Origin of the sequence: Sphingomonas pollutisoli, from assembly GCF_029167165.1 — a bacterium.
GTDB lineage: Bacteria > Pseudomonadota > Alphaproteobacteria > Sphingomonadales > Sphingomonadaceae > Sphingomonas > Sphingomonas pollutisoli.
Genome location: NZ_JARFNJ010000015.1, coordinates 1 through 57,671, shown reverse-complemented (window position 1 = coordinate 57,671; position 57,671 = coordinate 1). Strand labels below are relative to the sequence as shown.

The window sequence follows — 57,671 nt, the reverse complement described above, 5'->3', positions numbered from 1 at the left end:
GCGAGACGCGAGGCGCCTTCATGTTCGGCAGCACACTGGGCAATTTCCGTACGCTCGACAGCAACGCGCAGGGAACCTCGCGCGCGCAAATCAACAGCTATGGTTTTCTCGGCGGCCTCGGCTGGGGCAGCAGCGACTGGTCGGTCGGTGGCTTCGTCGGCTATCTGAACGGCCGTCAGACGCTGGCGACACTCGGTGCACGCACGACGGTGGACGGCGTGGTGGCGGGCGTCCACGCGCGTTGGACCGGCGCTGGCATCGGCGCCCGCGCGACGCTCGCATTCGACGGTGGCAACGCGACTACCCGGCGGGCGCTGCCGGGCGGGACAGCAGTGGGCCAGTACGATCGGCGCGGGTGGACAGCGGATTTCAATCTGGATTACGCGCTTCGGCTCACTGGGAACTGGCGCGTCCGCCCCAGCATCGGCGCGACCGCGATCCGAACCGAGCATGACCGTGTCGTGGAAACCGGGAGCAGCGCCTTCGCCCTCGATGTCGCGCGATCGCACGATCATGCGGTCTTCGTCGATGGCGCGATGGAGTTCAGCGGGGGCGCCAGGGATGGCGCGATCGTGCGGCCTCACCTGTCGGTCGGCGTCCGTTATCAGGTGGACGGACGCACCCCATATGCGCTCGCCGCGTTCGGCGGCGGCGGGTACGGTTTGCTCGCCGCGGGCGCGCAGCGGGCACCCGTGCTCGCGACCGCTACCCTCGGCGCAGACGTGAGCGTCTCCTCTCGGATGGTTCTGTTCGGCGCGCTGAACGGCGAAAGTGGCGACGCCGATCATCGCGCCAGCGGACACTTGGGCCTGCGGCTCCAGTTTTAGCGTCGCGTGCGGAGCCGCTCTGCCGAATAGCCTTCGCACAGTGGCGCCCACCACGCTTCGGTATCCAGATACCATTGCACCGTCTTGGCGATGCCAGTGTCGAAAGATGCATGTGCGCGCCAGCCGATCTCGGTTTCAGTCTGGGTAACATCGATTGCATAGCGATGATCATGCCCCCAGGCGATCGATGACGAAATCGATCAGGTCACGGTGCGGACAGTGAATGGTCGGCCTAATACCAACCAGCGCGGTCGCTGACTCACGATGGATTCCCAAGACGTCGAAAATGTGAATCTATGGCGATGCGGCTTTGGAGTGCGGCGCTATGGGTTCAGCGATCAGCTTGCGGGAAGATTTCGACGGGGCAGCGCTGCGCCGATTGTCGCGGACGACGAAGAGCGCGAACCAGGCACGGCGGCTGTTGGCCTTGGCCGAGATTTACGATGGCGGCAGCCGGAGCGCCGCGGCTCGGATCGGTGGCGTCGGGCTTCAGATCGTGCGCGACTGGGTGCTGCCGGCGAAGATACCTTGCCGAGGATCTGCGGACACTCCTCGCCGGCCCGGTGGTCCGACAAGGCGGTCAACTCAATCGGTCCGGTCCAGGCCGGCAAGCAGTTTTGCGGCGGACAAGGTCCAGGTCGCTTCAGGCGGGGTAACGACGACGCAGCCTTCCGTGACGTCGGAAGCCCACAGACGGATCGCCTGCGCCAGTGCCGGAGTATCCGCGTCAGCTGGGAAGTATCGCACGCCGTTGCCCTCATGCGGGCGGAACACCGCAAGGTCGCGCGCCAGCACAGGCTTAACATGTTCCAGCGCCTCCACCAGCGGTAGCCCAAACCCTTCGGCATAGGAGGCAATCACGACGCCCGCGCAGGCATCGTATATCGCCGCCAATTCCCGGTCGCCCACGTCGTCCAGCCACAGCAGCTTGTCGCCGTGTTCGGGGTGTGAGCGGATGCGTTGCGCCAGCTCGGCGGTTTGCCAGCCCTGCCGCCCGACCAGCACCAGACGTTGCGTACCACCGTCGCGCCACAGGGCATCGAAGGCAGCGAGGATATCGCCGTGACCCTTGCGTGGCTCCAGCGTGCCAACCATGAGAAAATAGGGTGTGGACGTATCGAAGCGCGGGGCGGCGATATCGTCCTCGAACTCGGCGTCACCTCCTGTGGCGGCACGGGGCGCGGCGGCGTCGAGGATGTTGCCCCCCATCGGCACAACTTGCGTGCGATAGCCGCCGATCAGGCCGTACCGCTCGTCCAGCGCATCACGCAGTTCTGTCTCGGTCTGACCGGAATTGCACACGAAGCCTTCAGAAAGCGCGGCCAGCATATCTAACCAGATCCGGTAGCGCAGTATCGTATTGCGCGAGAACCAGTCCGGCCGCTGCAAGGGCAGCAGGTCATGGACCAGGAACCACAACTGCCCGCCCTGCCGGCGGAACCGGGCCAGTTTGCGCCGGTGCCAACGCAGCGTGTCGAGTGAATAGTCCAGCCCTAGGAAGACGTCGCCCGGCCGCGCGCGGATCGGGGTAAAGTCGGGCGTCTGACCGGACGCCGTTCCGGGCCAACTGATCTCGAAGTAGCTGCGCTTGCGGGTAGCCGACACAAACCGGATATCCCAGCCCTGCGCTGGGGCCGCATCGCGCAGCGCCAGCGCCAGCGCACGAACGACGCGCTGGATACCGGTCCCCGCATCGTTCTTACTGATCACCGCCATGTCCACGAACAGACGGGGGCGCTGTTCCGGCACGCCCTCCGCTACGCCGGTTGCATCGGCCGCCCGCCTGCGGCGGCGCTGACGCGCCACGCGGAACCGCCGCCAGGCACGGGTGCCCACCGCCTCGTCGACGCGGGCCGGTAGCAGGTCAATGAACGTGGGCAGGCGCAGCTTCACCTGCGGACCGCCCTGCGGCGGCGAAACCGTGCCTGACGCCCCCTGTGCAGCATCGGGTGCCGCCTCAATTGTTATTCGACAACGCGGTCGCGGTTGTCGCCGCCGGCAGCAACGTCGAATAGATGACGCTCACGAACTTCTGGATGTCGGCCAGCGGTGCGTTGGAGACATAGAGCACGTCCTTGTCGCGGATGGGGAAGCTCTGCACGATGAAGAACGACGCCGGATCCTTCATGTTGATGCGGTAGATCACCGGCGCCTTGCCGTCTGGCGTCAGTCTTGCCCTCGCCCGCGTTGCGGGGTCTAGCGCGGCAGGGTCTTCCAGCCTGAAGATGAAGACGCCCTTCACATCAGCGCGGGCATCTTGGAGGCCAGCGACACGACCCAGCGCCTGCGCCATCGTCACGCCGGTCGCCTCGAAGGGAATTTCCTCGTTGCGGCCGGTGGCGCCCAGCGCTGTGAAGCTGAAGGGCTGGAACAACACCGTCATGACATCGTCTGGGCGAAGGCGCACGTTCTGGCGGGGATCGCGGATCACGGATTCCAGCGGCAGCGCACTGACCTTCATTCCGCGCGTGATCTGGATCGTCATCTTGCCCACGGGCTGGCGCACCCCTCCGGCAGTTGCGAGCACGTCCAGGATGCGTTCGCCCCGCGCGGTCAGCGGAACGCGCTCGCTCGTCGCTACGTCGCCCACCACGGTGACGGTGGCGGCGGCGTTGCGGATCAGGCGTACTATGGTTTGTGGCTGATGTGCCTTGCCGCGAAGGCGAGCCGTGATCTCACGCGCGATATCCTGCGGCGTACGGCCCGCCGCCTGAACGCTGCCGACGAAGGGAATGGTGATCTGGCCATCGCTGTCCACCATTTGCTCGGGCAGAGACGCGCCGCGCGCCGTCGTGACGCCCGAAAGCGCGGAAGAGGCTGAGGCCATCGGGCTGGACAGGCGGCCTTCAGCCCCCACGCTGCCGAACAGCGCCGCCGGCGGCGCTTCCCAGATGGCGATGTCCAGCACGTCGCCGCGACCGATGACTGAACCGATCGGCTCCCCATCACCCAGTTCTTCCGAGAACAGCCGCTGATTCCTGCTGGCTAGGACGTTGCGCGCGACGGCGTCGGTGACGTCGATCACCTGGATCGCCCCGTCAGCTGCGCCCTGGGCCTCAAGCTTGCCCACACTGCGCGCTGAAGGACCTACAGCAGGCGCCATAGCACATGCCGCCAGAGATGCAGCAAGAACGCCACTTGCAATGAAGCGGGTGGCCATAACGGATCTTTTCATGGGGAATTCAGCCAAATATCAGACGTGCGGGGCGCCGGCATGTTGCCGCAGTCAATGGCGCAATCGCCGGTGCAGATCAAGGCGCCGCCAGGATTCCGGCGGCTCACGCCTGATGCAATGGCACGGGCTGCAGCAGTCTTTCTTCACTGGACGCAAAATGCGCTTGCGGCTAGGGGGGCGGGCGCTTGCCTGCAGCCTTGAGCCGGCAGATACCGGCTCAAGGCTGTGTCAGGTGATGGACAAAGACGATACGGTGGCGCATCCAGCCATCGGTGACGGTCAGGGCAGCCTGGACGCAGCAGTACGGAACTCTCGAATTTTGAATATCCTGGAAAAGATGCCCCGCATCAAGCCGCTGTTCTTCGTCACGGTGATCGTTCCGGTATTCCTGGCGATCCTTTATTATGGGTTTTTCGCCTCCGACGTCTACATCTCGGAATCCCGCTTCATCGTGCGCAGCCCGGACAAGACGGCAACGACGGGACTGGGCGTGTTGCTCAAAAGCACCGGGTTCGCCAATGCCGGGGACGAGATCTACGCTGCGCAAAGCTACGTCCTTTCGCGTGACGCGCTTCAGGCGCTGAACAGCAAAGGCGCCTTCGTGCAGGCCTATACCAACCCGTCCGTCTCGATCTTCGACCGCTTCAACCCACTCGGTTTTTCGCGCAGCGGAGAGAATCTTTACGACTACTACAAAAAGCAGGTGAAGATCGACCAGAACACCACATCCTCGATCGTCACCATGACTGTGCGCGCATTCACCCCGCAGGATGCCCGCCGCTTTAACGAACAGCTGCTGGAAATGGCGGAAGCCACCGTCAACAAGCTGAACGTGCGCGGCAAGCAGGATCTCATCCGCTTCGCCCAGACCGAAGTGGACGACGCCAAGGCCAAGTCGCAGGACGCCGCCATCGCCTTGGCCGCCTACCGCAACCAGGCGGGGGTGGTCGATCCCGAGAAGCAGGCGCAGGTCCAGATCCAGATGGTCTCCAAGCTGCAGGACGAACTGATCGCCACGCGCACCCAGCTGCGCCAGCTGCGCGCCTTCACGCCGCAGAACCCGCAGATCGAGGTGCTCGACATCCGCGCCAAGGGCTTGGCCGCCGAGATCGACGACCAGCTAGGCCAGGTTGCGGGCAGCAGCAAGTCGCTGTCGTCGCGCGCGGCGCGCTACCAGCGGCTGTATCTGGAAAGCCAGTTCGCCGACAAGCAGCTCGCCAGCGCCATGGCCTCGCTGGAGGAGGCCCGCAACGAGGCGCGCCGCAAGCAGGCCTACGTCGAGCGCATCGTCCAGCCCAACCTGCCCGACGATGCGCTGGAACCCCGCCGCCTACGCGGCATCTTCTCAACACTGATCCTGGGCCTTGCCGCCTGGGCCATCATCAGCATGCTGGTTGCCGGAATGCTGGAGCATCGGGACTGAGCTTCGCGCCATGCGGTCACATCTTGCAGCAGTGAGGCGAAGCGCATCGGTGCAGGGGCGGGTCGTCTATGCCCTCCTCATGCGCGAGATCCTGACCCGCTACGGACGTCACAATATCGGCTTCCTGTGGCTGTTCGTGGAGCCCATGCTGTTCACGACCGGCGTCACTATCCTGTGGACGTTGACCCAGGCGCTGCACGGATCGTCCCTGCCCATCGTCGCCTTCGCGCTCACCGGCTATTCTAGCGTGCTGCTCTGGCGCAACATGCCCGCGCGCTGCATCGGCGCGATCGATCCGAACCTTGCGCTGATGTACCACCGCAATGTGCGGGCAATTGACATCTTCCTGGCCCGCGTGCTGCTGGAAGCAGGCGGTGCGACTATATCGTTCGTGACGCTCAGCCTGTTCTACATCTACATCGGGTGGCTGGAACCGCCCGCGGACATTCTAACCGTTGCGGGCGGATGGGTGATGATCGCGTGGTTCGGCGCCGCGCTCGGCATGTTCCTCGGTGCCATGTCGGAAAAGAGCGAGATGGTGGAGCGCCTCTGGCACCCCATCTCCTATCTTGCCTTCCCGCTGTCCGGTGCAGCATTCATGGTCGATGCCCTTCCCCCAGCCGCCCGCAAGTACGTCCTCTATGTGCCGATGGTGAACGGCGTCGAGATCGTCCGCGAGGGCTATTTCGGCGAGCAGGTCCGCGTGCATTACGATTTCTTCTACTTGCTCGCCTGCTGCGTGGCCCTAACCTGGCTGGCGCTGTCACAGATCGCAGTGATCAACCGGGAGGTAACGCCCGAATGATCGAGGTCGAACACGTCCACAAGATTTACCCCACCCGCGCCGGCGATCGGGTGGTGCTGAAAGACGTCTCGTTCAACCTCGACCGAGGGGAGAAGCTGGGCGTGCTGGGCCGCAACGGCGCGGGCAAGTCCACCCTCGCCCGCCTGGTCAGCGGGGCGGAGCGCCCCACTTCCGGCCGGATCGAACAGGGCATGTCCGTATCCTGGCCGCTGGCCTTCGGTGGCGCGTTTCAAAACGCCCTGACCGGCCTCGACAACGTCCGCTTCATTAGTCGAATCTACAAGCAGGACTACCAGCGTAACATCGATTTCGTCGCCGATTTCACCGAGCTAGGCCTCTACCTGCGCGAGCCGGTGCGCTCCTATTCGCAGGGCATGCGCGCGCGCCTGGCCTTCGCGGTCTCGATGATCATCGAGTTCGACTGCTACCTGATCGACGAAGTAAGCGCGGTGGGCGATGCCCGCTTCCACGAACGTTGCGAGGTTGAACTGTTCCAGAAGCGCGCCGACCGGGCGATGCTCATCATTTCCCACGATCCAGAATACGTGCGCAAGCATTGCGGCCGGTTCGCCGTCCTCCATCAGGGCGACATGGCGTTCTACCCAGACTTCGAGCAGGCTTACGACCGTCACTTGCGCATCCTACACGGAGAGCCGTGACGAAGCGCCGTTTTTCCGGGGCCGACGTCGCCGCCCCCGGTTCATTAATATACATTTCAGGTTTTGGAATGGCGTCCCTTGAAAGAACGAACGTCCCCGCGTCACGCACCGGCTGACATCCCCAGGCAAACCCGCTACTGTCGCTTCAGCCGTGCCGATACTGCATCGAAGAGGCCGTGATGAACGCAAGCCCACCCGCGCTGGAACTCGATTTTACCCGTCCCGAACCGGCATCACCCGATCTTCTCCTCGCCCTCGAGGGGTTTTCCGGAGCCGAGCCTATCGGTCGCTGGACCGATGGCGAGACCGCCCGCATCGTCCTAGCTGCCGACCCGGCGCGGCCCCGCGACCTGCTGCTGGTGCTCAGCGGCTTCCCCTTCGTCGCCCCGACATCGGCGCGCAAGGCATCACCATCACCGTCAACGGGGTGCAGGCTGCCGACTGCAGCTTTTCCCACCACTTCCGGCACGAACGGATCGAGGCCGCGGTATCGCTGCCTGCAGGCGACGCTGAAGCGCCGCTGGAAATCGTACTCAGCATCCGCAATCCCGGCCAGCCTTCACGCTACGGCATAGGCGACGACGGGCGCAACCTGGGGCTGCTGCTGTCCGGCTTGACGGTCCAGGTCGCCGCCCCGCGCGACAGCGACCCGTCGTCCAACCCCTACCGCGGATTGCCAGCGCACCAGTTCTGGCGCCGTTCAATCTCCGCCGTCGAACACCACCGGGTCGACCCCGTCACGCATACCCGCTTCAAGATCGGCAAGAATGCCCGCGTTGGCACTGCGGGAAGCTGCTTTGCGCAGCATATCTCCCGCCGGATCATGGCATCGGGCTTCAACTACTTCGTGACCGAGGCGGGAGACGGCATCGACGAGATGCAACGCAGCAAGCGCAACTACGGCACTTTCTCGGCCCGCTACGGTAACGTCTATACGACCGTGCAGTTGCTCCAGCTGTTTGAGGAGGCGTTCGGGCAGCGGGTACCGCACGATCGCGCCTGGCCCCAACCCGGCGACCGCTTTATTGACCCCTTCCGTCAGCAGATCGAGCCGGACGGCTTCGCCGATGAGGCCGCCGTCATCGCCGATCGCGACCGGCACCTCGCCGCCGTGCGCCGCTTGTTCGAGGAAACCGACGTCTTCGTCTTCACGCTGGGGTTGACGGAAGCATGGCGATCACGCGAGGATGGTTCCGTATTCTCCGCCGCACCCGGTGTTGTGGGCGGAACTTTCGATCAAAGTCGGCACGAATTCGTCAACTTTGACCTTGCCGAAACATACGGTGCGCTGGAAACCTTCTTGGAGAAGTTTCACGCCCTCAACCCAGGCGCGCGGGTGCTGCTCACCGTCTCGCCGGTGCCCCTGATCGCCACGTACGAGCCGCGTTCGGTCCTCGTCTCCACTACCTACAGCAAGTCGGTGCTGCGCGTGGCCGCAGAAATGGCGCTCAAGCAGTTCGATTGGGTGGACTATTTTCCGTCCTACGAGATCATCGCCGGCAGCTTTTCGGGCGGGCTCTATTACGAACTGGACCGCCGTGAAGTGAATGCGCTGGGCGTTTCGCACGCCATGCGTTGCTTCATGCAGAACTACATCGAAGGCCACGACCCCAAGGTGGCGGACGTCGCCCCCGAAGCTGTGCGCAAGGCTTCCGCCATCGGCATCGTGTGTGACGAGGAAATCATGGACAGCGCAAGGGCATGAACTCTTCCATGGAACAGTGGCTCGTCATTTCGAACTGCCAGACCTTCGGCCTTGCCAACTGCTTGCAGGCGCAGGTTTCCGACGTGCAGGTCACGGGTGTGGACACCCTTCTGTTCAATTCCGATCCCGATCGCTTCAACGCGGCGATGGACAAGTACAGCACCCTTTTCATCGCCGACGGCGTGAAGGGTGAAATTGCATCCGCGCGGATCGACGCGATCCCGAATCACGTCGCTCTGCCGATGATCACCTGCCGGGCATTCCATCCCGATCTGATCTACCTACAGCACGATGGACGGCCCGTGGTCGGCCCGGTGGGCGATTATCACTCGGCAATCGCTTATGCCTGCTTCCGCGCCGGGATGAGCGTTGCCGACACCGTCCCGCGCTTCAACAGCAGCTTCCTGGAACGCTGTGGCTACACAGCCATGTGGCTGCCCGAACGCGACCGCCTGGTGGAGGACTTGGCCCGCTTCGGTCTCGACATAGCCGCGCCGATCCGGACATGGGGGCGGAACGAAGCGTTCATGTTTAGCATAAATCATCCGCGCATCCACGTCCTACACGACATCGCGGCCGAACTGCTGCGCTCCCTGGGCCGCCTGCCGTTTCCCAACGGGATCGTGCCGCACGACAACCTCGCCACGGGTGCGGCCTTCGCGGTCTACCCGGAAATCGCGGACGCACTAGGCGTGGCCGGAAGCTATGTTTTCAAGGACGTGGGTAACTATCGCCCCGTCGATCTCGAAAGCTTCGTCGCGGGCTGCTTCGCAAGCTACGAGCGAATCGGCCCGATCGCTATCACGCCGCATCCGCAGTTCGCTCAGCATGTCGATTACGTGGCCGCGCTGCTCTGATGGCTGTCGAAGCCGCCGGATTTTGAAAGATCTTCTCAACCGTGACGGCCCGGGTTTTAGATCCTCTATGCGACCACGCGATATCAGCCGCCCATCCACCAGATCTCGGCCTCGGCGACGAGGAAAAGACGGGGCAGCCGTTACTGGGGGCTTGTCTGAATCCGTCATCCCGGCAAGAATGTCCAAGCTGCCTGAAACGGGTCTGAAAACCGGGCATCCTCTCCGGCGATGCCGACCTTGTGCGACCGCCCGAATCAAAGGCCAGAAAAACCCGGAATCAAGAAACACAGTCCAGAGCTTCCCCTGCGGTGCGCAGAGAACACATCTCCAAGATCGCGCAGGAGATGTGATAGAGCGAGCTACCCGGGGCGAGTTCCTCAATGAAACTGCCATCTTCGTTCATCTTGTCGCGCCACAAGTGCTGCGCTTCGGGCAGTAAGTATTTGCGCAGACCGGTCCACGCGTCTGCGACTTCGCGTAGATCCTCATCTCTGCCGGTGCGATGATAGCGCGCGACCGCCACCTTGAGGCGCTCGGTCTGCGGCCAAAGGCGGGCCTTGCCGTTGACTACGCTGCCGTCGGTCAGCACTTCGTTGATCGCAACGCCACGCCGCGCATCGATGCCGTGGCGGCGGGCGAACGCGGTCATGGCGTCGGAAAGGGCGACGGCGTTTGGGGCGCCCGAGCGGGCCAAACGCTCAAACAGCCAAGCCCATTCGAAGCAGTGGCCCGGCTCAGCGATGCGGCCTTCGTCGCCGGGCGCGGGAGTCCAGTCCTCGCCGAAGTACTCCAGCAGCGCGCCTGATACCGGATCGACCAGCCGGGTCCGGCACAGTTCCGCCACCGCAAGCGCCGCATCGCCGAAGCGCTTGCGGCCGCTGGCTTCGTGCAGCGCGCTGAACGCCTCGAACAGGTGCATGTGCGGGTTCTGTCGACGCACCGACGGATCGACGATCTCACCCTCGCGAAAGCCGCCTTCCGGATGCGACCAATTCGCCTCGATTGTGTCGAGCAGCGCCTCGGCTTCGTCGAAGAAGGATTCCTCTCCCAGCGCGCCGCCGGCCGTGCCCAGCGCGAAGAGGACGAAGGCTTGGTCGTAGAGATCCGCCCTCGCGTCGAGCACGGCAGCGTCATGGTCGAGGCGGTGGACGTAGAAGCCGTCGGAGCGCTTAGCCTTGGCGATGAGGACGCGCATCGTCTCGTCCACTAGCGCGCGCCACGGGCCGGTCCAGCCCGCCCTACCCGCCGCGACCATAGAATAGATGTGACGCGCCTGCACGAAGGTGCGGAAATATTCGCCGTTGGGCACGCCCTCCAGTGTCATCCGCTCGGGGAAGAGGGCGGACGCAGTGCGCCCGCAGCTACTCCACACCGGCGCAGCGATGTCGACCAACCAGGCACGGGCTTCCTGTTCAAGTTCCATGATACGCTGCTTCATGTCGTGACTTTCTGGCTGACAAGATGGGGGGCGACGAAGTCGCGCAGGTTTCCACCTGCGAACTTGTGTGCCGCGATGCCTACGGCGCGCGCGGCGGCAAGATCGGTGTCCTGATCGCCAACGAGGAGGCTGGCCGGGATATCGATCTCCCAGTGTTCCATGAGGTCAAGCAGCATGCCCGGTTCCGGCTTGCGCCACGGATGAACGTGGCTGTACTGCTCCACGGTGCCATCGGGATGATAGGGGCAGAAGCGCCAGTCGTCGATGTGTGCGCCCTGCGCGCGCAGCTGCGCATTCATCCAGTCAAACAACGCGCTCACGTTCTCTACCGGATAGTAGCCCCGGGCAACGCCGGCCTGGTTGGTGACCACGAAGACGTAATAGCCCATGTCGTTAGCCAGACGAACGGCCTCGATCGCACCGTCGATCCAGCGGAAGCGGTCGGTCGTGCCGACATAGCCTTCGTCATGGTTGAGCACGCCGTCGCGATCGAGAAACAGCGCGGGCCTGTGGCGCTGCGCGGGCACTTCGATCTGGCTGCGTTCGTAGGATTCCGGCACACCGATGTCGAGGAAGTACCCCTCGAACCCGCGAGCTCGTAGCTTGCCCGCCGCCGCCAGGCGAGGCAGCACGTCCTGCTCTATCGAGAAGCGTTCGCCCAGTCCGCGCACATGATCGCGCGACAGACAATAGGCCCCGCCGTTGACGTAGTACGGCGCGACAAGCGCCTCTCCGCGGGGCACGACCGCTCTCACCTGCCCGTCGGCCGCAAAGTCGATGGTTTCGTAACGGTCCGCCAGCGGCACTGCCCGCACCGCGAGCGAAGCGTTGCTCAGGCCTTCGCCCACGACGTCGGCGCTGCACAGTGCGTTCCAATTGCAGTCGAACCAGGTGTCCCCGTTCAGCAGCAGGAATCGCTCGTCCAGCACCGGCAGCGCATTGGCTACGGCGCCCCCAGTACCCAGCGGCTCAGGCTCCACCACCACATCGAGGGTGTGCCCCTGCGGCATGCGGGTGCGCAGGGCGTCGACGAAATCGAACACCCGTTCGGACTTGTAGCCCGCGAGCAGCAACACCTTGCGGAAGCCCTGGCGCCATGCCTCACGAACCAGCAGTTCGATGAAGGGTGTGCCGCCGACGGGCAGCAGCGGCTTGGGCGTCTCGCGGGTCAGGCTACCCAGGCGGGTACCCAGCCCGCCGAGCAGGATCGCACATTGATCGACCATCAGCGGCACTCCCCCGCGCTTACCGGTCCTAGCGTCATTCCGGAACCACCCAAGCTTCCACGCCTTCGAACGTCAGGCGCACCGCGCTGGCATTGCCGCCCGCGTCGTCGAGCGCTTCGATCAGGTGATGGCGCCGCGACGGATTGGCGAGCAGCATGATGAAGCCGCCACCGCCCGCGCCCGATACCTTACCTCCCCACGCGCCATTGCGCATCGCCACGTCCAGCAGGCCGTCGATGGTGCTGTTGGAGATGGTCGAAGCGGTGTTCTTCTTGGCCTGCCAAGCCTGCTGCAGCACGTTGGCGGTCTGCCGGATCTGGCCGCCCAGCAGCATGGTCTTCATGCGGGTGGCGTGTTCTTTGATCTCGTGCATCGAGACGATGGTCTTGTCGTCCATCTGCTTGAGGCCAGACACCTGGTCCTCGATGATCCGCGCAGATTCCCGCGACTGGCCGCTGAAACAGATCACCAGAGAGGATTCGAACTCGTTCAGACAATCGCGATGCAGGCGCAGCGGATTGACGATGACGCCGACGCCGCCCTTTAAAAATTCGATGAAGTTGAACCCGCCGAACGCCGCCGCATACTGATCCTGCTTACCGCCTAGCATGCCTAGCTGGACGCGCTCTATATCATAAGCCATCTCAGCAATCTCGTAAGGACCGAGCGGCAGCTTGAGCGCAAGCGCGAATGCCTCGATCAGGGCCACTGTGAGCGCCGAGGACGCGCCGAGGCCGGATCCCGCCGGAACGTCGATCGTGGTGGAGATGGTCAGCGGCATCGCCTTGCCGTCGTTGTACCGCTCCATCATCACCTTGTAGGTGGCTCGGTGCAGCACCAGCCCTTCGCGGATGCTGAAATCGAGTGTGGCGGGCAGTTCGTCCTCGCTACCCAGGTCGTCGGCGCGCAACACGATGCGCCCATCGTCCCGGCTTGCCAGGTGGGCATAGGCATAACGGTCGATGGTAGCATTGAGCACGACGCCGCCGAAGTCGTCACAATAGGGCAGCAGGTCGGTGCCCCCCCCCCCCAACCCCAGACGCAACGGCGCACGCGCGCGGACGTTTCGGTGAATCAGCCGTTCGAACATTTCATCTTCTCGTTTTCGATCCAGAAAAAAATCAGAGCGGGACGCCCGCCATCTTAAGCAACTTGCGCACCGGCCAGCGCCGCATCGCGCGCTGGCGAGAGACCAACCCATCAAGCCCCACGAGGTTGGCATCTGCGGCCCTACCCTCTGCACTGAGGCTCAGGCTGTAGATGATCGCCGCCTTGCTGCGTCCGGCGTCCAGCGCTTTCAGATAAGTCTGCACCCCGCCTTCGTCGGCTTCGCGCAGCAGCAGCTTACGATAGGCCATGCGCACGAAATCCTCGCCGTCGAGCGCCATCAACTGGTCGATCGTCAGGATATCACCTTCCGAGCGTGGCGCATGGCCGAACGCTTGCAGCACCGGTAACGGCGCAACATGCTGCGCGTTCGGCGCCGCCTGAGGAGCAGGCCGGCTCCATGCTTGGCGGCGCGGTTCCGGGGCCGCTGACAGTAGGGCGTCGGACAGCGCAGTAAGCGGTCCGAAACGATCGACGAAACGCGCATGGTCCTGCGCGAAATGCGCGAGTTCGGGCAGAATGTCGCGCACCTGCCCCGCCCGCAGTGCTGCGATCCGCACTGCATCGACGACATCGGCAGGGCCCAGTCCCCGCGCGCGCGCAGCGGCGAGCACGGCAGCTTCCTGCACGTCCGGATCGCGACCAAACAGCACGGCGAAGGCCGTTTCGGGCGAAGATGCGGGACGCCACTGCCCGGTATCGTTCCGATTCGAATACGGCAATTCCGCTAGACGCTCCACCGCCCAGCCTACGAAGGCGGGCGACAGCGCGACTTCACCCCGCAGCGTCGCATAAAGCACCAGCCGGGCAGCCAGCAGGTCCGCGCTGCCGGGCTTGACGGATACCGGCGTCTGCCCGAAGTCGGCAAGGAGCAGTTCGGCCGGCGTCGCTTCGCGCCCCAGGAACGCCGAGACCCCCGCAGCCAGGCCAGCGCCTGGAAGTGCCGCCACCGCATTGACCTTGCCCGCGATCGTGCGCTCTTCCGTGCATGGCCGCCTTGCCAACCCAGCACGCAACGCCAAAGTGCGGATCAGTTCCAAGTGCACCTGCGGATCCTTAGCCCGGCGCAGGCCGGCCTCGGAGAGCAGCAGGCGCAGCAGCGCACGTTCACGGCCATGCCGTCCCTTGAGCAGCGCCTGGAGCTTTACCCGCCCGTCCCGCGAGGGCACCTGCCCGGTCAGGTCGAGGCTGGCGGCGTCGAGGAATTCGTCATCCTCGTCAATCAGCAACGCCCTGTCCACCGCAGCTTCGGAATCGAGCTGGTCGATCACGCGCAGCTTCCAACCGATCGTGGGCAGCGAAATCTTGTCCGCATAGCCCGCCGGGAACCTGCGGCGCAGGCCCGCCTCCAGGCGCGCGCGATACTCCTCGCTGTTGACGGCACCTCGGAGGTACGTCGTGCGCAGCGTCGCGCGCTCGTCGAAGGGCATGTGCGCGTCCACTTCGCCCGGCCCAGGATCGCGGAACAGCAGGTCGGTGTAGATGGCTTCATGAAAGGCGGGATAAGCCGGAATCTGCATGAGCCTGCGGAACCGGGTGCGCCATTCCTTCGCGAAGCTCGGCGGAATATAGGCGGTTGTCTCTAGATTGCCGGTGACGGCATCGTTGACTAGGCGCACCGGCAGGGCTTCGGGGAAAGCAGCCATGAGGTTCAAGGCGACCTCGGTATTGGACCAGTCCGCCCGTTCCGCCCTGACCAGCCATCGGGCCATCTCGTCCTCGCCGATCCCCGGGATCGCCGCCGAAACGAGATGCTCCACCAGCTCGTCTCGGTCGAACTGCCGCAACAGCGACAGCGAGGCGAGGATGCCGAGGCGGGCGCGATAGCTCGTAGCCGTGCCCGATCGCTCCGGAGCACCCACCTTCTCGGTAACGAGCGCCGCGATACCGTCCACGAAGGACTGCCAGGTCGGCAGCTCCAGCGTCTCGATCTCGGCTTGGAGCGCCAGCACGGCGTCATCATCGAGCAGGCGACGCACAGCGTCTTCCAGCGCCTGGCCGTCGCGCGCTTCGACGCGTAACTGCCCCCCGGGCGCGAGGTCAAGGATGCTGGGCAGATCGGCCGTGACGATGCACGGCACACCCAGCGCCAAGCTTTCCACCGGCGGCGAACCAAAGCCCTCGGCCACCGACATGTAAATCGAGGCGCGGCAGTGCATCAAAAGATCGCGCAGCTCTTCGTCCGCCGGGCTGTCCACCCAGCGCAGCCACGAATAGCGCTCGAAAGCGGCTTCCAGCTCCGCCTTATCGGCAGGCTCCAGCCAGCCCATACGGCCCGCGAAGCACAGGCGCGCATCGTGGCCCTGCGCCCGTAGTCGTTCGAATGCGCGCAGGATGTGCAGCGACTGCTTACGTGGCTCCAGCGTGCCGACGACTAGAAATTCGGAAGAACCTGGCGCGGTCTTGCGATAAGTGCGACCCAACCCGTCGGCGCCCGGAGCGATCACGCGGTACGGTCGTCTGTCACCGCGATTAATACGGTTTACGAAGACGTCGCGCGTGGTGGTCGATGTGAATATATTGTGTGTATACTTGCGCCGGTTCGTGAGTGACAGACTGATATTGTCGGCAGCCCGCCAGTCAATTGAGAAGAATTCGGAATGGGTCCACGAGAGGAAATCATGGCACAAATTGAAGATTTTCTCTGGTCGCGTCGCCGCCGCAAGACTGAAGAATTCAAGGTTCAGCGACTCTTCCAGTGAAATGACCGCCCGGCAGCATTCCAACGCCTGTTCGACGGAAATCTCGCAGATGATGCGGTTCCGGGCGGACAGCATCGCGATCCAGCCCGGACTGGGATCGATGTCGAGATCTGCGAACTCGTTCGAGAGGACACGCAACACGTCGTCGCTGTTTTCGAACAGCTCGCGCACGCTTTCGAAGAAGTCAGGATCGAGGATCCCGATCCGATCCAGGCCCAGCTCTACGAAAGGGATGGTATCGTCGATGTACGGCCAGCGTGTGCTGAACTCATAGCAAACGCGCTGGATGCCTGTGCGGATCGGGTAGGACACGAGGTTGTTGAAGTTGATCAGGAACTTGTCACGGATCAACGCCTGCGCGAGGCTGGCGGAAGTCATGTCGTTCATCGTCAATCCCGCTTGCCGAACAACATCGACAGCAGATTGCGGGCATAGCGGCCGAAATCGTGCTTGACGGTGAAATCCTCCCACCCGGGTCCGGGCCGGTCCTCATAACTTCTCGCGGCGATCATCTCGGCCAACTGTTCGGCATAGATCGTAGGAGACGCCTTGTCGTTGACCCGCCGCACCAGCGGCGGCGCCTCGATCGACCGCGCGAGGTTCTCGGACGCCACGCCATGCATCCCCGCCGACACCGCATCGAGCAGCGCGCCGGACACCTGACCAAAGGGGATTTGCCGAATTTGCAGCACGATATCGACCGCCTTCAGGTGCTGGATATAGTCGGCGTCTGAAACCGCGCCCTTGATGACGACATGGTCCTGCAGACCGTACTGCTCAATCCGCTCACGCAGTTCGTTGTCCAGCGACTTGTCGACCGGACCCACGAACAGGAACTGGAAGTCGATGCCCCAGTCCAGCAGTTCCTTCATCACGAACAGGCACTGCTTGGCGCCCTTCATCATGTGCACTTCGCCGAAGGATGCGATGCATGGGCGCGAGGGTATTATACCCAGCGCCAACTTGGCCTGCAGGCGGGCTTCCGGAGTCAGTTCTGATGGCTCGAATGGATAGGACATGCCTAACGGAAAATAATTCACATCAATCCCATACAGGTTGTGAAGCACCGCCGCCGAGGTCGGACTGTGCACGATTGTCGGGTTTGCGTGCCGCACAATCTCGCGGAGGAACGGTCGGCCATATTCGATGAGCTTGCCGATGACCTTCCCGGGGTCGGATGCATCGATCGGCGCCCCATGTTCCTGTGAAAGGATCGCGCTAAGCCGCTTACGTCCGTAACGTTGACTAAGGAAATCGACCATGTGCGCGTCATGCAGGATCAGTGTCCCGCCATGCTCGCGCATCATGTCGAAGATCTTCAGGTACATCGGATGATTACCGAGGACGTAGACGATCCCGTCGTAACGATCTGCCTCGAACGTAGCGTCCAGCCGATAAACCGCGTTCATGCGGGCGCGGTGCGCGGGCAGCATGTTGCTATCGGTCCAGATATCGAGCTGCGCGATTTCCGTCAGCGCCAACGCAAAGTTGAGCGAGGATTGCGGCGGACCGCCTTTCTGCGGGACAAACGGCGTGACCAGCGCGATCCTGGGCCGCTCAGGCACGGCGGCCACCGGCGCTGATGGCGCGGCCGTCAGCACCTGATCCCAGAACGCGGCATAATCCGGCGCGAACAACGGCTCCGTGGTCCCGGAAGGGAGCGCTGCCAGTTCACCCAGATCGTGGACCTGAAGCGTCTTCCCCACAGCTACGCAGCGTCCGCCGAGTCCCAGCACTTCGGGCATCGACAAGGCCTGCGATCCACCCGCGGCGGGAACCAGTACGGCCAGCGACCGGGCGGCGATCCGCCCAAGCAGGGCTGGACCGGGGCGCAGCACAGACACTTCGGGCGCATCGACCGCAGCACTTTCGCCGCAGACCAGAATGCGCGCGGGATTGCGCCGCGTCAGCCCGAGGACCGCGCGCATGATGTCCTTGTCCATCGCCAGCGCGCCATCGACCGCCAGCACCGGCTGGTCACCGGCAAAAAGCGCCTCTAGCGACGCCTTGTACAGCCCGGTGCAGGGCGCGCGGAGGCTTTCATCAGCGGCGGCGGGAAGGGACACCGTTGCCGAGGGACCGCCCTCCGCCGTATCCTCGCTCACCATCGGACGCATACGCAGTTCCAGCAACTGACTGACGCCTTCCCCGTCGCCCTGTGCGACAGGACCTCGATCGGCAACGGCCAACACCCGCACCATGCCGCGGATTGCGGGCTGCACCATGTCGCGCAGGCTGACATCGTCCATCCCCACCGGCTCGATGACAAGTACCGCTTCGCGGCGGAACGGCGCGTAGCGGACAATGCCGATACGTAAATCGGCGAGTACCTGGGGTATCGGCCGCACAGGATCGGCGTACATCTGCACCGTCCGCTCAGCCAATACAGAATCAGGAATACTTCTGATTATCGCAATAAAGATCCGATCAAGCGGACTGTAATGCGCAGCATGTTTTTGCAACCGGCGTATATCAAATATTATACGCTCACTCATTTTTGCAAAGCCCACAGAAAGTTCATCAACTTCACTTCTTTATTTGTTATCACAAAACTGCAATATAGATATTCTCTAGATGCCGGCGTCTCGCGAACCGCAGATCGTTTTCACCCCTTTGAAATGCTGGTTGGGCAGCCTCATGTTTGCGCGATTGCCACACAATTTTGATCTCAACAACCGACTTGATGGCTTTCGGACGCTGCGAGGATCGATATCCTCGACGACGGCGATCTATCCACCTTCGTCGCGAAATCGGTGACGCCGTGGCAACGGCGGTCGCTGTGAATGGTTTTCTCACCGAGACAGATGCCAACTCACTCTATGCGATCCGGCGTTCAAAACTTCCGTGCGGCCTGATCTTCCATGGGGCAGCGCTACCGTCACGAGGACGGTTTCGCAGAATTATACTGTAGCATTCCGGAACGGATGTCTCTTCTGTGCCGCTCACGATGCCGGTCCTAGCGCATATATCTGTGGGCATCGCCGCTGGCGGAGACGCAAATGCAGGTTTTCGTGCTGGCCAGGACGAGAGGGGTCTCAACTCCGCCCATGGTGACCACGAGTGCAAATTTTCGTTGATTCGCATTCGGTTCCTGAGAGAGAATTCATGTGCCACTCCCCCGCGAGGAGATGCTTTCACTCCGAGGATCACACCGGTTGAGCGAAATTTCTAAGCGAATCGGGCGGTATCGAGGATAGATCGATCACCAGATTGTCCAGTATCGATGCTGCGAACTGGCCAGCAAACTCGTGAACGGGATCATGTCAATGAAGCTACTGTTCGCCGTCGCTCTGGCCATTTGCATGCCCTCGATTTCGTTCGCTCAGGTCGCCATTTCTGGCCTGCCTAGCGCGAACACCATGAGCGCCGGCGAAGTCGTACCCGTCGTACAGGGGGGCACCGCGAAGCAGGCTACGGCGATTTCAACCGCGAGGACCGTGACCAGAGGAGTCCGCTCTCCGACGTCCGCTGGCATCAGATCGTCCTCATCGACTTACTCGGGCGACAAGTTGCCAGGCCGAACCTATGCGATTGACGGAACGGCCGGCAGGGCCGCGTTCTCCGGGCTTAATACCAAGCCAGGATCTGCGCCCGTATCTCCTGTAAACGGCGAGCTTTGGAATACGGTTGCTGGCATTTACGGTCGCATCAACGGTGCGGACTTAGGCCCTCTGGCACCGCGAGCGCCGCATGAGGTTATGGCCGCGACATTGACCGCCGGCGTGGACCCAAGCGGCACGACAGATAGCACATCCGGGCTTTCCGGAGCGATTGCATCAGCGGCTTCGGGCAATTACGAACTCTATATTCCGTGCGGGACGTACAAGGTCACGAATGTCTCGATTTCTGGGTCGCCGGTGGTCAGAGGCGCATCGCAGGCGTGCGTGAAAATCGTCGGAACTAATGCGACGAGCGATGTCATCACACTTGCACCGCACGCCGGACCGGTGATTACCGATATCACAATTGATAGATCGGTGGTGGCCATCGCTGGGGCGGGTATAAATTCCCAAGACCTGGCACATCCGACGCTCGTCAACGTGACATCGCAGAATCAATACGTTGGCTTCAGGCTTGGGGCCACAGCTTGGGCGCGCTGCACGTTCTGTACATCGCAGCAAAACTATTCTGATGGATTTTACTTCACGGATACAAAAGAATTTCCTGCCGTTCAATGGCAGTTACTCAATCCTTTATCCCAGAAGAACAACGGATGGGGATACAACACGCAGCTTCAGTCAACAACCGGCCTCGACACGGGGCAAACGTTCATTACGGCTGGAAGCTTCGCCAACACAGCCGGGGGATTCCTTTTTGGAGGAGTACCAACCTCCGCGATGAACGACCTTATTATGCTCAACCCGTACTCATCCTCCGACGGGAACAACGGGTTTTTGTTCACACGGATGGGTCGATTCAATCAAATATCGAGCGTCTTCGCCGAACTCGCGGGGCAGACCCCAACTGGGCGCGGTCAAGCCACCTCCGCATCGAGCGTGGGGTTTGGTATGCTGTTCGACGGGACCGGGATATCGAACAGCAGCTTCAGCCTAACCAGTGCGGTTTTCAGTGGTAATAGCTGGGCAGGACTTTCGGTCGCTGCTGGTGCAGGCTTGAACTCTATCACCCTTACCAATGTGCGATCAGTCGGAAACGGTGCATCTGGTAACAACAATTCCGGCCTCCTGCTCATCGGAGCCAGCACGAAATATCTGATTTCTGGCAGCTATATAGCCGATGACGGGTTCCACACTCAGGCCACCGGCATCTATATGCACGACGGGGCAGTGGCAGCCAACGTAATCGCCAATGGCGTTTTCGCCCAGGGCACCAACGCTGCATGCAACATGGCGATCGGCGTGAAAGCAGCTGTCGTAGGGTCGGGTTGCTGATGACCAGACCCGACCGCCACCAGCACGCTGCGCTGATTGCAACAGGTAGCGGCGCTAGCTAGTCGTTGCGTCATCTGTCCTTCGCCTCACAGACATCGTGAGCGACGTCGGCGCTGAGCCTGTCGCTATTTCTGGTCAGGTTGCCACCAGCGCCTGACTATCAAAGTTACTTTTACGATGTTTGCCCTTACCCAAGTTCTACAACGTTACTTGATCAGGGTAACAATCGAGCTTGCGCGCTCTGATGGCCGGAATGCAGCTTTAAGTACGCGCTTTGCTAGTAAAAAACCGCGTCTACTGGCAATTTTGGGAACTGGGTGGCGGTAAAATAACTCTCGAATTTCGCTCTGCATCGGAAACACGCGATGGTCAGAAAATCCGACGGCTCGTCCATGTCCGATAATGACGTGCGGCGGCATATCTCGCTCAGTTACACCGAACAGCTTCATCGCCTCGATAGATCCGGGCGCTGTGGCATGACCTTCGCCCGGCTCGTGCGTAATCAGCACGCCGCCAGGTTTGAGCGACCGATAGGCCATCTCGATCGCGGCTCGCTCATCTTCGGAATGATGGAGGCAATCGAAAAAGATAACAGCGTCGAATGTGGCATCTATCATCATGCTCTCGTAGTCGGCACATACGAACGTTAAGTTTAGCTCCACACCTTGCCGAGCTTTATTTTCGCGGGCAAGTTCGATCATATCTGGTGCGATGTCTTGGCCTACGACCTCAAAGCCTCTCCGAGCTAAAAAGACGCTAGTCCATCCTCCCCCGCAACCCATATCTAAGATGCGAGCGGGTGGACTCGGAAGAAGATCCATAATTGTACCGATAGATGCAAGGTTAATTCCGCAGTATTCATCCGAAAACGGCTTATTTATGCTATGATAGCGTCCAGCGTCACCGGTTAATCTGAGATAGTCCTGTTCGGCTTGCTTGGACAATGCAATTCCATTCAGAGTGTATGCGCCGTGGCGGCATTTGCAATTTTTACGTTAGCAGCATAGGAATGTTTGTTCCAGCCTTAAGTGAACCGCCCCGGGTTCGTCGGAGGCTCCAAGGGTTAAGTTAGGCTGCCATGCGTTCGTCGTCGAGCATGGCGTAATATCGCTCCTCGGCTTCAGCGGGTGGGACGTTGCCGATAGGCTCGAGCAGACGGCGGTGGTTGAACCAGTCCACCCACTCGAGCGTGGCATATTCCACGGCCTCAAAGGATCGCCATGGCCCGCGTCGATGGATCACCTCGGCCTTGTAAAGGCCGTTGATCGTCTCGGCCAAAGCGTTGTCATAGGAGTCGCCGACGCTTCCGACGGACGGTTCGATCCCGGCTTCGGCGAGGCGCTCGGTGTACTTGATGGATACGTATTGGGATCCGCGGTCGCTATGGTGGATGAGACCGCCCCGATGGGGCGGCCTGCGATCGTGAAGCGCCTGTTCTAGGGCATCCAGCACGAAGCTGGCATGCGCCGTCCGGCTGGCCCGCCAACCAACGATCCGCCTGGCATAGGTATCTATGACGAACGCGACGTAGACGAAGCCTGCCCAGGTCGCGACATAGGTGAAGTCCGACACCCACAGCATGTTCGGCGCCGGGGCGTGGAACTTGCGATTGACGTGATCCAGCGGGCACGGCGTGGCCTTGTCGCTGATGGTTGTGCGCACCGGCTTGCCGCGGATCACCCCCTGAAGGCCCATTTCCTGCATCAATCGCGCGACGGTGCAGCGAGCGACGGCGAAGCCCTCTCGCTTCATCTGTCGCCAAACTTTCCGCACACCATAGACCGCGAAATTCTCGGTAAAAACGCGCGCGATCTCGGGCTTCAGATCCCGGTCGCGCCTCGCGCGTTCGGATAGCAGGGATGGATCCTGTCGCTGCGCGACATGCTGGTGGTAGGTGGATGGGGCGATCGGCAGAACCTTGCAGATCGGCTCGACCCCATAGGCCTCACGATGCTCATCGATGAAGGCGATCATTTGCGGAACGGGCGGTCGAGCTCCGCCTGAGCAAAATACGCGGATGCCTTGCGGAGGATCTCGTTGGCCTGCCGCAGCTCGCGGTTCTCGCGCTCCAACGCCTTCAGCTTCTCCGCGACATCTGTCGGCACGCCGGCCCGCTTGCCGCTATCGACCTCAGCCTTTTTCACCCACTCCAACAGAGTGTGCGCGGAGCAGCCGATCTTCTCGGCTATTGAAACCACCGCCGCCCAGCGTGAGGGGTGTTCCCCCTCATGCTCGACAACCATGCGTACGGCCCGCTCGCGGACCTCAGGCGAAAACTTGTTCGTCGTCTTGCTCATCGTGGCTCCACTCTCTCAGGAGATGGAGCCTCCGGCAAACCCGGGGCGGTTCACAGCTTCGCGCCCGAGGTGTCGACTAGCCCCGCGTCCGCCGCGGCCAGCGCGACCCGCCGATAAATTGCGCAGACGCCCTGGCGGGTAAGGGGGGTCTCACCAATCGTGTAGGTCACCGTCGCCTGCACCGCTGGCGTGCCGCGGAGTCGCCCCTGCCAATGCCGCGTATTGCCCGGGATCGCATGATAGGCCTGCGGTGGAACTGCCGCCCGCGCCCGGCGCCGGTCGATCCCGACCCGCCGAAACAGTGGTCCGGCCTCGATCCCGCTCTGCACCAGCCACGCCTGCACGCGGCGCATGGTCTCGGGCGATAGCCACGCCCAACTGCCCTGCCCCTCCTGGTCGATCTTGGAGCGCGGAATGGCGAGCAGACCGGAGCCGTCGGCCTGCGGCTCGAGATGCTCGACGGCTGCGGCGGTCAGTTCACTGACGCGCAGGCCCGCGTCATAGCCCAACGAGAGCAGCGCGGCGTCTCGCAGCCCCTGCGCGTCGCCGCTGCAGGCGCCGAGCAGCGCGGTGATCGTAAACCCCGTGATCTCGCCTTGCTCGTCGAGCGGACCGCCATAGCGCAGCGGCGCCGCCTGACGCTGCACCGCACCCTTCCGGCGGCGGTTGGCGCGCAGCGCATTGCGCACCATCGGATGATCGGTCGGCAGGCCGTCCTTGGCGCCGAGCCCGACCAAGCGGTGGGCGCTGGCGATGCTCGCCATGCGCCGCGACAGGGTTGCCGGCTTTTTGTCCTGCGCCTCGAGGTGACGCAGGTATAAAACAAGATCCTCCGGGTCGGCGGGGAAGAGAGCTCGCTGCTGTTCGATGCACCAGCTCACGAAACAATCGAGGTCGGCGGCGATCGCGGCCTTGGTGGCCTCGGCCATCGCCTCGAGCGCAGTCTCGACACCTAGCTGGCTGACCGGAGGAAAGTCGGATGGCAGAGCCGCGGCGATCGTGCGGAGCAGCCGGGCGTCGATAGGCTCGGCCGAACCGCGCTTCCGCCGCTGCGGCAGGGCGCGACCGTCGAGCTGGTGGACGACGATTTCGCCGGCGACGCTTTCGGTCATACGATCGCTAGCTTGACCAGCATGGCTTCCTCGAACGAGCGGAACTGGACGAGGCCGCCCATAGGGCCTTCGGAGTGGACGGCCACAGGATGTTCGAACTGGCCCTCGCGAACGCGCCCGAGCAACGCGGCAAGCTCCTTCGCCGACAGGCTGAACAAGGCCGACGTTTCCCCACAAATCTGCTTCATCAGCCTTCAATCTCCTTCGTCGGCCGACAAGATCAACCGCGGTCCTCTTTGCGCCTGTTCTTACCATAATGTTCTATTATGGAAAGTGCGGTCTGAACGTGTAGCGAGATGCCTAGTAATCTGATGATTACTGGGCATAGTACCGACGTGATGGAAATTGGACCCGCTACAACTGCCGTCGCTCACGCGCTCGGCCGGTATGAGGGTGCCTGGCAATTCGCCGGGGCAGATCTTCGGCGCGCCGCGGCTATCTCGCTGATTTCGCGGGCGTGGGACGTGTTTCTACGCGACGCTGGCGCCGGCGAGGTCGGGCCAGCACACAAAGCCGCGCCTGCGCAGCTGCTGCTCAGTGAGGACCCCCGCCGCGACGCTATGCTCCTGTGGCTGGCCGATCGCGCCATCCCGTCGATCGCCGACGCGGCTGGCTGGCTTGTGCGCGCGGTCGGTGCGACGCGCCGCTTCCGCGCCGACGAAGGCGAACTGCTCGCGGCGGCCTGCGATGCCCTCGCAAATCCTCATTCCTCCGGTGGACCCATCGCTCGAGCTATCAGCGGCGCGGCCGTCGCCCCTGCATACGCGATGACCTTGGCCTCCGTCATCGACCAGCTCCGTCTCGATCCGGCCTTTGCCGAAGATGGCGGATCGGAGGCGAGCGTCTCGCTGCCCGGCCTTCCCCACCGCCATTTCGTGGCGCCCGATCCAGGAGCAGCGTGGGCGCTCAACCTCGCTCTGCTGACGGCAGCCTCACCACTCGGGCGACCGCCCGTCGCTGGTTTGGTCTCGCGCGCGCTGTTCCGCTCCGATCTCGAGCCGGAGGAGATTGCAACCGCGCTCCTGCAAGGCGTATCGTCTGCTCTCGCTGCCAGCTTTCAACGATTAGAGCAAATCCATGTAGATCTCGACCGCGGTGGGCGGGCGCTCGCTCACCGATCGCGCAATTCCAAGGCAAGAGAGGCATGGCTGATCGTGCTGTCGCTCAATGCGGTCAGTCGTGCTCAACTCGCGCGCGGATTGGGCCTGTCCCGCGCCGGTGCCGACATTCAGGCACTTGCGCTTGCCGATGCGGGGCTCGCTACTCTCGCCACGGGTGGCAAGATCGCCTGGTCTCGAGGCGAGGCAGTGCGCGACACCGCGCACGCATCACTCGACCGGGGCCCCTTGGGCGACGCGGTATCAGACCTCGATGCAAGCCTCGCTGAAATCGATCGGCTGCTCGCTCGCACCACCCGCTAGCGACGGTCAGGACCACCATGAACTCGGCCGTCAGCCGCTCGGCATCACGGCCCATCAGAGTCACCTCGGCGCGCAACTTCCTCGAAGGCTGCTGTGCATTATTCGTACATTCCACGGTAGCGGTTTGATGAGCAGCGGCATGAAGCCGTTAGCGTCGAGATCAACGCGATCGGAACAGCCCATGCGAGGCGAATGTCGCCGGGACCAAGCCGCCCTCCCCTGATCTTCTCGCGTTCCAGCGTGGCGCTCCGGTTCCCGATCTTCAACCTTGATCTAACTCGCTCGGATCGCTGTAGCGATCGCGGATTCCCGTAAAGGAAGCTTCAACAGGGTCGCAAGCCCACTAGCCGTTGCGCTTCCGGCTCCAGACGTTGTGAATTCTCAAAACCAGTTCCCCAAAATACGCGCTCGACACGGAGAAATGGCATAGATGCTTCCTACTGCTCGAATGACGGGGTTCGGGACGACACGTTATTCGGCCGAACGGCCAAAGGGCCGCTACACGATAGGCGGCCTACACAATGGCCACGTCTTCGTCGGTTACGATGATGGGCCGATAAGCTACCCCGATCCGACTCTCGGCCGTACCCCGCCTCCGCAGCGTCGCGGCGACATGGCGCGACGCTGCCTCGGGATCGGCGAAGGCGTGCCGCTGCGCCTGGCCGTGTGCGCCGATCCGCCCCCATCGCGTTTCTATAACAATCATACCGAATAGGTCGAGGCTGGCGGTAATGCTGTAGCGACGCCGGACATTTTTGGCCGGGTCGAACGCTACCAGCTCGATCGGATCGGGAAGTGATACGGCTGCGCCTTTCATGGCGCAAAATCTACAAAATCGGGCTCGCGAAGTCCGGCGATTTTCCTGAATCAATATCGGCTCACTGATTCATTTCTGTGATCACTCGCCCGGAGCCCGGCGTCTGCTGCTGTTGTCGAGAAGACTGATCCAACGCCGGCAGCATGTCGAAGCCGTCGGTACGATCCTAATTGGCCCACACCGCGCCGCGCACCAACGGCTCGGAAATGGCATTCACCAGTTCGTCCGGCGTATTAGGCCTAAACAATATGGCACGATCTTTCTAGTTATAGTATATAGATAGGATATCCATATCCTATCGTTTAAGGTAGCCGCCGCTCAAAAGACATCTACGCCCCGGATTCCCATTGTGCGAAGGCGGGGCTATCGTGCGGAGAGAGACGCTTGATGCACGCACCTACCCTCCCCCTTTCCTCCGACCTGACTCTGCCGGCGCTGGTCGCAGCAGCCGATACGCCTGCACAGATGCGCTTCCTCGAATTCTTCGCGGTCGCGATCCGCAACCCGAACACACGCCGCGCTTATGCCCATGCGGCGCGAGAATTCCTCGACTGGTGCGCGGCCCGCGGCGTCGTGGCGCTGACAGAGGTGCAGCCGCTCCACGTCGCTAGCTGGATCGAAGACCTTTACCGCGCGCGCTCCGCGCCCACGGTCAAGCAGCGACTGGCAGGGGTGCGGCATCTGTTCGATTGGCTCGTCGTCGGACAGGTCGTGCCGTTCAATCCAGCCTCGTCGGTGCGCGGACCGGCGCATTCGGTGCGCACCGGGCGTACACCGGTGCTCGACACGCGCGAAACCCGTGCGCTTCTGGATGCGGTCGACGTGTCGGCCGAGATCGGTCTGCGCGACCGGGCTCTGATCGGTCTCATGGTCTATACATTCGCACGGGTCGGTGCGGCGTTGTCGATGAAACGAGAGGATGTTTTCGTCCAAGGACGCAGGCTCTGGATCCGCCTGCAGGAAAAAGGCGGCAAGCGGCACGAACTGCCATGCCACCACCAACTCGAAGAGTATCTCTACGCTTATATCGAGACCTGCGGGATCAATGATCCGAAAGGCGCGCTGTTCCGCACCATCGCGCGCGATACAAAGCGGCTCAGCGAGACACCTCTCACCCAGCCCGACGCGTATGCCATGGTCAGGCGACGTGCCAAGGCGGCCGGGATCGAGACCAAGATTGGCAATCACACGTTTCGCGCAACGGGGATCACCACGTTTCTGACCAACGGGGGCACACTCGAGAACGCGGCATCGCTGGCCAATCACGCATCGACCCGAACCACGCAGCTTTACGATCGCCGGCGCGACACCATCACGCTCGCCGAAGTAGAGCGCGTGCGGATTTGAACGTGGCTATGAAGGGGCGCGATGGCGCACTTGCTAACACTCCAATACCCAGTGAGGCCGCGTCCCTGCCGCAATTCGGGGTCGGGCTATATTCATGCTGATGGCAGGCGCAATTGCTCGACTCAAGCGATTCACTTGCTTCGCTGAGGTTGTCGTGATGCGCGCCGGCTAGAGCGCCCCGTTGGTGAGCCGATGCCCCTCGCTTTATTCTAGACCGGATCGATTTTCGACAAATGAGCCACTATCTTCACCCACAAGAAGCGCCGCCCCAATCATCGCCCGCCAGGCGTCTGCACCGGTCTTTCCTTCCGCCGCTTCCAACATTGCAGGCGTCGGTTCGCACATCTCACGGATGATTCCAGCGGCATCGTCCGCATAATGGTGCCAGTCATGGCTTTTCCCATCGAGTTGAAGGATTATTTCGGCGACGCGCTGGACCATGCTTTCGGTCATATCGACTCCTTGAGTGGCGTATCGACGCATGTACGTGATGTGTGTTCCGGCACGTGTCGGGTTCCGCCCGCGCAATAAGGTTATCTTGGCCTTAAGCTAGGCAGGTGAACAAATTACACCCACGCAGGCCAAGATACGCGCGCACACGCGATTTTTACGCCTATCGGAACGACGGCTCTCCACCAGGTTCACCCTAAAAGCAGATTGCCCACTCCGTCGGGTAATGCAGAACCCTGCTTGGCTAGCAAGGTTGGCTGCCCGATCTATCGCCGGTTCCGCTCTATCAACCGATGCCGGCTACGGACACTAGCTTCTTTCGACAGCAGGTCGTGGCGAACCCATTCTGGTATGCGGGCAATCACGGCAGCGATTGTTGCTTTGAGTGTGTCGTCCATCGTTGACCTACGAGGGCATATCGTCCTTCCGGGCAACCGCGAAGCGCTAGCAGCCGAAGATAACAGATTGCGAGCATGTCGGCGGATTGCAGCCGCTGATCGAACGGGTGTCGAAGTCAGGACCAAAACAACGGCTCGCATCGTCCGACATATGTCGGACGATGCGAGCGAAAGGTCAGGCGTTTTCAGTAGCCTTGCGGCGCGTGCGCTTTGCCGGCGCGGATGCGGGCGCCGCGCTCGCGTCGCTGGTGGCAGGCTCTTCGTTAGCCGTTGCTGCGCCACCGCGGCCCTTGCGGCCGAGGCCAATCTTCTGCGCCATCGCACGACGCGCGAGCGAATAGTTCTCGGAGACCATCGGATAATCCGGACGCAGATTGTAGCGCTCGCGGTACTGCACGTCAGTCAGGCCATGCGTGGACAGATGACGGCGCAGCGTCTTGTAGGGCTTGCCGTCGATCATCGAGATGATGTGATCCTTCGAGGCAAGCGACTTGCGCACCGATACCGCCGGGGTGAATTCTTCCGTTGGAGCCGGTTCGCCGCTCGACGCGTCGTCTGCCGATGATCCTGAGCCAAGCTCGACAATCGTGCTGTGCATCGTGCGCAGGAACGCCGGGACATCGTCAGCCGAGACGCGGTTGTTCTGGTTGCCGAGCCACGCGATCGTCAGTTCGGTGGCGAGTTCGACGGGGTTCAGAGTTTCTTCTTCCATATCAAATATGTCCATATGTGTTGCTGCGATGTTTCGCTTCGACCAGGGGGATATCCGGTATCGGACACTGCTTCTGTGACGAAAAATCGCGATCAGCGCAAATCGTCATTTCTAAAATCATCTTCAAACGTACGCTTGCCGCGACGTCACCATAGCGTAAGCGACGATTCTTTGTCTTCTCCACGCAATTTGGTAAGGGCCTCGGCGAAGCTGCCAAAATGGGTCAGTTCCGGCTCGTGCCGGAATGACACTTTAAGCTGAATGGCGAGGTCTTGGTGAAACGGGACGTTGCGCCCTACTTGCATCCAACGTGTCCTTCAGACCATTCAGCCGCCCTGCAGCTTTTGATCAAACGAAATTGCGGGCAAATTCCGTAGCAGCTACCTCTGTCATTTTACCCTCCTTGGCATGAAGGATCTTACACACGCAAAGCGCGCATAGGCGCGTCGTGTGTGGGAGTTGCGAATGGCGACGGCGAAAGTTTCGCGCAACGCATCGGATGGACGATCAGGAAACATGATCCTGCTGCATCGCAGACAGCATTTCGCGGCGGAGTATCCCGTTGATCCGGCCCTAATACCCCTTGCCCTGTGATTTGAGCCAAGAAAGCCCATCAGCATCCACGCGGGCCGTGATCTGCTGCTTGACGGGCTTGTAGAAGCGTCCGCGTTCGGCGTTTCGCCAGAAGCTCTCTGTCAGAGGCGGAATATCGCTAAAGTCGATCTCGCTTTCGGGCTTCGCCGCCAGCGCCGCCAATTCAGTCTTTTGCGCGTCGGTCAACGACGGCAGGTTGGCCGGATCGACCTCGAAGCGCACGGTATCAGTGTCCTTCTTCATAACGTCGCCTTTCCTTTCGCTCGGCGCGACGCGCCGAAATGATATGGGTGACCTCGATCGGCTGTCCCTCTGTATCGTCCTCCGACACGGTATGCGCCACCAGAAGCAGTAGATGTCCTTCCACCACACCAGGGTCTGCCATCGCCGCTCGCCACCCTCGATGCGATCCTGCTCGGTAAACGCGAAAGGATCGAAAAACACGTGCGTCGCCGTCTCGAAACTGACACCATGCTTCTTGAGGTTGGAATCGGCCTTCGTCGCGTTCCGCTAAAGCGGATGCCCGTCATGACGGCGATATAATTATCGTTTTGTAATTACACACGGTGATGCGCTCGGCCCTATTCCGCCGCCTTCACTTCGATCGTGCAGCGCACCGGCTTCTTCGCTTTGGTGGCGGACTTGCGACACGCCCCAAGCGCATCGCGATTGTCCTTCACCAGATTGGCGGAGAAGACGATGGCGCGCCACCCGTCCGCATTGGCGGCGCGCATCAAATGCTGCCCCGCATCGAAGGTTGTGGGTTCGCCGAGCACCCGCATCGCCATATGCTCCGGCCATTGCCAGCTTGCCGGCATAGCGCGCGCGAGTGGCCCCGCCAGCACCGCATATAACACCAGCCCCAGCACCAGACAGCCCAGCCCGGTCCATAACAACCACCTGTTCTGCTCGTCCCTAAGCCGCGCCGCGCCGACCCGATTGCCCATGTCGCGCGCCACCCGGTCGATGCCTGCAACCGCCTCGGTGATCAGCCGCTGATCCTCGCGGCGCGCGTACAACGCCGCTGACACGATTTCCTTCGACATCTGCTCGGGGGTCAGCGCGAATATCGGACTTTTGTGCATCGCCTCGATCCGCCGCGCGAGCACGCCAAGCACCTCCTCGGTGCGCACCAGCGTCGGTTCGTAATCGGGGACACTCGGGCGCGCCATAAGCACTGCGATATCATCGCGAGCCAACGACACCTCGCCGCGCAGTCGATCGAACGCCTCGGCCGGATCGCCGCCAGCATCGTCCGCATATTCGTCCGCCATCATCACCTCCCTATCGGCTCATCCCAATCTCCCGGCCACGATCGAGTGTCAGGACCAGCTCGCGGCCGAGATCGCGGCCGATCTCTCTCTTCAGACCGAGTTCGGGGCGGCGATCTCGGAGCCGCACTTCCATCTGCGGATCGCGCTCCAGCCCTTTCACCAGCGCTTCCAACGCCCCGCTAGCGCGCGCCGCGCCCGCACGGTCACCAGCCTGCTCGGCGACACTGCGTTGGCGCTGCAGACCCTGCCAGTCCTCCACGAAGCGGTCGGCCCGCAAACCGGGATCGGCGCGAACACGCGCCTCATACGCCATCGCCTCGATCGCAGCCCTGGGAGCGCCCTGCGCCGCGTCGCGGATCTTCCAGGGATCACGCTCGAGGACGGCCGCGAAGTCGCGCGACGCTTCGGCGCGCAACGCGTCGAGCGCGCTCTGCGCCTTCGCGAACGCAAGCCGCTGATGTTCGAGCACCGGCATTCCCCCATCGCGCGCATCGATCATCACGACAGTCGAGCGCGACAGCCGTTCGACCGCGCCGGCAAAATCCTGCTCCGGATCAGGCTTGGCCGGCTGCGCCACTTTCGGCGTGGGCGAGGCTCTGAGCTTCAGCCCGTCGAACATACCGCGCTTGGGGCCAGGTATGTCGCCAGCGTTCGCGGGACGCTCCACCCTGGGACGGAAGCCATCGAACCGGCCCGGCTTCTGGGTACCCAAAGCACCAACTGGATTGCGCGACGGCCCGGCCGCGACGGGATCGAAGCCATGATGGCCCGTTTCCAGGGCGTTCGCACCGGGATCATCGGTGCCCGTTCGTGCTTTCGATAACCATTGTTCGCCCAGTCCCCGGCGCTCTGCGAATGCGCGTGCTTCCACTTCCCCATCGCGGGCATAATCGGATGCCATGTCCTTCGCCCGCTCACGCGACAGGGTACGGACCAGGCGCTTCTGGTCGGCGAAGTCGTCAAGGCCATAATGGAGCTGGACGCCGTCACGATGCCGCGACAGCGCCACATACGCGGAGTGACGGTCCATCCCCGGCGTCGCCAGCACATGCGCGCGATCGACCGTCACACCCTGCGATTTGTGGATGGTCGCGGCATAGCCATGATCGACATGGCCATAGTCCTTCAGGTCGAACGCGACGTCACGGCCGTCATCAAGGCGAACCGCCATGCCCAGCGCCGATACCCGCTCGACTGTCCCGAGCGATCCGTTCTTCACACCAAGCCCGCGTTCGTTCTTCAGGAACATGATGCGGTCGCCCGATGCGAACGCGCGCGCGCCTCGCTCAACCGACACGGACACGTCCTCGCCCAGCTCGCCCAACGCGCGTAGCCGGTCACGCGCGGCGAGGTTCAGGTCACGCACCTCGGCATTGGTGTGGGTGAGGATGATCCGGGTCTGTGTCCGATCCGCGATACGCTGCGCATCCCAATCGTTCACCAGCTCGGCCCGCGCCTGCTCGCGCGTGCCGGCCGCCCGCACCATACCGTTCCGCTCATAGGCGTGAACCGCCTCGGTCGTCCTGCCGGTCGCCAGCGCCTTGGTGGCATCACGCTGCCAGTCCTCGCGCTGGCGGCGAACCTCGCTGATCTCGGCTGCGCCGTGGCGCTCAGCGAGCGCCCGGAATGCCGCCCCCGCCTCGACCGCCTGTAGCTGCTCGGGATCGCCGACCAGCACGACCTTGGCTCCGGCCCGCTCGGCACGCGACAGCACGCGCTCCATCTGGCGCGTACCGATCATGCCCGCCTCGTCGATCACCAGCACATCATTTGAGGACAGCAGTTCGCGCCCCTGCTCCCACTGATACTCAAGGCTCGCGATCGTCCGCGAAGCGATACCGGATCCGCCTTCCAGACTCTCTGCCGCGATCCCCGACAGTGCCGCGCCGCGCACCTGGTAGCCGGCGCGCTCCCACTCATCGCGCGCAGCCCCCAGCATGGCCGATTTGCCAGTGCCAGCATAGCCGACGACGATGGCGACATCGCTGGCCCGGGTTATATGCGCCAGCGCGGCCTGCTGGTCCTCCCCGAGCACCAGGCCCTTACTCCCGGCGGCCTCTACCCCCCTCTGTAGCGATGCCGCCGGGAGACCATGCTCTGCCCGGTCCGACAAGGCATCGCCAGCCCGTTCCAATCGCTGCTCGACCGCGATCATCTCGCGCGACGTGAACCGCTCCTGCCCCTTCCCGTCCTTCCCCAGCGCCACCAGTTCAGGAGACGCGCGCACCGCACTCATCACCTGATCGAACTGATCCTTGCCATCGGAATGACGGTGCGCGAACACCGCCAGATCCCGGGTCGTGAACGTCGCCTGCATCCGCGTGATCGCATCGAGCGCGACCGTCGGCTCGGCGATGATCTTCGCGCCATTCTCGCGCGCGATCCGCACATGATCATCGGCGCGCTCGGCATCCTCACCACGCGCCAGGCGCCGCATCCCGGCCGGCCCGATCTTATGCTGCGGCTCCAGCGCGATGCCCTGCGCTTCCAGCGTGCGGTGATCGATCCGCGCATCGATATCAAGCGCGGATAGGCGCTCATTCACATGGTTCGCCCACGCCTCGCGCCACCCCTGCAAGAGCTCCGTCGCATTCCAGCCGCGCACCTTGGCGCCGAACCCGTCTGGACCAACCTCGCGCATCGACAACATCACATGCGCGTGCGGCTTGGGACTGCCGTCTTTCGCTCGGTCCCAATGCACGTTGAGGTCTGCGACCATGCCGCGATCGACGAACTGCGCCTTCACGAAATCGCGCGCGAGGCTGACGCCCTCTTCGCGGCTCATCTCGCGCGGGATCGAGAATTCCACCTCGCGCGCCAGTTGCGCATCCTTGCGCTTCTCACCTGCCTCAACCGCGTTCCACAAGGTTGCGCGATCAGACAGATACCCCGGCGCGCCTCTTGGCAACAACACTTCCGAATGGATGACACCCGCCTTGTTCGAGAAATCATGGTCGCGCCCGAGCCGGTCATCGTGCAGCTGTTCTGCGGCGCGATAGGCGGCCGACGCAACTGCGCTCGATCCGCTCGCGCGGCTGATCACCTTGGCCGAGAAATGGTAGATCGCCATGACGAAGCGAACCTACACCTTCTGAGCCAACGTCGGCAACGACGTATAAGCGCGCACTCATGATCTGCTTCGCATCTCTTGATTGACTTGGGTGCGTTCCTCGATGTGGGTTGCCCTGCCGTGTCCATTTGCTAGGCTGTGGCGATCGAGACGAAAATGGAGGCACCATGCGCAAGGTGCGGGACTATGACGCGGAGCTGAAAGCGCTTGAGGAGAAGGCGCGTGGTCTGAAGGCACGCCGGGTCGAACAACTCGGCCAACTCGTCACAGCTACGGGTGCGGACGCGCTGGATGTAGAAATGCTTGCCGGCGTGCTGCTCGATGCCGTCGCCTCGCAGAACGCGGAAACGAAGGAGGCGTGGCGCGCGAAAGGCTCCGCCTTCTTTCAACGGCGCGGCCGGAAAGGCGGGCGGACTTCTAGCGGCAACGATGACGGCACAGGTACGCAACCGGGCGCTGATCTTGCGTCTGGAAGCGGCGCAGCGCCGGACTGATACAAGGGGCTGGGTCCTGCAACGGCGCGAACGTACCCGTCAGCTGATCGAGCTGGGCGGCCTCGTCCGGAAGTCTGGCCTGGTTGATCTGACCGACGACGATCGCGCGACGATTTACGGCGCGCTACTGGAGTTGGTCGGCCGCGCCCGTGGGGACAATGCCGGCGACACGCTCGCGCTCTGGAAAAGACGTGGCAAACGCGCCTTCGACGCCGAAGCGAGCAATGCCACCCCTGCTCCTTCGCATCGCCCAGCATGAAACCAAGTGTCACGATATCTGCGCTCGGCCGCATGATCGAAAATGAGATCAGGCCGCCGCAGTACGTTTCAGCGCGGCGATACGGTCGATGCAGATCACTTCGACGATACGACCGGCGCCTCAAGCCGTTCGCCGAACCACGCCAATTCGGCGTCGCTGACCCGGTAATGTTTCGAATAGCGCGCTTTCACATGAGCTTCTCGAACTGCGCACGATCAGCGCTTGCCTCGCCCGGCCAGACCTCAATCAGACGCGGATCAATGCGCTCGGCCTGCGTGCGCGGGAAACCGAAGTTGTGAACGTGTGGGGTTTATACCGAGCGTCATACTTTGCCACGTGGCCGAGAAAGGCCCAGGATATCCGCAGTTTTTGAGGCAATCGGCTCGGCATAGTTTTACCGTTCTTCCCCGCGCGAAGCATCGGAAGAGGACGTCATGATATCCGCATTCGGCGACGCGATCGACCGTGTCCTGTGACATGGGCCACATGGTCCATGAGCGCGCGCACCAGCGAACGAACCTGGTCGGGTGTGAAGCCGCCATCCTTTGGGCGCGGGCGGTCGACCAGATGACGATGATTCCATTTCCAATAGGGTGAAAGCACCGTCGCCAATCGTGCGGTCTCGGCGCACTCGTAGCCGAAGCCGCTGGCATTGGCATAGGCGAGCGATCTGTCGATGTGGAGGCTGACATAACGAGCGCACCACGTGTCGGGAAAGCCAACGTCGAGCAGATGGGACGACAAGGCAAGTTGGGCGACGATGCCGGTAGCGTAGAGAAAGTCGGGCCAGTCGCCCGGCGCTCCAAGCGCAAGGGGCAGCATAAACTCTTCCGCACGCCGATAGCGCTCGCGGCTCAGGTTCCGTCCTTCGCGTGTTCGCTGAAGCTGGACTGGCTGAGCACCATAAGTTCTCCACAACGCTGCCAGCGTCGCGTTGCGGGAACCGGCAGCCGGCCTGACGGGCAGGCAGCGTTGCGTCGAGACAGGGACAAGGTTGTCCATTGGTACCTCCGGTCCGCATCGGGGCGGTTGCGCGGAAGGGACGAGACCGATGCGAAATAGTCCCGAGCTCCCGCACGCTGGGCGCGGGAGCCGCCGGAGCTGGTAACATGTCTGCGACATGCGCCGCCGCCTTTAACCCGAAGGTCTGGACATGCGCGGCGACACCCCGGAAACCGAGGTGTCCGAGTTGCTTCGCAGACGGGATTACCAGTCCCGGCGCTGCCCTTTGCACAGCGCCTCGAATAAATAGCAGAGGCGAGTCCTCACGCCAAGCTACAGTGCGTAGAGGAAAGTGAGCAGTCGGTCCCCCGGCTGGTATTGCCCGCCCTTCTGTCCGTTAAGCGGCTTAACCTTGGCCAGTGCGGGTTTCTTTCAAGGCGAGGTGAGCGTGCAATTAGACCTGCGTGGCCTCACGCCGGAGCCACAACGCGATCACCGAAATATCGACGCCCGCCTGGAGGAGTTCCATCGCGGCAGTGTGCCGCAGGACATTGGTGGCGACCCGCTCGCTGCGAAGTGACGGACAAGCCTATGTCGCGGCCGCGAAATGCCTGCGCAGCAAGAGCTGCACCGCATCGGCGCTAAGGTCGCCGCCATCGAGATTGGGGAACCAAGACATAGTTACTTGCAGCCTTGATTAGCGCTGGAAAGATTGGCGCAGCACTATGCCGGTGCTAACCGCATCTATGGGTGCGGTGCAGCATAGGGGGGATTCGATGATCGACGGCGCAGTGCTGGTGACGGGCGGAGCGGGCTATATCGGCAGCCATGCGGTGCTGGCGTTGCTCGATGCGGGTTACCGTGTGGTGGTGGTCGACAATCTCGTGACCGGCTTCGCCTGGGCGGTCGATCCGCGCGCGATGCTGGTCGAAGCGAATATCGAGGACGACGGCGCGGTGCGCGCGGCGATCCGTGATCACGGCGTCAAGGCGATCCTGCACTTCGCTGGATCGGTGGTGGTGCCGGAATCGGTCAGTGATCCGCTCAAATACTACCGCAACAACACCGTCGCGACCCGAGCGCTGCTCGAAAGCGCGGTGGCGTGCGGGGTGCCGCACTTCATCTTCTCCTCGACCGCCGCGACCTATGGCACGCCGGCCCGCATTCCGGTGGTCGAGACCGATCCGACCGTGCCGATCAACCCCTATGGTATGTCCAAGCTGATGACCGAGGCGATGCTGCGCGACGTCGCGGCGGCGCATCCGATCAATTACTGCGCTTTGCGCTATTTCAACGTGGCGGGTGCCGATCCGCAGGGCCGCTCCGGGCAATCGACCGCGGGGGCGACGCATCTCATCAAGGCCGCGGTCGAGGCGGCGACCGGCAAGCGCGCCAGCGTCGGCGTGTTTGGCACCGATTTCGACACGCCCGACGGCACCGGCGTGCGCGACTATATCCATGTCAGCGATCTGGCGGCGGCGCATGTCGCCGCGCTCGATCTGCTCACCGCTGATCCCACCAAGAGTCACACGCTCAACTGCGGTTACGGACGCGGTTTCTCGGTTCTGGAAGTGCTCGACGCGGTCGATCGCGTCACCAACATGCGGATCGAGCGCAAAATCGAAGGCCGCCGAGCCGGCGATCCCGCCGCGCTCGTGGCGGACAATAGCGCGATCCTCAAGGCGCTCGACTGGCGGCCACGGCGCGACGATCTCGATCTGATCGTCCGCGATGCGCTCGCCTGGGAACGGGTGCTGGCAGAGCGCAACACTTAAGGTACGAGGGTGCGTCGAGGCTGGCTTCCAACCGAAGCCCTGTCGCGCAGGTGCTTGTTTCAAAATATTCGGAGCACCTGCCACTGTGTCGGCAGGCCCAGATCTATGCCCGGGAAGCATTCATCTCGCATGCTCTACGCTTACCGATTAGGTTGAACGAGCCGCCTAGTATTTACGACCACAATGCGCAAAACCGCACGGATACAGAAGCGTGATCATCTACGCCGCGATCTGCCCGGGTTGTGCGACGAATTGATACCTGCTCGCACACGCGCACTCCGATTGAGAGTATATGCGGGATCTTCAGTCTTTTTGGCACGACCTGGTAGGTCTGAACGCCCTTCTAGGTTCTCACCTGTCCAGAGCATCCCCAACACTATCAACAGAAACACCTGACCGAGCGTGTCGCGGTCGAACAAGGACGATTCGGTAAAATTGTGCATGAAGCAGAATAGCAACACCGCCGCGACGAGCGCGACGGTCGCATGGGATAAACGTGTTGTGACAAACAGGCGCCGCGCCGGAAACACGAAGGTAGCCATCAGCACCAGAACGAGCCCAGGCAGACCGATCGTAACGAGAAGGTCGAGATAGCCATTATGCCCCTCAGAAACGCTCAGTACCCAGCCTTTTCCAAAGGTTAGCATTGGGCTAGCGTTGCCGATGTTCCAGAACGAACCATAGCCAGCTGAAAATACAGGATTGTTGAGATAATAGCGCATCATTGCCGCCCAAATCTGCGTTCTTCCAGTTAAACCGGAAGGGTCTGCAAGATAATTGAGAAACCAGTCACTTTGTACGCTGAAATGAATAATTGGTACCAAAATGAGCGCGATTGCCAGCATTAAAACGCTTCGACCTATAGCCGACATCGAATGACGATTTCCATACCTTTTTTTAGCATGAGCGATCCCGATTCCAGCGGCTGCCGCGACAAAGACTAGACCCAGCGATGTCTTTGAGGCGCTGAACCAAAGAAACACCGTGGACGAAATGACTACAGCCGCCATAAGTGCATACGGGAGCTTGCGGCGGTCATAGACGAAGAACAAGATGGTGAGCGCGCACAGCAGGCCAGCCTGGTTCTTGTGCCCCATCAGGCCGCGCCATTTTCCGACCAACAACGGATCATCACTCGTCGTATCATGCAAACCTATCGATGGAAACACAATTACCGTCACGAAATTGATGATCAGCATCGCGACAAGCGCCAGACGAACAAACAATAAGGTCCGCTCTATACCCAGTTGTCGAACTATGGCGAACGCTGACCAAATAATTATTGTCGTCAGCACCAGTCGGCGCACGGCTACGCCGGGATCAAGCGCCCATGCAAGGCTAAGCCAGCACCAGGCAAGTGCCAACCAAAAAGGCCATGGTACGACCGCCAGCCTCTCGGGATGTTTTAGCGGCCGCATCGCTATAACAGCAAATGCAAACACCCACGCGTAACCAGCCTGACGCAAAACGTTGCCGGCACCGCTCTCTGTTTCTCCAAGTGTCGTCATTGCAGGGCCGAAAAGCGTCAGTATAAGGAGGCCGACCATCGCAGCCATCGCCAGCCGCAGATGCACAGGTTGAGACATGTCGCTGATACGACGAATTCTATTTGGCATCCCACAATCCCACTAGCGACCTCTCGAGCGTTGATAACCTCACAGGCAATTTCCACAACGATACAGACGCTATCCCGACTAAGCGTTCTTTATCGAAGGAGTGCGGCCTATTTCCGTTCGACGAGTGCCCGAAACTCCTCAAGCGTTTGCCAGTACGAGCGATTGCCGCGCTGATTGGTGTATTCGATGAACCATTCCAGAGTGTCCTGCGGTCCTTTGATGAAAACGCTAATCTGAGGTTGGGTCGCGCGACGGCGCCGACCAGCCGGCTCCCTGGCTGTCGGCTCCGCCGCGCCGCGGTCAATAAACCCGAGCGCAGCGCCCCGCTGGATTGCCGCCTCCTCGCGCGATGGATCCACTGCGACTGGTGCGCGCGCGATACCGCTCAGATCCAGCCTGTCTTCCCCTGCCCCGCCGGCCGGCCCACTCGTGGGCCGCTTACCAAAACCATAACCGCTCATCGACGGATCTCCACTTGCACCGCCGCGACAACAGCGTGGGCGACCTCATAAGCGTTCTTACGAGCTGCAGGCAGGCCTGACGTCGTCGCGTCATCGAGTTCTTCCAACGTTGCGGCAAAATCAAAGATGTCGCGGTAGGCAGCGCGTTCTACCAAACCAACGCCGAGGAGCGGTAATCCGGCCTCGTCGATTGCGGCAACAATCCGTTTGGCCGTTTTGGTTTGCATTGCGGCGTTGTCGCGGCTGCGCACCAGCCGAAATGGAATATCCCGTCCAAGTGCCTCGGCCTCTTCTTGGATGAGCGCAACCGCGTTCGCGGCGAGTTCGGCGTCGATCGGTGAGAGGTTGAACGGGATCAGTACCAGATGCGAGCGCGCAAACGCTCGAGAGGTCATCCGTGAGGCAGTACCCTCAAGGTCGATCAGGACGAAATCGTGAGAAGCAGTGTACTGATCGATGAGCCGAACCAGCTCGGATTCTTTTGGCCCTGCTATGATTTCAAAGGGTGCAGATTTGCCCTGCTCAGCACGTTTGCGACCCCAACTAGCGATAATGGCGTTAGGATCTGCATCGATAACGGCGATCGAACCCCCGCTGCGAGCCAGTTCGCAAGCCAGTACGAAGGCGAGTGTCGTTTTGCCGGCTCCGCCTTTGGGATTTGCGACAGAAATCGCGGGCATGCGGCTCTCCTGGACAAGCTATGCACGGACTATAAACAGGATTGGCCTATTGCAAGGCTTTTAAACGCCTATGGCTAGAATAGCGATATGGATATCCATTGTATATTCTATGGCTTGCCTACAACGTACATTTCCAAGCACCGCGCCGGCGGAGAGTCTAACAGCCCAAGCCGCATGCTCACTCGGGAGCATTCGCGCCGCAACGCGGCGCGTCCCTGACCTTCAGCTGGGCGTTCAATTGTTATGCGTGATCGGAATCAGATCGGGTTCCGCCATCAGGCGAAAACTTATTGGCCGGCTAGGCCAATGCTTTTTGCTATTAGCAAGGAATTCAGATGCGGTTCCGTATCTCTTTGAGACTCACGCTCTCGGCGATCAATCGCCGCGCCCAGTTTAGCGAGCACTTTCCCTAACGATCCGCCCACAAGCGCCTCAGCATGTTCGCGGCACGTCAGTTGCGCCCGCATTGCCGAGACGTCCGCGCTATGATCGGTCGCGTACTGCAGTGCATCGTCCGGGAGGGGGGCAGGGCGCATCCAACGCGGAAGATATTTGACGACACTATCCGGGAGAATTGCGCGATAGGCGTTTGAGGTCTGCTCATAGCGAGGGCCTGGCCCATCGGCTTCGATGCGCTTGAACCGGCGCTGGCGTACAAGCAGGCCGACGCGTTCTAGGATGGTCAGCCCGCGTGCAACGGTAGCCCTGCCTAGGCTGGTAGCCTCAGCAAGATACTCGTAGCTGGGAAATACGCGGCCGCGATTCAATCGCGACAGCGTGAGGATTTCTTCGAACACACGCACGCTCGCGCTGGTGAGCGTGGTCAAGAGGCGTTCGGTTGGCGTGAGCGTGCGATCACCCTGCCGCGCCTCGGACCGCAGTTGGCGGCCAGCATCAAGCAATCGACGCGCGGCACGCAGCAAGCGATCCGTCTCGCCCTTGGCAGGAGGAGAGAAGAAAACGTGTTCGAACGTGCCCGCCTCCACGCTATCGCGCAGCACGCGCGCACCAGTCGGGTGCGTTGCGCCAGATCGCGCCGGAGTAGAGCGCGGTTGCCGGTAGCCGAACGCATCGGCAAGCGCTGTGCTCAAAGTATAAGTTCCCATTCGTCCCTCCGCATGGGAGGGCCGTCACCAGGCAAAAGATCTCCGTGGCGCGAGGCGCGCATCCTTGAAACAGAGCTCGATCTGGCGTAGGGAGGAGGGGTTGTGACCCGGTTCGACGTTTGGCGACGTCGCTCCACACCAAATTGGATGCCCGGCCTTCGTGCCGGGCTTTCTTTTATGTGGTCACAGCCACCCCTTCATCTCGGTCACACCGGCCCTGCGCCGGCTGGGCCTATTGTCGCAGCAATGGGGGAGAGGAGGAAGCGGCTACCGTTCGTGCTTTCGGGTAAGAAAGGCGCAAAAAGTTCGTGCTTTCACGTAGGAATTGCAGTTCGGATTCGTGCTTTCAGGTAACAAAAGCCGTGAAAGTTCGTGCTTTCGGGTAGAAATCCCCCGTTGATACGCGAATCAGCCGGTTTCGTTGGGCAATGCCGGGGTGGGGGCAGGGGCCTCGTCCCGATCGTTTGAAAATGTGGTTATGCGTTTCGTCAGTATCACCGTTCCTCGGCCTGCCTTACGTCCGGCGCCACGGCCACGCGCGTCCACGTCAGGCAAATCCTCGAGCAGCCGGAGGTGATAGCCTGGGATGCTGTCGGCTGCGGCGAGTTGCCGTATGGCAATCCGAAAATTGGATAATTGGTTCTGAAAGCCGATCTGCAAACGAAAGGTGGCCAGGTCAATCTTAAGCGCTTCGCCGTCGGCGCAGGTCGAGCGTGCGACCTCGTAAATACGCCTCTCAATTGGCCCGAGTTGAAAATAGGTCGATGCATAATCAAGAACATCACCATCGCGCAGAATCGCACGAAACAGCCAGTCACAAAGCCGCACCTTGACGGCCTTTAACCGCTTCTCTCCGCTCTTTGTACGTGCATATTGCAGCCGTGCTTCGGACAGCCACGAGAAGAATCCTTCTTCTCCTTCGCCACCGGCTTCAATATTAGTTCTAATCTGCGTGCCCTGCAGCCGCTCGAGCGCATCTGATAGCCGCGCGTAGGAGCGCGCCGAATGGTTTGCGCCCGTGACACTAAACAGATCGTGCGCAGTGAACACGAAATCCTGTCCAACCGACGCACCCGTAGTGATCTTCGACGCCATCAGGCTGGCGATGTAGAGCACGATCTCCTTGTCGTAGATCGTCGCAACCCCGCGCGCGGACGGCCGTACTTCGATCGAAACATCGCTTGTCGCGTAAGCGAGCGGCTTCATCCAAGCGTTCTTACTGAGCGCGAAGAATGGAAAGGCCATCAGCGACCGCTCCCCTCGAATCTCGCCGGTGAGTGGGCTGTCGAGCCGGAACAGCTCGCCTTGAGGAATAGCGGTCATACCAGGCCTATCTCATGCCAAAGGAAGGCGAGCAATTCCTACTCGAAAGCACGAATTCAAGCTGACTCGATCGTACGATGCCTCACCACGTTCATACCGCCCGACGTGTGACGCACAAAGGCGACTATAAGATTGAATGGGAGCCATTTGGCTGGTTTGAGGTTGCGTGTACGCGTGAGGTTTCTTAGGACACGACATATTGCAGGTGCGAAATGCGTGGTCGATTGGGCCGAGATGTGAGTAGCGGGGGAGTTCAGACTTGCCGATTGAAGCACATCATAGCGAGTTACTCGACGCGCATGTGACGCGCCCACAAGAAGGTGGAGCGAGCTTCTCAATCGGCAACCGCATTTACCGCACGGCATGGATAGTGAGCTGGGCCTTGTTGGCGAGTTGGACACCCCCGTCGATGCGAGGCTGGCGACGGTTTCTTCTCAGGTTGTTCGGCGCAAAATTGGCTTCGACCGCAAACATCTATGCTACAGCTCGCATCTGGTCGCCCCGCAATCTCGAAATGGGTCCTTATGCCGCAGTCGGCCCTCGTTCAACTATCTATACAATGGCACCAATTAGCATCGGTGCGTACGCGGTAATATCGCAAGGCGCGCACTTATGCTCAGGCACACACGACGTCGATAGTCCGCACTTCCAGCTCCGCGCGCGACCTATTACGATCGGCAGGCGTGCGTGGATAGCGGCAGAAGCATTTGTCGGTCCAGGCGTCGTGGTCGGCGAGGGTGCCGTGCTCGGTGCACGCGGCTGTGCAATGCGCTCATTAGAGCCTTGGATTATCTACAGCGGCAATCCGGCGACACCTTTACGGGCACGTCGAGGGCGGTTTGAGGAGCAAGCAGCGTGACGCATTGGTCAAACCTGGTACCGCCGTCCGGCAGCGAGAATAGAGCATGAAAAATTTCGACCCTGGTATTTCTATTGTACTCCTGTCGTTCAATTCGGTCGCTACGATCGGACGCACTATCCGTTCAGTGCAGTCGTTGAGTGATGATATCCACGTTGTTGATTCCTATAGTAAAGATGATACGGTAGAATTATGCCGGTCTCTCGGTTGTAATGTTGTACAGCGAGCTTTCTCTAACTACGCCGACCAGCGTAATTGGGCTATAGACAATCTACCGATACGTCACGATTGGCAAATGCACGTAGACGCAGATGAAGAGTTTACGCCTGAGTTGGTATCAGCCATTCGAGCGGCCGATCTTAATAACTCTCCTGCGGACGGGTATATTTTCGGACGAAAAATCGTGTTTTTTGGAAAAGTACTACGCCACGGTGCTATAGGCAGCACTTGGCACTATAGACTGTTTCGTACAGGATACGGGCGCTGTGAAGACCGCCTATACGACCAACATTTCGTCGGTACCGGCCGGACCGTCAAATTACCCGCATTTATGCTCGATCATCAAGACGCAACACTCTCGGAGTGGACAGCGCGCCATAATCGCTGGTCCGACATGGAGGCTGCCGAAGCACTTCGAAGCGCCAGAGCGGAGGAAACCAGTGATGATTTACAACGAGTAGTGAGGCCAAATGCGCGCGGGACAGTTATAGAACGGAAGAGAGCCGTCAAGGCAAAGTACTATAGCTTGCCACTTTTTGCACGTGCCTTTGCATACTTCATCTACAGTTACTTTATAAAGCTTGGCTTCATGGACGGTAGACGCGGATTGATATTTTGCACCTTGCAATCTTTTTGGTTCCGTTTCTTGGTGGACGCAAAGATTTACGAGACACAACTAGCAAAGCATGAAGTTCACGATGCACGATAATATGGGGGAAAAAATGACTAAGCTGACAGGCCGTTACAACATTAAACGAACTTTGGTCACTGGGGGGGCCGGTTTTTTAGGTTCCCACCTTTGCGATGCCTTGATTGAACGCGGTCACGAAGTACTTTGCGTTGATAACCTATTTACCGGTGCGCGCCGTAACATTGAGCATCTTCTCGACCATCCCCGTTTTGAATTCATGCGTCATGACGTGACATTCCCACTCTATGTAGAGGTAGATGAGATTTATAATCTGGCTTGTCCGGCCTCACCTATTCACTATCAGCACGACCCGGTACAAACGACCAAAACTAGCGTCATGGGCGCCATTAACATGCTCGGCCTCGCTAAACGGCTGAAAGTTCCAATTTTTCAAGCGTCCACATCAGAGGTCTACGGCGATCCTAACACACCTCTGCAGCATGAATCCTATTGGGGTAACGTCAATCCTATTGGCATCCGATCATGCTATGACGAGGGAAAACGTGCGGCTGAAACTTTATTTATGGATTATCACAGACAGCATAATTTGGACATAAAGATCGTGCGTATTTTCAATACATACGGTCCAAGAATGCACCCACAAGATGGGCGAGTCGTTTCCAACTTTATTGTGCAAGCACTGCGTAACGAGCCGATCACCATTTACGGCGACGGCATGCAGACGCGATCATTCTGCTTCTACTCTGACCTGATCCGCGGCTTTCTTGCGTTGATGGACTCAGATAAGTCGATCACAGGCCCTTGCAACATTGGCAATCCTAACGAATTTACGATGATAGACTTAGCAAAGTTGGTACTTGAGATAACGGGATCAAGCTCCCCGCTCGTTTTCGGACCATTGCCACAGGATGATCCTAAACAACGACGTCCTGACATAACGATGGCACGCGATAAACTCGGTTGGAACCCAGAGATTCAGCTCGCCGAAGGCTTGGAAAAGACGGTATCTTATTTCGCGGAGTTACTTAAAACGTCTTACTCTTAGAGGTTATATGGCACGTCGTGCTCGATCTACGTTCGGATTCATTAGATCTCGTGCTATCATACGAGGTGATAAACGGCCCGGGGTTGATTCATTTTATTATTGTTCGAAGAGGGCGCCTACTCGAACTAGCGGTTAATTTTGCTGGCGGCGGGTGCCGCTCAAGGGAGGCTTCTTGCGCAAGTATTCATGCCTTTGCGCTATGATAATATTTAGGCGAGATAAGATATCAATTTTCTGATCAATTTTAAAAAAATTGTCAGGAGACGTTTCAGTGAGAGTTTTAAAATACTCATTTGGTTTGCTTCTTTTATCGCTTATTTGCCTGGAAGTTTGTTTGCGATTTGCCGGATTCGCACGTCCGCTGCTCTACAAAGCGAGCGGCGCGGGCTATGAATTTGTACCTAACCAGACGATAAACCTATTAGGTAAAACCACCCATATAAACGCTATTGGTGCGCGCGGCCCAGATGTTTCGGCGGTCCCAGCAAACGGTCTTTATCGCATTTTGGTGATAGGCGACTCAGTAGCCAACGGTGGCACGCAGATAAATGACGAACAAACTTGGCCGTTGCAGTTAGAACGTTTGCTGAGGAAGACAGGTATTAATGCGCAAGTAGTTAATGCGGCTTCTGGAGGTTGGGCGGTGCAAAACGAAGCAGCATGGCTGGCTGAGCATGGGACCTTGAAAGCCCGAATGATAATATTGGAGGTAAATCAGAAGGATTTAGGTCAACCATTCGCAAGATCGGACATATTAGATAATAACGTATCTTTTCCTACTAGGTATCCATTAAGCGCCTTGGGCGGTTTTGTTAAACGTTACGTTCTGCCCAGAGTAGGGTTAGCGCCTCCTTCGTATGATCCCGGTTCAACATCTGGGAAATTCGACCCGGAAAGTTTTGCAATGGTGCTTAAAGCCGTTGATAATATCCGCACTGAGGCGGAAAGACATGGAGCGAAATTCACAATCCTCTATTGGGATGTTCGAGATCCGCCTACAACGGACGTCATATCTGCGCGTAATGTACTATTTTCATATGCGGATCGGCACAATATTCAAGTATTTCGTCCATACCTCAACAAGGTTGGGCAAGGGGAGCGCTTCTTTAGAGATCAAATACATCCCAATGCCGAGGGTAACATTGAGATTGCGAAAGTTTTAAGAGATAATATTTTGCAGTAATTCTATTGGGGACATTCTCCACTTTCCCGTTTTCGGGATCAGGCGGTGGGCATGGGAGCGTCTCGTATTTGGGTGGTTGGCCGCGGCGCCGAATCTCGGCGGGTGCCTGCACGGCCGGCGTAACCGACCGGCTGAGGCCGCCTGCCGAAGGGTAAATTGAGCACGTAAGAGACGTCCCTAAGGACGTCGTTAGCCCAACTTGCGATGCTGTGGGAAGGGATCGACTGGAGACGCCCGAACTGGGGCGCACCGCCGACACACGCGGGGTAACTTTTCGTTCTGGAAGCGGCTGTTTTGCTGGGTTTTTCGGCAGTTTTCCTGTAGAAGAAGCCATGCTGAGCGCGGCATCCGATCTGGGCGCCTCCATTTACCCATTTACCCGCTGATGCGATCGTATTGATGATTCGAGGTGGCGCTTTGGGTGGCCCTGGGGTTTGGCGCTAGGTTTGCCGGGATTCTCAGGGTTTTCCGTAGAGCGCGGACGCAACTATCCCATTGCGGCGCGACGCTCATGGAAGATCAGGCGGTGGATGTTGAAGGCTAGGTTGGCGAGCGTGATCTTGGCCTTAGCCCGTTCGATGCCGATGGTGCGGATGAACAGGCCCATGACGGCCTTCTGATGCGCGAACACATGCTCGACGCGGGCCCGGATCTTCGACTTGGTGGCGTTGCCGCGGCGGACATGGGCGGGCATCGGCCTGCCCTTGGGCTTTCTGCGGTGGATGCGGCTGACGCGGCCCTGGGCCTTCAGCCAACGCTCATTGCTCTGGCTGCGATAGGCGGTATCGGCCCAGACATCCGATGCGGTGTTGTCGCTGGTCACCACGTCGCGCAGCATGCGCCCGTCGTAGCGCGCGCCGTCGGTGACCTGGCCCTTACGAATGAAGCCGAAGGTCCGGCATATCGAGACGCTGCTTTTATACCCGAAGCTTGGGATCGCGATATCCGGCTGCGGCTTGCCATCGGCGGTCGGCCGCGACTTGGCGAACTTCAGCGTCCAGCGAGCATCCGTGTCCTTTTGACGCGCCTTGGCGGGGGCGTCCGGCCAGATCTCGGCGGCGCTCCGGCCCGCTTTCACCGCGGCCTTCTCGGCCTCGGTGTTGCGCTGCTTGGGCGCGGCGACCAGCGTCGCGTCGACGATCTGACCCCCCATCGGCAGATAGCCCCGCGCCTTCAACTGGCGGTCGAAATCGGCAAAAAGCGTATCGAGCGCGCCGACCGCAGTCAGCCGCTCGCGGAACATGCGGATCGTGTTCGCATCCGGCGTCGATGCGCCAATATCGAAGCCCAGGAAGCGCAGCCAGCTCAGCCGATCCCGGATCAACCATTCCATTCGCCCGTCGGCCACGTTGTTCTGCGCCGCCAGCACCAGCACCTTCAGCATCACCACCGGATCGTAGGGCGGCCGACCTCCCTTGGTGCCGTCGGAATAGCCCAGTGCGGCTACCAGCGTCGGCCGAAACGCTTCAAAGTCCACGATCTGCGCCAGCACCTCCAGAGGATCGCCGTCCGCTGAAAGGCGTTTCATGTGGTCCGATAATCCGAAAAGCCCAGCCTGCCGCATCGTCCGCTCCCGCTGACCGCCGACAGTGAATCATCACTGCGTCAATTTTGCGAGAGGTGCCCAGGTCTCGCGACCAGCGATCAGAACGATTCCGAGGCGCAAGCCGCTATCGCTTCTGCCCACATCAGCCCCGGGCCGCGTCCATCTCGGCGCCCGCGCGTCTCGGCGGATACGCCGCGCGAACGCCACGAACTCGACCCCGGCGACGCCTGTCCCGATTGCGGGGGCGGTCTACGTCTCGTCGGCGAGGACGTGAGCGAGATCCTCGAGATGATTACGGCAAAGCTCAAGGTCATCGAAGTCGCCCGCCCGAAGAAGTCCTGCCGTTGCTGCGAGAAGATGGTCCAGGCGCCAGCCCCGAGCCGACCGATCCCAGGCAGCATGGCCGGAGGAAGTCTCCTGGCTTACGTGCTGGTCTCGAAGTTTGACGACCATCTGCCGTTGTACCGGCAAAACGAGATCCTCGCGCGCATGGGTGCCGACATCCCGCGCAGCACGCTTGCCGATTGGTGTGGCCGCTCGATGCGGATCCTGCAGCCCGTGATCGACCGGATCGAGGCATCGGTCCTGGGCAGCGACATCCTGCACGCCGACGACGCACCTATCCGCGTACTCGCTCCGGAACGGCGCGCCAAAGGTATCGGCAAGGGCGTGAAGCTGGTCATCTCGGACGCGCACGAGGGTATCAAGGCGGCGGTCTCGCGGGTGTTCAGCGCCACCTGGCAATGGTGCCGCGTCCACTTCGCCCGCAACGCGCTGGCGCACGCCGGGCGCAGCGGCCGATGCGTGGTTTCAGCCTTTATCGCCACCGCCTTCGCGCAGGAAACCGCAGGAGCCGCCAAGGCTCAATGGCGCAAGGTCTCCGACCAACTCCGGCCGACGGTTCCCAAACTCGCCAAGCTCATGGATACAGCCGAGGAGGACGTGCTCGCCTATATGTCCTTCCCGCCGCAGCATCGAACGAAGTTACATTCGACGAATCCGCTTGAGCGCCTCAACGGCGAGATCAAGCGGCGCACCGAAGTCGTCGGCATCTTCCCGAACGAGAATGCCATCACTCGCCTCGTTGGAGCGATCCTGCTGAACAGAGCGACGAATGGGCGGTCCAGCGCGCTCGCTACATGACACTGGAAAGCGTCGCCCAGTTGAGCGATGATCCGCTCGTCACGTTGCCACCTATGGCAGCATGATCGATCCGGCCCTGGCCGAAGATCACAGCGGCTACGCCGCCGGACCTACACCACGCCATGGGACACGATCATCAACACCGCCAGCGTCCTGCAATTACAGATCCTGACCCTAGCGAGATCGGCGGCTTCCGCGATCTCGGGGCAGGTAGCGCGCAACGTTTCCACAAGTTGACGATCGATCTGCGATACCGCGTCCATCGGCGAAGTGAGGAGGCGCATTGCGCAGAGGTCTGGGTAGTCTGGCGTCCTGTTACCAGCCGATTCACATCGTATGGCCTTGACCTGCGCTTGCGTTGGCGCGATGCTACAGTACAATTATGAACCTAGCGCCCTTCGGCGACAAGGGATTAAGGCGAATCTGCGCGTGCAACTCAATCGCCTCCTGCTCATTCTGACTGCTCTGTTAATGCCGTCGTATGCCGGCGCGCAGCCGGCTCAACCGCGTGCAGGCGCAGCGCTAGATACGCGGCGGGTGGAACCCTTTGGAACTAGGGCAAGCATTGCGGAGTTCGGCGATACTTCTACGTTTTCGACCTGGCGCGCGGCGGCTGTTTGGATGAACTCCGGAGCGCCTAAAACGCTGATTATTCCGCGTGGGATCCATCATATTCGTCGCGCGGCTGAAGATGATCCGCTGAGTTCGCTGCTGGTATTCACGAACAATCCCACAATCTTCTTCGAGAGCGGAGCCGTTCTCGCGTTCGACGATCTGCGTGCTCCTCTGTTGACCTTTTCGGGGTGTACAGGAGGAGGTATCATGGGGAAGCCCGTGTTTCGATTCACGGGTGACACGCCGCGGCCCGGCAGGTCGCTACTATCTGCCTTCTTTGCAGTTTCCGGAATTCCCAAGGGCCTATCCTTTGGAGGTGGGTACGAGTTGTGGAGCATAATCCTCAGCAACTCAGATAATATGTTTTTCAGCGATATTGATGCTCGGCCAGAGTCGCTAGATCAAGCTCACATTATCCCCTTTGTCCTTAACCTGAAACCTCGCGCAGCGACGATACGCGCTAGTGGTAACAAGATACAGAATTTGAGTATCGGCGGGTATCAACACGGTGTTCTTTTTTATGGGCAGCAGGGACTTCGTATCGATGGAGTGAAGAGCGATTACCGCGGGGGCGTAAACTACATCGCGCCGGGCCACGTAATATATTCAACCGGAGAGAATTTGAGAGCAGTCCGAAGTCGCGACGTCATCATACGTCGTATCGAAGATGGTTCCCACGTGCTTGGCTGGCCCGCCAGTCGGAAGGTAAGTTTGGGAACCCTTTCGATGAAGGGAATTGAAAACTCTATTGTCGAGAAAGTTCGCAGCTTACACCCGGCTGGGCTTATTACATCGATATCGGATAATTATCACAATACCTTTCAGGATCTTTGTTGGATATCGAATGACCGCGAGCCCATTGTTGGTGCAGCTATCTTCATAATATCGACCGCGATTGATAATTCGTATCGACGGATCTATATGAGTGCTTCCAGTAAAAACGCCCGAATATTAAGTACAGGTACGGGCGATTCAAGCGGGTCCGTATTCGATCAAATTTACCTAAGCGGTCTTTCGGCGCCGTCATATGGAAATTCTGGCAGTTTTATAGATTTATTCGGCAGCGGCGTGCGCAAAAAAGATATCATTATTCACTCAGTAGGCGCAACTAAAGCTGCTGAGCAGATGCAAGCCTTTTCTGTTCGAAGCCATAATATCGAGTACTCGAACAGTATGGAGAAAGATACAGGCGCTGTGAAGTTTGCCCGAGGAGCCACGGGCGGGCTGCGTCCTTCGTGGAATAACGTCTGTTCTGGAGTGTTTTAAGCGCTCCAACTACGAAGTGACAAGCGGGCATAGAAACTTAACGCCGGCACTAGGCTCGCCTTGAACGGTTAGCGAGTTTACATGCCCCATCTCAGCCTACCGCGCGATATTGAGGATGATACCCTTGCAGACTCGGATAGCCAAGAGAAACCGTTTAGGACAGTGGGACTTCTCGAGCTTTTCGTACCTAATCTTGTCACTCGCTGTCATTGTGGCCGCTAGCCTCGGTACAGCGTTTTTGGCGACTTATCTCGATGAGAAAACGTGGCCTTTTGGTATTTTAATGGTGATACCTACAATGCTTTGCGGAACGAAGCTTGTAAGTCTCATTTATGAGGGGCATTTCAAGCCCATCACGTTGATATCTTTGGCAACGATATTCTGGTACTTCGCTCCTTTGGTAGTTCTGACGCTCGGCATTCCGGGATTTACAATCAGCGCCAATGCATCTGTGCTATCAAAGGCATCGAGCAACTTAGTAGCAGGACTAATTATAGCTTCCCCACTGGTCCTGTTGGAAGCTCGTCACGGCTTATCATTCTTTAAACCGTTGCTTGATTTGTCTAAAAACCCGCCATATATATTGCTATTCGCATTTACGATGATACAATTATTTTTAATTGCCGGAGGAATTTGGACCTATGGTTCGGTTCTTATGGCTTCGACGCGGCCTGATGCCGGCGGCGTTGTTGCACTTCTTCGTGCTGTCGATCTTTGCGCTACAGCGGCAATGCCGATGACCGCGTTTTTTCTTGGAATTAAGCTTGCTTCTAGAGGTCGACTCACTAGTGGTGCGGTCTTACTCTGTGGTTTTGCTTTGTTGATAGGGCTAATTTGGCATTTTATTTCAGGGCGTCGATATTTGACCGTTGAGATTGTGCTATGTGCAGTACTCTACCTGGCGGCTAGATATCGTCTGCAAGGTAAAAAGCTAAAAGTCACGGGAGTTGGACGCATCGCGATACTTGTGGCAGGAGTTATTGTCGTTGCTTGGCCGGTTTACTTCGCTGTGAGAGTGGCGAGCTATACGTCCAAGAATAGTGGGGAAATGCCTGGCATAGTAGATCTGGTCACATCGGCGACAGAGGTAAAATCACAAGATCTTGAAGCGGGTTATAATCAAAAGGTTATTGATAGATCTGCCATCATCCTCTCCTATAGCGCCGTTCAGTCAACGCTACGGTCTTTTGCAATAGGTCAAGGACTGCTCGTATCAGTGGCGATGGCGTCGCCGCCATTCATTGTTGATAAATCCAAGCTTCCGGGATCGCCTGAAAAGATTTGGGCGAGTCTCGGTGTACCAGAAGATGATTACTCAAATACGCTTGCCCTGGACTCCTATGTTGACTTCGGCTATATAGGATATGCGGTTTATCTTTTGATAGCTGTGTTGCCGATATATTTTATCGTGCTGTTATTTAGGTTCCGTAAACTTCCGAGTAGCGTTGTTCAAATATCGTCAATTTTTCTATTTTTAAATACTGAGACGTCTGTGACTGGGTACCTTGTCTTTGCGCGTAACGTCAGTATTCTCGCTATCATTCTCTTTGCCATAGGTAGTCTCGGACGTCGAAGGCGCGGATCTGGTTCTCAGCGCCCTGGCATTATCGTTGATTCTGTTACACCTAGGCAGGAAATTGGGACTCAGAACTATGGAAGACAGGGGTCTGATTGAGGACACCAGAGTGCTCTTTATAGCTTTATCCGCGTGGCATCAGCATGGTGGCATACAGACTTTCAATCGACGGGTGATACGGGGGCTTTTCGAAGTCAGCCCGGATTCTGTAACAATACTGTTGGCGGATAACCATGATGGAGTCAGAGGTGCTCGTGATATAGGGCGTGTTATTGGATGCGGCGGGAGCTATACATTCTTCATGCGCCAGATTTTTCTATTGGCTTTTAAACATGATACACTACTTATCGGACACATAAACCTGCTGCCTTTGGCAGTGTTTTACAAAATGCTTAGACCGAAGGGCAAAGTTATCCTCTTTGCGCACGGGATCGAAGTATGGGGAGATGATCGATATCGCGAGCCAAAGCTTTACGAGGGGCCGCTGCTTCGCCGCATTGTAGATAAGGTGGCTATCGTAAGCGACTACAGCAAGGAACGCATGGCGGTGAGCTTCGGGCTTGATAGCGACAAGTTCATTGCTTTTCCGAACGCTGTCGATGGGCCCGTAAGATCGATCGAGCGCCGAGTGCAGACATCAGAAATCCTTGTCGTGTCCAGATTAAGCAGCGGCGAGCGAGAAAAATACGTCGACAAGGTGATCGAAGCGATGCCTAAAGTGTTGGCGAGCGTGCCGGAAGCAGTGTTGACGATTGTGGGCAAAGGTGAGCTGCGCAGTGAATTGCAGGTGCTCGCCATGGCGCTAGGAGTAGCCGAACGTGTGCGTTTCTTGGGAGCCGTTGACGACGCCACCTTGGCACGCGCCTATGACGCTGCGGCGGTGTTCGTGCTACCTTCGTCCAAAGAAGGGTTCGGTATCGTCTTCTTGGAAGCATGGTCCTACGGCGTGCCCGTTATTGGGTCCAGCTTCGGCGGGGCAGGCGAGGTGATCACGGATGGGGAAGACGGCTACAGCCTAGATACGACTGAAGTGCCGTTGTTGGCAAATCGGATCATTGCGCTGCTTGCGGACGCCGATCTTCGTAAACGTTTTGCGTATGCTGGGCAGCAGAAGATCATTGGACCTTACTCGGACAAAGCTTTCAGGGTGCGACTCTCCCGCTTGATTCGTTGTTAACGGGGAAGGTTAGAGCATCGAGCAATCGAACGCATATCCGGCAGCGGCAAAGTAGTTTCGGCACTCATCGGGGTCATACAGGTCGCAAATGGAGCCGACGGCTTTCCACAGGTCGTCGATGGTCCCCGCGCGATCCGACGGAGATGGGCTTTCAGTTTTGAGAAGGCCATCTCGATCGGGTTGAGATCGGGACTGTAGGGTGGGAGAAAAAGGAACCAGGCACCGCGTTCCTTCAACGTCGCTTTGGCCTTTTCGCTTTTATGGGCTGGCAGATTGTCGAGGATGACGACATCGCCATGCCCGAGCGTCGGAGCGAGTTGGGTTTCCACATAGACCTCGACGATCTCCTTGGTCATCGGCCTGTCGATGATCCACGGCGCGCTCAGGCCATCGCAGCGCAGAGCGGCGATGAAGGTCTGCGTTTTCCAGTGGCCGAACGGCGCCCGGGCTTTCAGATGCCGACCACCCTGCGCCCGCCCGCGTAGCCGCGCCATCTTCGTTGTGGTCGCGGTTTCGTCAAGGAAGACCAACCGGTGCGCCTGCTCGTGCAGTCGTGGCTGGCGATAGACGCGCCAACGCCGCCGCGCCTCGCTCACGTCATCGCGCCCGCATTCCGATGCCATCAGCGCTTTTTATATCGGAAGCCCGCACCGACCAGCACCCGCGACAACGAAGCCGGGTGCGCCACGACCTTCGTCTCGGCTTTGAGGCGCTCGGCAAGCTCGGGCATCGTCACATCGGGCGTCGCCTCAACCCAGCGGATCAACAGCCCCAGATATCGCGCCAGCTTGCCTCCACCGCGCGGCCGCCCCTGACGCCGCGGCACTGCGGATCCCGTACTGGCGACATGCTGCATCAACTTGATCGCGCAACTCGGGCTGACGCCAAACCGTCGCGCTGCGCTCCGGCAGGAATGTCCCTTCGACACGTGCGCCGATATGCGCTCCCGCAGGTCACTCGAATAGGCTCGCCCCCATGATCCACCTCCAAACCAGGATGAATCATATTTTTAAGCTATCCGAAACCCCGCCGATTCCTACTTCTGGCTCGATGCTCGAAGAGTCCCCTCTGATTGGGGCTCTTCGGGTCAAACTGCTTCCTCGTATGCGTGGTCGTCCCCATGGATTACTCGCTTCTCTCCGCGGTCAGCGCTGGACTGCCGCATGATGGGGTCAGTAGAACGGGATGCCTCAAGCTGTTTCACGACCTTCGGCATTGCCGAGGATTCGGACTCTCAACGAGGTCAACCCGCCCATCGTCCCCATGGGGATGACCGCTACCCGCCTCTTCAGGCGGGATCTGGTTCGTGTCTCCTCACGCTGCTGCGAGGGCTGGCGCCTTGCCCCAGCGAAACTCGGTGGCGTCGCTCCACATGCGATGCAGTATGATGGCCAGCTTGCGCGCTACGGCGACACGGGCCTTGGCCATGCCGCGTCGTTGGGCGATGCGCATGCCCCGGCCTTGAGCGTCGACCATTTCTGACACCGCGTCAGCAGCGTATGCGCTGCCGCGTAGAGCGCGGTGCGGGCGAGCTCATCGCCGCATCGGCTGATCTGTCCCTGGATGTCGGTCTCACCTTACTGGTAGCGCCGGGGCGAGAGACCGAGATGGGCGCCAACGTCGCGGGATCGTCGGAAGCGCTCCGGCTGGTCGACTGTTGCGCGGAACGCCAGCGCGGTGAGCGGCCCCCACGCCTGGCACGGTCATCAGCCGGCGGCAGATCAACTCGACCTTAACCGCATCCGGCGCATGCTTCGTCAGCCGCTCAATCTGGCGGCCCATCGCATCGAACACGGCAAGCAGCGGCTCAACGATGTCGGAGATAGCGGCGTCGGCCGATGCGAGCTCGCGGGCGCGACCGGCAAACAGCTTGCGTGATGGCGTGCCGAGCTTGAGGCCGACCTCCCTCAGTACCGCGCGCACCGCGTTCTCGATGTCGCGCTGCTTGTTCAGCATCGTCCTGCGTGCGGCGAGCAACGCACGTGCCGATCGGCTCGGCGTGCTCTTCACATGGACCGCACGATACCAGCCGGTGCGGATGATCTGCGCCAAGCCGCGCGCGTCGTTGCGGTCGGTCTTGTTCGGCATCGCACCCGTTGCTGCCTTCGCCGCCCGCGTCTCGATGCACAGCGCCGGCAGATCGGCGCGCGTCAGACCCTGATGGAGCCATGCCGACAACTAGCAGGCCTCCAGGCCGATACGTTTGAATTCCAGGCCGGTGGTGGTCAGCGTCTCGATCAACACATCGGGCTCGCTGGCCGCACGTAGCTCGCGGACCACCTTGCCCGTCTCATCGATAATGCAGATCGCCGCCTCTTCCAACGATACATCCAGTCCGCATAATGGCGCACGGTTGCTTCTCCTCATGGTTGTGGCCGCTCGATACGGACCACGTTCTACCATCTGCGAGGAGCAGCCACCCAACCGACTCGAGGCTGAGTCCCAATCACCCCATCTGTTTGAGAATGTTTACGGATGAACGATGCGGCGAAGCATGAGGCTGCCGAGTGCGATGTGGATCATGGCTTCGGAGACATCAAGGCGTTGGTCGTAATCGCGCACGAGGCGCTTCCAGCGGGTCATCCAACCGAAGGTACGCTCGACCACCCATCGTCGCGGGAGAACTTTGAAGCCGGGTTCCTTGTCGGTTCGGCGGATGATCTCCAGGACGAAGTCGCGATACGCGGCAGCGTCCACGAGACGGGTACGATCATAGGCGCCATCGGCGAACAGATGCTTGAGCCAGGGCCACCGCTTTCGGATCGCCGCGACGATGGTTTGGGCGCCCGCGCCGTCGGAGATGTCGGCGGTGGTCAGGTTGACCATCAGGAGCCTGCCATCGGTATCGACGGCGATATGGCGTTTGCGGCCGACGACCTTCTTGCCGGCATCGAAACCGCGCTTTTCCGCCGCTGGTGCCTTGATAGACTGGCTGTCGATCACGGCCGCGCGGGAGACTGCTCGCGATCCTGCCGTTCACGATCGAGCATCAGGGCGACGTCATGGATCGTGCGAAACAGCAATCGACGAACGAACCGCCTGAACCACCAATAGACTGTCTGCCAGGGCGGGAAATCGTTCGGCAGCATGCGCCAGCCGCCGCCTGTACGGGCCAGGTAGCGCAGCGCGTCCAGAACCTCCCGCAAATCTGTTTTCGGCTTGCGCCCACGCTTGGCCACCGGCGGCAGGAATGGCTGGATGAACAACCACTCCTCGTCTGTCAGATCGGTCGGGTAGCGCTTCGCTCGCTGATCAAACCAGCCATCCGGCCACGGCTCGCTTGGATCCACATCCCAAGCTTGAATCACGAGCGCAATCGCCTTGCAACCTTTCTCAAACGGACTCTAATTGTAGCGGCTTGCAATAATGATCGCCCGGAACTGCAATAAAGGGCGGTTTCCGGCTCACATTGCGTGAGACGTTCAG

The 57,671-nt window shown here is 60.4% G+C and carries 44 protein-coding genes, 8 pseudogenes and 1 other annotated feature (1 of these 53 running past the window's edge); of the genes and pseudogenes, 22 read left to right on the top strand and 30 right to left on the bottom strand.

Annotated elements, in window-relative coordinates; all coding sequences use genetic code 11:
- A protein-coding gene (locus PX554_RS22915) for an autotransporter outer membrane beta-barrel domain-containing protein (RefSeq protein ID WP_275504660.1) crosses the window boundary here: on the top strand, positions 1-827 show its final stretch. Its footprint begins 6,259 nt before the window's first position; 827 of the gene's 7,086 nt are visible here — the last part of the coding sequence; its start codon lies off the left edge, out of view; it ends in the stop codon at positions 825-827.
- A 325-nt stretch (positions 828-1,152) separates the two neighbouring features.
- Positions 1,153-1,341: pseudogene (locus tag PX554_RS22910) on the top strand (IS630 family transposase); the annotation flags it as partial.
- 71 nt (positions 1,342-1,412) lie between these two features.
- Here the strand turns inward: PX554_RS22910 and PX554_RS22905 are convergent.
- Together PX554_RS22905 and PX554_RS22900 are read right to left on the bottom strand one after the other, a co-directional pair.
- Positions 1,413-2,720 carry a glycosyltransferase gene (locus tag PX554_RS22905; protein WP_275504659.1) on the bottom strand — a complete coding sequence of 436 codons (1,308 nt, stop codon included), beginning with the start codon at positions 2,718-2,720 and terminating at the stop codon, positions 1,413-1,415.
- 64 nt (positions 2,721-2,784) lie between these two features.
- Positions 2,785-3,852 carry a polysaccharide biosynthesis/export family protein gene (locus tag PX554_RS22900; protein WP_275504658.1) on the bottom strand — a complete coding sequence of 356 codons (1,068 nt, stop codon included), beginning with the start codon at positions 3,850-3,852 and terminating at the stop codon, positions 2,785-2,787.
- A gap of 385 nt (positions 3,853-4,237) precedes the next feature.
- Here PX554_RS22900 and PX554_RS22895 point away from each other — a divergent pair, with 385 nt between their 5' ends.
- The 5 genes from PX554_RS22895 to PX554_RS22875 all read left to right on the top strand — a co-directional run bounded on the left by PX554_RS22895 (position 4,238) and on the right by PX554_RS22875 (position 9,451).
- Positions 4,238-5,425 (top strand): KpsE/RkpR family capsule polysaccharide export protein, encoded by a 1,188-nt coding sequence (locus PX554_RS22895; RefSeq protein WP_275504657.1) that lies wholly within the window; start codon positions 4,238-4,240, stop codon positions 5,423-5,425.
- A 10-nt stretch (positions 5,426-5,435) separates the two neighbouring features.
- Positions 5,436-6,230: an ABC transporter permease gene (locus PX554_RS22890; protein ID WP_275504684.1), complete on the top strand. Its 795-nt coding sequence runs from the start codon at positions 5,436-5,438 to the stop codon at positions 6,228-6,230.
- Positions 6,227-6,889, top strand: a complete 663-nt coding sequence (locus PX554_RS22885; protein WP_275504656.1) for an ABC transporter ATP-binding protein — start codon at positions 6,227-6,229, stop codon at positions 6,887-6,889. Before PX554_RS22890 ends, PX554_RS22885 begins: the two co-directional genes overlap by 4 nt.
- A 427-nt stretch (positions 6,890-7,316) precedes the next feature.
- Positions 7,317-8,594 carry a GSCFA domain-containing protein gene (locus tag PX554_RS22880; RefSeq protein ID WP_275504655.1) on the top strand — a complete coding sequence of 426 codons (1,278 nt, stop codon included), beginning with the start codon at positions 7,317-7,319 and terminating at the stop codon, positions 8,592-8,594.
- A gap of 8 nt (positions 8,595-8,602) precedes the next feature.
- Positions 8,603-9,451, top strand: coding sequence for a WcbI family polysaccharide biosynthesis putative acetyltransferase (locus PX554_RS22875; RefSeq protein WP_275504654.1), 849 nt, complete (start codon positions 8,603-8,605; stop codon positions 9,449-9,451).
- 277 nt (positions 9,452-9,728) lie between these two features.
- On the opposite strand, the gene PX554_RS22870 is transcribed toward PX554_RS22875, so the two are convergent.
- The 5 genes from PX554_RS22870 to PX554_RS22850 are packed head-to-tail and all read right to left on the bottom strand — an operon-like array spanning position 9,729 to position 18,419.
- On the bottom strand, positions 9,729-10,844 hold the full coding sequence (locus tag PX554_RS22870; protein WP_275504653.1) for an AGE family epimerase/isomerase: 1,116 nt from the start codon (positions 10,842-10,844) through the stop codon (positions 9,729-9,731).
- Between the two features lie 41 nt (positions 10,845-10,885).
- Positions 10,886-12,115 (bottom strand): HAD-IIIA family hydrolase, encoded by a 1,230-nt coding sequence (locus PX554_RS22865; protein WP_275504683.1) that lies wholly within the window; start codon positions 12,113-12,115, stop codon positions 10,886-10,888.
- A 34-nt stretch (positions 12,116-12,149) separates the two neighbouring features.
- Positions 12,150-13,205, bottom strand: coding sequence for a GHMP family kinase ATP-binding protein (locus PX554_RS22860; protein ID WP_275504652.1), 1,056 nt, complete (start codon positions 13,203-13,205; stop codon positions 12,150-12,152).
- Between the two features lie 31 nt (positions 13,206-13,236).
- Entirely contained in the window at positions 13,237-16,311 is a 3,075-nt protein-coding gene (locus tag PX554_RS22855) for a glycosyltransferase (protein ID WP_275504651.1), read from the bottom strand.
- 2 nt (positions 16,312-16,313) lie between these two features.
- Positions 16,314-18,419 carry a glycosyltransferase gene (locus tag PX554_RS22850; RefSeq protein WP_275504650.1) on the bottom strand — a complete coding sequence of 702 codons (2,106 nt, stop codon included), beginning with the start codon at positions 18,417-18,419 and terminating at the stop codon, positions 16,314-16,316.
- 771 nt (positions 18,420-19,190) lie between these two features.
- Here PX554_RS22850 and PX554_RS22845 point away from each other — a divergent pair.
- A complete protein-coding gene (locus tag PX554_RS22845; protein WP_275504649.1) occupies positions 19,191-20,816 on the top strand; it encodes a hypothetical protein in 1,626 nt (541 codons plus the stop codon).
- 206 nt (positions 20,817-21,022) lie between these two features.
- Here PX554_RS22845 and PX554_RS22840 read toward each other — a convergent pair whose 3' ends face one another.
- From PX554_RS22840 to PX554_RS22820, 5 genes are all read right to left on the bottom strand, one after another.
- Positions 21,023-21,637 (bottom strand): class I SAM-dependent methyltransferase, encoded by a 615-nt coding sequence (locus tag PX554_RS22840; RefSeq protein ID WP_275504682.1) that lies wholly within the window; start codon positions 21,635-21,637, stop codon positions 21,023-21,025.
- A 247-nt stretch (positions 21,638-21,884) separates the two neighbouring features.
- Positions 21,885-23,113, bottom strand: a protein-coding gene (locus PX554_RS22835) for an IS3 family transposase (protein WP_275504648.1) whose coding sequence is annotated in 2 segments (ribosomal slippage) — positions 21,885-22,825 and positions 22,825-23,113 — 1,230 coding nt in all. Because the reading frame shifts where the segments join, the coding sequence is not laid out codon by codon here.
- Positions 22,716-22,832: a sequence feature (AL1L pseudoknot), on the bottom strand. (Overlaps the previous gene by 117 nt.)
- A 50-nt stretch (positions 23,114-23,163) precedes the next feature.
- On the bottom strand, positions 23,164-24,225 hold the full coding sequence (locus PX554_RS22830; protein ID WP_275504647.1) for an integrase: 1,062 nt from the start codon (positions 24,223-24,225) through the stop codon (positions 23,164-23,166).
- Positions 24,222-24,413 carry a hypothetical protein gene (locus tag PX554_RS22825; RefSeq protein ID WP_275504646.1) on the bottom strand — a complete coding sequence of 64 codons (192 nt, stop codon included), beginning with the start codon at positions 24,411-24,413 and terminating at the stop codon, positions 24,222-24,224. The genes PX554_RS22830 and PX554_RS22825 overlap by 4 nt, the downstream gene beginning before the upstream one ends.
- Before the next feature lie 282 nt (positions 24,414-24,695).
- Positions 24,696-24,932, bottom strand: a complete 237-nt coding sequence (locus tag PX554_RS22820) for a hypothetical protein (RefSeq protein ID WP_275504645.1) — start codon at positions 24,930-24,932, stop codon at positions 24,696-24,698.
- 60 nt (positions 24,933-24,992) lie between these two features.
- Here PX554_RS22820 and PX554_RS22815 point away from each other — a divergent pair, with 60 nt between their 5' ends.
- Positions 24,993-25,646: a hypothetical protein gene (locus PX554_RS22815; protein WP_275504644.1), complete on the top strand. Its 654-nt coding sequence runs from the start codon at positions 24,993-24,995 to the stop codon at positions 25,644-25,646.
- Positions 25,647-26,160: 514 nt separating this feature from the next.
- Here PX554_RS22815 and PX554_RS22810 read toward each other — a convergent pair.
- Positions 26,161-26,463 carry a WGR domain-containing protein gene (locus tag PX554_RS22810; protein WP_275504643.1) on the bottom strand — a complete coding sequence of 101 codons (303 nt, stop codon included), beginning with the start codon at positions 26,461-26,463 and terminating at the stop codon, positions 26,161-26,163.
- Between the two features lie 387 nt (positions 26,464-26,850).
- Here PX554_RS22810 and PX554_RS22805 point away from each other — a divergent pair, with 387 nt between their 5' ends.
- Positions 26,851-27,810 carry a tyrosine-type recombinase/integrase gene (locus PX554_RS22805; RefSeq protein WP_275504642.1) on the top strand — a complete coding sequence of 320 codons (960 nt, stop codon included), beginning with the start codon at positions 26,851-26,853 and terminating at the stop codon, positions 27,808-27,810.
- 204 nt (positions 27,811-28,014) lie between these two features.
- Here the strand turns inward: PX554_RS22805 and PX554_RS22800 are convergent, their stop codons facing one another.
- The 6 genes and pseudogenes from PX554_RS22800 to traA all read right to left on the bottom strand — a co-directional run bounded on the left by PX554_RS22800 (position 28,015) and on the right by traA (position 34,308).
- Positions 28,015-28,263, bottom strand: a complete 249-nt coding sequence (locus tag PX554_RS22800; RefSeq protein WP_275504641.1) for a hypothetical protein — start codon at positions 28,261-28,263, stop codon at positions 28,015-28,017.
- A 570-nt stretch (positions 28,264-28,833) separates the two neighbouring features.
- Complete coding sequence (locus PX554_RS22795; protein ID WP_275504640.1) at positions 28,834-29,370, bottom strand: Ros/MucR family transcriptional regulator; 537 nt, start codon at positions 29,368-29,370, stop codon at positions 28,834-28,836.
- A 573-nt stretch (positions 29,371-29,943) separates the two neighbouring features.
- Positions 29,944-30,207, bottom strand: a complete 264-nt coding sequence (locus tag PX554_RS22790) for a BrnA antitoxin family protein (protein ID WP_275504639.1) — start codon at positions 30,205-30,207, stop codon at positions 29,944-29,946.
- 75 nt (positions 30,208-30,282) lie between these two features.
- Positions 30,283-30,408, bottom strand: a pseudogene (locus tag PX554_RS26725) (BrnT family toxin); the annotation flags it as partial.
- Positions 30,409-30,545: 137 nt separating this feature from the next.
- On the bottom strand, positions 30,546-31,238 hold the full coding sequence (locus PX554_RS22785) for a DUF6118 family protein (RefSeq protein ID WP_275504638.1): 693 nt from the start codon (positions 31,236-31,238) through the stop codon (positions 30,546-30,548).
- Between the two features lie 10 nt (positions 31,239-31,248).
- On the bottom strand, positions 31,249-34,308 hold the full coding sequence (traA, locus tag PX554_RS22780) for a Ti-type conjugative transfer relaxase TraA (protein WP_275504637.1): 3,060 nt from the start codon (positions 34,306-34,308) through the stop codon (positions 31,249-31,251).
- Positions 34,309-34,475: 167 nt separating this feature from the next.
- On the opposite strand from traA, the gene PX554_RS22775 reads away from it, so the two are divergent.
- Positions 34,476-34,802 carry a conjugal transfer protein TraD gene (locus PX554_RS22775; RefSeq protein WP_275504636.1) on the top strand — a complete coding sequence of 109 codons (327 nt, stop codon included), beginning with the start codon at positions 34,476-34,478 and terminating at the stop codon, positions 34,800-34,802.
- Positions 34,803-34,818: 16 nt separating this feature from the next.
- Positions 34,819-35,061 (top strand): conjugal transfer protein TraD, encoded by a 243-nt coding sequence (locus tag PX554_RS22770; protein ID WP_275504681.1) that lies wholly within the window; start codon positions 34,819-34,821, stop codon positions 35,059-35,061.
- A gap of 48 nt (positions 35,062-35,109) precedes the next feature.
- On the opposite strand, the pseudogene PX554_RS22765 reads toward PX554_RS22770, so the two are convergent.
- Both PX554_RS22765 and PX554_RS22760 read right to left on the bottom strand, forming a co-directional pair.
- Positions 35,110-35,371: pseudogene (locus PX554_RS22765) on the bottom strand (nucleotidyltransferase); the annotation flags it as partial.
- 122 nt (positions 35,372-35,493) lie between these two features.
- The gene (locus PX554_RS22760) at positions 35,494-36,063 is read right to left on the bottom strand and encodes a hypothetical protein (protein ID WP_275504635.1); all 570 of its coding nucleotides are present in this window, start codon (positions 36,061-36,063) and stop codon (positions 35,494-35,496) included.
- Between the two features lie 388 nt (positions 36,064-36,451).
- Between PX554_RS22760 and PX554_RS22755 the strand changes: the two genes are divergently transcribed.
- From PX554_RS22755 to PX554_RS22745, 3 genes and pseudogenes are all read left to right on the top strand, one after another.
- Positions 36,452-36,583, top strand: coding sequence for a hypothetical protein (locus tag PX554_RS22755; RefSeq protein WP_275504634.1), 132 nt, complete (start codon positions 36,452-36,454; stop codon positions 36,581-36,583).
- 196 nt (positions 36,584-36,779) lie between these two features.
- Positions 36,780-37,778, top strand: a complete 999-nt coding sequence (gene galE / locus PX554_RS22750; RefSeq protein ID WP_275504633.1) for a UDP-glucose 4-epimerase GalE — start codon at positions 36,780-36,782, stop codon at positions 37,776-37,778.
- A gap of 6 nt (positions 37,779-37,784) precedes the next feature.
- A pseudogene (locus tag PX554_RS22745) lies at positions 37,785-37,894 on the top strand (IS66 family transposase); the annotation flags it as partial.
- Positions 37,895-37,993: 99 nt separating this feature from the next.
- On the opposite strand, the gene PX554_RS22740 reads toward PX554_RS22745, so the two are convergent.
- The 5 genes from PX554_RS22740 to PX554_RS22720 all read right to left on the bottom strand — a co-directional run bounded on the left by PX554_RS22740 (position 37,994) and on the right by PX554_RS22720 (position 42,964).
- Entirely contained in the window at positions 37,994-39,394 is a 1,401-nt protein-coding gene (locus tag PX554_RS22740; protein WP_275504632.1) for an O-antigen ligase family protein, read from the bottom strand.
- A 107-nt stretch (positions 39,395-39,501) separates the two neighbouring features.
- Entirely contained in the window at positions 39,502-39,855 is a 354-nt protein-coding gene (locus tag PX554_RS22735; protein WP_275504631.1) for a hypothetical protein, read from the bottom strand.
- Complete coding sequence (locus PX554_RS22730; RefSeq protein ID WP_275504630.1) at positions 39,852-40,535, bottom strand: ParA family protein; 684 nt, start codon at positions 40,533-40,535, stop codon at positions 39,852-39,854. Before PX554_RS22730 ends, PX554_RS22735 begins: the two co-directional genes overlap by 4 nt.
- A gap of 287 nt (positions 40,536-40,822) precedes the next feature.
- Positions 40,823-41,641 (bottom strand): helix-turn-helix domain-containing protein, encoded by an 819-nt coding sequence (locus PX554_RS22725; RefSeq protein ID WP_275504629.1) that lies wholly within the window; start codon positions 41,639-41,641, stop codon positions 40,823-40,825.
- A gap of 408 nt (positions 41,642-42,049) precedes the next feature.
- A complete protein-coding gene (locus PX554_RS22720) occupies positions 42,050-42,964 on the bottom strand; it encodes a replication initiator protein A (protein WP_275504628.1) in 915 nt (304 codons plus the stop codon).
- Between the two features lie 905 nt (positions 42,965-43,869).
- Between PX554_RS22720 and PX554_RS22710 the strand changes: the two genes are divergently transcribed.
- From PX554_RS22710 to PX554_RS22700, 3 genes are all read left to right on the top strand, one after another.
- Positions 43,870-44,751: a glycosyltransferase family 2 protein gene (locus tag PX554_RS22710; RefSeq protein ID WP_275504627.1), complete on the top strand. Its 882-nt coding sequence runs from the start codon at positions 43,870-43,872 to the stop codon at positions 44,749-44,751.
- Positions 44,729-45,739: a UDP-glucuronic acid decarboxylase family protein gene (locus tag PX554_RS22705; protein ID WP_275504626.1), complete on the top strand. Its 1,011-nt coding sequence runs from the start codon at positions 44,729-44,731 to the stop codon at positions 45,737-45,739. The genes PX554_RS22710 and PX554_RS22705 overlap by 23 nt, the downstream gene beginning before the upstream one ends.
- A gap of 271 nt (positions 45,740-46,010) precedes the next feature.
- Complete coding sequence (locus PX554_RS22700; RefSeq protein ID WP_275504625.1) at positions 46,011-46,922, top strand: SGNH/GDSL hydrolase family protein; 912 nt, start codon at positions 46,011-46,013, stop codon at positions 46,920-46,922.
- A gap of 487 nt (positions 46,923-47,409) precedes the next feature.
- Here the strand turns inward: PX554_RS22700 and PX554_RS22695 are convergent, their stop codons facing one another.
- On the bottom strand, positions 47,410-48,486 hold the full coding sequence (locus tag PX554_RS22695) for an IS5 family transposase (protein ID WP_275504624.1): 1,077 nt from the start codon (positions 48,484-48,486) through the stop codon (positions 47,410-47,412).
- Positions 48,487-48,633: 147 nt separating this feature from the next.
- On the opposite strand from PX554_RS22695, the pseudogene PX554_RS22690 reads away from it, so the two are divergent.
- The 4 genes and pseudogenes from PX554_RS22690 to PX554_RS22675 all read left to right on the top strand — a co-directional run.
- Positions 48,634-49,676 (top strand): annotated as a pseudogene (locus PX554_RS22690) (transposase); the annotation flags it as partial.
- Between the two features lie 364 nt (positions 49,677-50,040).
- Entirely contained in the window at positions 50,041-51,492 is a 1,452-nt protein-coding gene (locus PX554_RS22685; protein ID WP_275504623.1) for a hypothetical protein, read from the top strand.
- Between the two features lie 193 nt (positions 51,493-51,685).
- Entirely contained in the window at positions 51,686-53,167 is a 1,482-nt protein-coding gene (locus PX554_RS22680; RefSeq protein ID WP_275504622.1) for a hypothetical protein, read from the top strand.
- A 202-nt stretch (positions 53,168-53,369) separates the two neighbouring features.
- A complete protein-coding gene (locus PX554_RS22675) occupies positions 53,370-54,245 on the top strand; it encodes a glycosyltransferase family 4 protein (RefSeq protein ID WP_275504621.1) in 876 nt (291 codons plus the stop codon).
- 9 nt (positions 54,246-54,254) lie between these two features.
- On the opposite strand, the pseudogene PX554_RS22670 reads toward PX554_RS22675, so the two are convergent.
- The 3 pseudogenes from PX554_RS22670 to PX554_RS22655 all read right to left on the bottom strand — a co-directional run bounded on the left by PX554_RS22670 (position 54,255) and on the right by PX554_RS22655 (position 57,537).
- A pseudogene (locus PX554_RS22670) lies at positions 54,255-55,197 on the bottom strand (IS630 family transposase).
- A gap of 362 nt (positions 55,198-55,559) precedes the next feature.
- Positions 55,560-56,612, bottom strand: a pseudogene (locus PX554_RS22665) (IS110 family RNA-guided transposase).
- Positions 56,613-56,714: 102 nt separating this feature from the next.
- Positions 56,715-57,537 (bottom strand): annotated as a pseudogene (locus PX554_RS22655) (IS5 family transposase).
- Positions 57,538-57,671: the final 134 nt, after the last annotated feature.

Coding starts and splice junctions, on each gene's coding strand:
- PX554_RS22895 (WP_275504657.1), top strand. CDS start 4,238: ATGGACAAAGACGATACGGTGGCGCATCCAGCCATCGGTGACGGTCAG.
- PX554_RS22890 (WP_275504684.1), top strand. CDS start 5,436: ATGCGGTCACATCTTGCAGCAGTGAGGCGAAGCGCATCGGTGCAGGGG.
- PX554_RS22885 (WP_275504656.1), top strand. CDS start 6,227: ATGATCGAGGTCGAACACGTCCACAAGATTTACCCCACCCGCGCCGGC.
- PX554_RS22875 (WP_275504654.1), top strand. CDS start 8,603: ATGGAACAGTGGCTCGTCATTTCGAACTGCCAGACCTTCGGCCTTGCC.
- PX554_RS22865 (WP_275504683.1), bottom strand. CDS start 12,115: ATGGTCGATCAATGTGCGATCCTGCTCGGCGGGCTGGGTACCCGCCTG.
- PX554_RS22860 (WP_275504652.1), bottom strand. CDS start 13,205: ATGTTCGAACGGCTGATTCACCGAAACGTCCGCGCGCGTGCGCCGTTG.
- PX554_RS22855 (WP_275504651.1), bottom strand. CDS start 16,311: ATGAACGACATGACTTCCGCCAGCCTCGCGCAGGCGTTGATCCGTGAC.
- PX554_RS22850 (WP_275504650.1), bottom strand. CDS start 18,419: ATGAGTGAGCGTATAATATTTGATATACGCCGGTTGCAAAAACATGCT.
- PX554_RS22845 (WP_275504649.1), top strand. CDS start 19,191: ATGAAGCTACTGTTCGCCGTCGCTCTGGCCATTTGCATGCCCTCGATT.
- PX554_RS22840 (WP_275504682.1), bottom strand. CDS start 21,637: ATGGATCTTCTTCCGAGTCCACCCGCTCGCATCTTAGATATGGGTTGC.
- PX554_RS22830 (WP_275504647.1), bottom strand. CDS start 24,225: ATGACCGAAAGCGTCGCCGGCGAAATCGTCGTCCACCAGCTCGACGGT.
- PX554_RS22825 (WP_275504646.1), bottom strand. CDS start 24,413: ATGAAGCAGATTTGTGGGGAAACGTCGGCCTTGTTCAGCCTGTCGGCG.
- PX554_RS22820 (WP_275504645.1), bottom strand. CDS start 24,932: ATGAGGATTTGCGAGGGCATCGCAGGCCGCCGCGAGCAGTTCGCCTTC.
- PX554_RS22815 (WP_275504644.1), top strand. CDS start 24,993: ATGACCTTGGCCTCCGTCATCGACCAGCTCCGTCTCGATCCGGCCTTT.
- PX554_RS22810 (WP_275504643.1), bottom strand. CDS start 26,463: ATGAAAGGCGCAGCCGTATCACTTCCCGATCCGATCGAGCTGGTAGCG.
- PX554_RS22805 (WP_275504642.1), top strand. CDS start 26,851: ATGCACGCACCTACCCTCCCCCTTTCCTCCGACCTGACTCTGCCGGCG.
- PX554_RS22800 (WP_275504641.1), bottom strand. CDS start 28,263: ATGACCGAAAGCATGGTCCAGCGCGTCGCCGAAATAATCCTTCAACTC.
- PX554_RS22795 (WP_275504640.1), bottom strand. CDS start 29,370: ATGGAAGAAGAAACTCTGAACCCCGTCGAACTCGCCACCGAACTGACG.
- PX554_RS22790 (WP_275504639.1), bottom strand. CDS start 30,207: ATGAAGAAGGACACTGATACCGTGCGCTTCGAGGTCGATCCGGCCAAC.
- PX554_RS22785 (WP_275504638.1), bottom strand. CDS start 31,238: ATGGCGGACGAATATGCGGACGATGCTGGCGGCGATCCGGCCGAGGCG.
- traA (WP_275504637.1), bottom strand. CDS start 34,308: ATGGCGATCTACCATTTCTCGGCCAAGGTGATCAGCCGCGCGAGCGGA.
- PX554_RS22775 (WP_275504636.1), top strand. CDS start 34,476: ATGCGCAAGGTGCGGGACTATGACGCGGAGCTGAAAGCGCTTGAGGAG.
- PX554_RS22760 (WP_275504635.1), bottom strand. CDS start 36,063: ATGGACAACCTTGTCCCTGTCTCGACGCAACGCTGCCTGCCCGTCAGG.
- galE (WP_275504633.1), top strand. CDS start 36,780: ATGATCGACGGCGCAGTGCTGGTGACGGGCGGAGCGGGCTATATCGGC.
- PX554_RS22740 (WP_275504632.1), bottom strand. CDS start 39,394: ATGCCAAATAGAATTCGTCGTATCAGCGACATGTCTCAACCTGTGCAT.
- PX554_RS22735 (WP_275504631.1), bottom strand. CDS start 39,855: ATGAGCGGTTATGGTTTTGGTAAGCGGCCCACGAGTGGGCCGGCCGGC.
- PX554_RS22730 (WP_275504630.1), bottom strand. CDS start 40,535: ATGCCCGCGATTTCTGTCGCAAATCCCAAAGGCGGAGCCGGCAAAACG.
- PX554_RS22725 (WP_275504629.1), bottom strand. CDS start 41,641: ATGGGAACTTATACTTTGAGCACAGCGCTTGCCGATGCGTTCGGCTAC.
- PX554_RS22720 (WP_275504628.1), bottom strand. CDS start 42,964: ATGACCGCTATTCCTCAAGGCGAGCTGTTCCGGCTCGACAGCCCACTC.
- PX554_RS22710 (WP_275504627.1), top strand. CDS start 43,870: ATGAAAAATTTCGACCCTGGTATTTCTATTGTACTCCTGTCGTTCAAT.
- PX554_RS22705 (WP_275504626.1), top strand. CDS start 44,729: ATGAAGTTCACGATGCACGATAATATGGGGGAAAAAATGACTAAGCTG.
- PX554_RS22695 (WP_275504624.1), bottom strand. CDS start 48,486: ATGCGGCAGGCTGGGCTTTTCGGATTATCGGACCACATGAAACGCCTT.
- PX554_RS22675 (WP_275504621.1), top strand. CDS start 53,370: ATGCGCCAGATTTTTCTATTGGCTTTTAAACATGATACACTACTTATC.